This is a genomic window from Sphingomonas canadensis (genome assembly GCF_026013525.1).
In the GTDB taxonomy this organism is placed as follows: Bacteria; Pseudomonadota; Alphaproteobacteria; order Sphingomonadales; family Sphingomonadaceae; genus Sphingomonas; species Sphingomonas canadensis.
The window spans coordinates 721,056-776,360 of the sequence record NZ_JAPDRA010000001.1 but is presented as its reverse complement, the minus strand read 5'-3'; the positions used below and the strand labels follow the sequence as shown (position 1 = coordinate 776,360).

Below are 55,305 nucleotides of genomic sequence, written 5' to 3'. Positions count from 1 at the left end.
CGATTACCGCATCTATGTCGGCACCTATCCCAACGATCCGGGAACGATCCGTGCGGTGGCCGATGTCGCCGCCGGGGACGCGCGCGTGCGGCTGGTGATCGGCGACGATCCGGGGCCGACCACCAAGGCCGCGAACCTCAACGCCATGTGGCGCGCGATGCTGCGCGAGGAAGCGGCCGAGGGCATAACCGTCCATGCCGTGGTGCTCCATGACGCCGAGGATTACGTCCACCCGCTGGAGCTGCGCGTCTATGCCGACCGGCTGCGGGGGCTGGACGCGGTGCAGATCCCGGTGCTGCCGCTGCGCCATCGCCGGTCGCGCTGGGTGTCGGGCCATTATTGCGACGAGTTCGCCGAGGCGCACGCCAAGCAGCTTCTGGTGCGCCAGGCGGTGGGGGCGGGGCTGCCGCTGGCTGGCGTGGGCTGCGCGATCCGGCGCGAGATGCTGGCGCGCGTCGCCGCGGCGCGCGGAGCACCCTTCGATCCCGCCAGCCTGACCGAGGATTACGAGCTGGGGCTCACCATCGCCGCGATGGGCGGGCGGTGCCGGCTGGTCCGCGTGCCGGAGGCGCCGGGCGGCCCGCCGGTGGCGGTGCGCGCCTATTTCCCCACCACGCTGCACGCCGCCGTACGCCAGAAGGCGCGCTGGATGACCGGGATCGCGCTGGCGGGCTGGGACCGCACCGGATGGGCGCGCGGGCGCCAGATCGGCGATCACTGGATGCGCATGCGCGATCGCCGCGCGACGCTGGAGATTCCGGTGCTGGCCACCGCCTATTGCGCGCTGCTGCTATGGGGCCTTTCGCTGCTGGGCCATGCCGCCGCCACCACCCAGGCGCCGGTGCCGCCGCCGGAGGTGCGCTGGCTGCTGGGGCTCAACCTGGCGCTGCTCGGCTGGCGCGTGGCGGTGCGCGCGGCGATCGTGCGCCGCGCCTATGGCTGGCGCGAAGCGGCGCTATCCGTCCCGCGCATCCTGGTGGGCAACCTGATCGCGCTGCTGGCGGCGCGGCGGGCGCTGTTCGACTATTTGCGCATGCTGGCGGGTGGTGTCCCGCATTGGGACAAGACCGAGCATGAGTTCCCCGAAGCGGAATCCGCCGCGGCATGACCGGCCGGGGCCGCCCGCTGCGCTTCGTGGCCGCGGTGATCGCGGGATGGGTGGGCGTGCGCATCCTGTTGCTGTGGCCGCAGGCGGGATCGCTGCCCGCCGCGATCCGCGAGTTCGCCGGGCTGCCCCGGCCGGCCGAGGCCGCCGCTTCGCCTCCGCCATCCAGTGCGCCCGCCGCTCTGCGCGCCGCATCACTCCCTCGCCCGCGCCGCGCCACGCCCGTTCCCGGATTCGCTCCCGATCCGGCGGGGATGCGGATTGCGATGCTCAACCTCTTCTCGGTGCGCGGCCCCGCCAATCCTGCCCCGCCCGCCGGGCTGCGCGCCGCCACCGCCTACTGGAGCGGTACGCGCGATCCGGCCGTGGCGACACGGCTGGTGCCGATGGACCAGCGCTGGTCGGCAAGCGGCTGGATCGCGTTGCGCCCGGCAGGCGGCACGCCGGTCGCGCCCGGCGAGGGCCAGCTCGGCGGCAGCCAGGCGGGCGCGCGCATCGCCTATGCGATCGATCCGGTGCAGCACATCGCGCTCTACGGCCGCGTGACCGCCCCGCTATCGGGCAGGGGCGCGGAGTTGGCGCTCGGCGGGGAGTGGCAGCCCACGCCGCTGCCGCTCCGGCTCACTGCCGAGCGGCGGCTGGCGCTCGACGGCGGCCCGGGCGGAACCGGGCTGGGCGTGGTCGGCGGGATCGATCGCGAAGGGCTGCCGGGCGGATTCCGCCTTGAAGGCTATGGCCAGGCCGGGGTGGTGCTGCGCGATCGCGAGGAGCCCTATGCCGACGGCGCAGCACGCGCCACGCGGCCGGTGGGGGCGCTGGGCGGCATGCGCCTTGCGGTGGGCGGCGGCGCCTGGGGCGCGGCCCAGCGGGGCGCGGGGCGGCTGGACCTCGGCCCTTCCGCAACGCTGGCCGTGCCCGCCGCGGGCGGATCGCTGCACATCGCGCTCGACTGGCGCCAGCGCGTCGCGGGGGATGCGCGGCCGGGATCGGGGCTGGCGCTCACGCTCTCCGGGGATTTCTAGAGTCTGTCCGCCTTTGGCGGAATCGGCACCAGCCCCGCGACCCGCGGCTGCGCGCGTTCCGAAAACGGCTAGGCAAAAAACGCCCCCCGGCTTTTGCTCTGCGACGCGACACGGTATCGCCGGGCGGACATGGATCTCTATCTTCCGATAGCCAATCTCTCGGTCAACGCGCTCGTGATCGTCGCGCTGGGGTTCGGCGTCGGCCTGCTGTCGGGGATGTTCGGGGTGGGCGGCGGGTTTCTCACCACGCCGCTGCTGATCGTCTACGGCATTCCGCCCACCGTCGCCGCCGCATCGGCCGCCAGCCAGGTGACCGGCGCCAGCGTGTCCGGCGTGTTCGCCCATTTCCGGCGAAACGGGGTCGACGTTCAGATGGGCGCCGTGCTGGTCGCCGGGGGCATGATCGGCAGCCTGGCGGGCGCGTGGCTGTTCGCCTTCCTCCAGGCGCGCGGCCAGATCGATACGGTGATCGCGATCGTCTATGTCCTGCTGCTCGGGTCGATCGGCGGGCTGATGCTCTACGAATCGGTCCAGGCGATCCGCGCCGCGCGCGCGGGCAAGCCGATGCGCGCGGGCAAGCGGCGCCATCACCCGCTGGTCGCCGCGCTGCCGCTGCGCTGGCGCTTCTATCGATCGGGTCTGTACATCTCGCCGCTCGCGCCGCTGATCCTGGGGTTCTTCACCGGCGTGCTCACGGTGCTGCTGGGGGTGGGCGGCGGCTTCATCCTGGTGCCGGCGATGATCTATCTGCTCGGCATGGGAACGGCGGTGGTGGTGGGCACCTCGCTGTTCCAGATCCTGTTCGTCACCGCCTGGGCCACCATGGTTCATGCCACCACCACCAAGGCGGTGGACATCGTGCTCGCCGCGCTGCTGCTGCTGGGGTCGGTGGCGGGCGCCCAGATCGGCGCGCGGCTGGCGCTGAGGGCGCGGCCCGAACAGCTTCGGCTGGCACTCGCGCTCATGGTGCTGGTGGTCGCGTTCCGCATGCTGCTGGGCCTCGCCTGGCGCCCGGACGAGATCTATTCGGTGGAGCTGATGTGAGCCGCGCCGCCGCCCTGCTGCTGGCGATCGCGGCCCCCGCGCTGCTGGGCCAGGCGGAACCGGCCAAGCCCGTGCTGGTGCCCGACGTATCCCAGCGCGACATCGAGATCGTCTACAGCTTCACCGGCGCGGATCTGCTGCTGTTCGGGGCGATCGTCTATCCCGGCGGACAGGCGCCCGAACCCGGGGACAAGCCCGCCGACGTCGTGGTGGTGCTGAAAGGGCCGGTCCAGTCGGTGCTGGTGCGCGAGAAGGAGAAGGTGGCCGGCATCTGGGTCAACGCCGATCGCATGCGCTATCGCTCGGCGCCCAGCTTCTACGCCATCGCATCGTCGCGGCCGATCGGCGAGCTGGTCGATGCGCGCACCCGCGCCATCTATGAGCTGGGGCTCGATTCGCTCCAGCTTTCCCCCGCGTCGGGCGCGGCGCCCGCCATCCAGGCGCGCTTCGATTCGGGGCTGGTCGACCTGCGCCGCCGCAACGGCCTCTATTACGAGTCGCCGGGCGCGGTGGAGATCACCGGTCGGGTGCTCTATCGCGCGCGGCTGGGCATCCCGGCGCGCGTGCCGGTGGGGCGCTATACGGCCGAGACCTTCCTGATCCGCGACGGTCGCGTGCTGGCGGCGGCGGTGCGGCCGATCGAGATCCGCAAATCGGGCTTCGAGCGGTTCGTCGCCAACGCGGCGGAGCATTATTCGGTGCCCTATGGGCTGGCCGCGGTGGCGCTCTCCGTGCTGCTCGGCTGGGCGGCGGGGGCGCTCTGGCGGCGGGCGTAGGGCCTTGTGCGTGGCGGCCCAGCCGGCTCCCCCACCCGGCCTCCCAACGCCAGTATCTTGTGGGAGGCCGGGTGGGGGAGCGGGCCGGTGCCGCTCGACGAGCGCGCCGCGGTTCCATAGTCAGACAAGAACCTAATCTTTACCTCCGCTTGCCATGATCGCCACGGCAACGGGGAACAGCCGATGGAACAACATTTCGGGGCGCGGGCAACGGCCGCGTCCTCCGGTACGGGAGAGGCAATGCCCCGGCTCGGCAATGCGCCGGCCGCCACGGCCGCGGGCCGCACGATCGGGACCGTGCTGGAAATCGCGGGTTCCTCCAGCCAGGTGATATTCGACGGTGCGGCGCTGGCGGCGCTGTCGCACGAAAGCGATGCCGCGCTGGCCAATGCCGGTCAGGTGGGCAGCCAGGTGAAGATGCGCGTCGGCGCGGTGTGGCTGATCGCGAACGTGCGCACCATGCGGCTGATCGACGGCGATCCCGGCCGGATCGCGGCTCAGGTCGATTTCCTCGGCGAAGGCGATGAGGAGAAGCTGACCGGCCGGCTGTTCCGCTTCCGCCGGGGCGTCACCCGCTATCCGGTGCCCGGCGCCCAGGTCTTCCCCGTCTCCACCTCCGACCTCAAGCAGATCTACGCCGCCGACGATCGCGCGCATGTGGAGATCGGCAACGTCTACCCGACGAAGGACATCCGCGCCGCGCTCTACGTCGATTCGATGCTGGGCAAGCATTTCGCGCTGCTGGGCAGCACCGGCACCGGCAAGTCCACCGCCGCCGCGCTGATCCTCCACCGCATCTGCGAGCTGGCGCCGCAGGGCCATATCGTGATGGTCGATCCGCACGGCGAATATGGCAGCGCGTTCAAGAGCAACGGCGCGCTCTACGACGTCAGCAACCTTCAGATGCCCTATTGGCTGATGAACTTCGAGGAACATTGCGAAGTGTTCCTCACCACCGAGGGTTCGGACCGCCAGGTCGATGCCGACATCCTCGCCAAATGCATCCTGTTGGCCAAACAGAAGAACCGCCTGGCCGCGGAGATCGGCAAGCTCACCGTCGATGCGCCCATCCCGTACCTGCTGTCCGATCTGACCACGATCCTCCAGAACGAGATGGGCAAGATGGACAAGGCGACCGACACGGCGCCCTATCTGCGCATCAAGAACAAGATCGAGGAGATCAAGGCCGATCCGCGCTACACTTTCATGTTCTCGGGCATGCTGGTGGCGGATACGATGGCCAGCTTCATGTCGCGCATCTTCCGCCTGCCCGGCGACGGCAAGCCGATCTCGATCATCGACGTATCGGGCGTGCCCAGCGAGATCACTTCGGTGGTGGTGGCGGTACTCAGCCGCATGGTGTTCGATTTCGCGATCTGGTCGCGCAATGAGCCGCAGCGGCCGATCCTGCTCGTCTGCGAAGAGGCGCACCGCTATGTGCCCAGCGAGCGCAACGCCGATCGTTCCTCGGTGGGCCGCATCCTCAGCCGCATCGCCAAGGAAGGCCGCAAGTACGGCGTGTCGCTGGGGCTGATCACCCAGCGCCCGTCGGACCTGGCCGAAGGCGTGCTCTCCCAGTGCGGCACGATCCTGTCGATGCGCCTGAACAACGAGCGCGACCAGGCCTTCGTCCGCGCGGCGATGCCGGAGGGCGCGCGCGGCTTCCTCGATTCGATTCCCGCGCTGCGCAACCGCGAATGCATCGCGGTGGGCGAAGGCGTGGCCACGCCCGTCCGCCTGCTGTTCGACGCGCTGGACGAGGCAAAGCGCCCGGCGTCCGAGGACCCGCTGTTTTCGCAGCTCTGGCGCGATACCGGCGGCGAGGACGCGATCCTGGAACGCACGATCCGCCGCTGGCGCGCGCAGGGGCGCTGACGCTTCACACGGTCCTGAAGGCAGGGAACGGCGCCGGCCTTGCGGTGCCGGGCGATCAGTCTTCCAGCTTGGCCGGTTCCGGCCCGCGTCCGGCGGGAACCGCCATCAGCCGCGCCAGCCGCGCCTTCAGCGCCGCCATGTCGCCCGCCGAAAGCTGGCTCTGCGTCGAGAAGGAAATCGACGCCGGGTTGATCGCCACGCCGTTCTTGTACAGCTCGTAATGGAGGTGCGGCCCGGTGGAGAGGCCGCTGGACCCGACATAGCCGATCACCTGGCCGCGGCTCACCCGCATCCCATAGCGCACGGCGATGCGGCTGAGGTGCGCATAGCCGGTGGCATAGCCGTTGGCGTGGCTGACCTTGATGAAATTGCCATAGCCGCTGTTGCGCCCGGCGAAGACGATCACGCCGTCGGTGGCGGCATAGACCGGCGAGCCATAGGCGGCCGCCACGTCCATCCCCTTGTGCATGCGCACATAGCCCAGGATCGGATGCCGCCGCGCGCCGAAGCCCGAGGAGATTCGCCCGTTGGCGGGCATCGCCATGTTGCCGCGCCGCTCGCCCCGGCCAGACGCATCGAACCATTCGTCGCGCCCGTTCACGGTCATCCGCACGAGTTGGACGTTGCTGCTGCAACCGGTGACGCCCGCATAGAGCAGGTTGCCCAGCTTGATCTCGCCGGTCTCGGCGCGGGCCTGCTCGACGATGATGTCGAACTTGCAGCCGGAACCCAGCTTGGCGACCGGCGCGCGCGGCGCGATCGAGCGGATATAGGCCTCAACCGCCTTGGCCGGGGCGCCCGCGGCGCGGGCCGAGCGATAGAGGCTCGATCCCACCTCGCCCTGGATGCGCAGCGGCGTATTGTCGATCGCGATCGGGATCTGCTTGAGCGAGAGCGCGCCGTCGCCGCGCGAAACCTCCAGCTTCAGGTCGAAACGCGCGCGGAAGGCCAGGTTGACCAGCGGGCGCGGCTGCGCCTTGTCGGTACGGCGGCCCAGCGTGATGTCGAGCGGGGTGCCCGGCTGGATCTGGCCCAGCTCCAGCGCGCGGCGGATCAGCGCCACCGCCTGATCGGCATCGCCGCCGCCCACGCCCGATCGCTGGAGAACGCCCAGCAGCCCGTCGCCCGATGCCAGGCGCGTGCTGACGTTGATCACCGGCCGTTCGGGCGTGTCCGCCAGCGGCGATACCAGCTCGGTCGCGGCCAGCCGGTGGCCGGTCGCGCCGCCTTTTTCCAGCGGGGCGATCGCCTGGGCCTTGGCGGCTTCCCAATCGGCGCCGGCCAGCGCGGGCGGCACATGGCCGAAGATCGGCTTTTCGAATCCGGGCGAGAGCAGCAGCGTGATCGCGCACAGCCCCATGCAGGTGGCGGCGCCGCGATACCAGGCCAGCGTGCCGATCCGCGTGCCCAGATCGGGCGCGACCTCAAAGTCCGGGAAGCGCTGCTTGAACGCATCCGTCAGACCCTTCGGCCCCATCGGCAATCCCTGATCGTCGCGCTGAAACAAGGCGCGCTGCCCCCAAAAGTCGTCGCTGATGCCGTATCCCCCGGCAGGGACAGGTTGACTGTGGAAGGAAGGGCTTAAAGTCAAACTAACCGACCCCTGCTGTCGCGACAGGTGCGGCGGGATGTGCCACACCCAAGATGAAGGGTTGCTGGACGAATATTCATTAAGCATTCCAACATGGTTAACGCCGATCGCCAATCCGGGGGTGTTGCTTAAGGGGCGACTCGGAACGATCTTCGGCGTTCGATGAGTCGCTTCGCCCGTTCCCCCGTCACGGCCGTTCTCGGCCCCACCAACACCGGCAAGACGCATCTGGCGGTTGAGCGGATGTGCGGTCATTCCAGCGGGATGATCGGCTTTCCGCTGCGCCTGCTGGCGCGCGAGGTCTATGATCGCGTGGTGAATCTGAAGGGCCGCGATCGTGTGGCGCTGATCACGGGCGAGGAGAAGATCCTTCCGCGCGATGCCCGCTGGTTCCTGTGTACCGCCGAAAGCATGCCCATCGGCGGCGGCGCGGGCGGCGGCGGGCCGCTCCCCCGCGACGTGGCCTTCGTGGCGCTGGACGAGGCGCAGCTCGGCGCCGATCCGGAACGCGGCCATGTGTTCACCGATCGGCTGCTGCGCGCGCGGGGGCGCGAGGAGACGATGATCCTCGGCTCCGATTCGCTGCGCCCGATGCTGAAGGCGCTGGTGCCCGATGCGGAGGTGATCGGCCGCCCGCGCTTCTCCACCCTCTCCTATGCCGGCGCGCGCAAGCTGTCGCGTCTGCCGCGCCGGTCCGCGATCGTCGCCTTCTCGGCCGAGGAAGTCTATGCCGTGGCGGAGGCGCTGCGCCGGCTGCGCGGCGGCGCGGCGGTGGTGATGGGCGCGCTCAGCCCCAGCACGCGCAATGCCCAGGTCGCGATGTTTCAGGCGGGCGAAGTCGATTATCTGGTCGCCACCGACGCGATCGGCATGGGGCTGAACATGGATGTCGCCCATGTCGCCTTCGCCTCGCTCCACAAGTTCGACGGCCGCCGCCGCCGCAGGCTGACGCTGGCGGAGATGGCCCAGATCGCCGGGCGCGCCGGGCGCCACCAGAAGGACGGCAGCTTCGGCGCGCTGCATGACGACGGGCCGGACGCCTTCACGCCGGAGGAGGTGCTGGCGATCGAGGCGCACCACCTGCCTCCGCTCGAACATCTTTATTGGCGCGAGGGCGAGCCCGGCATGGCGGACCTCGATTCGCTGATCGCCAGCCTGGAGTCGCGCCCCTCGTCCCCCGTGCTGCGCCCGGCGCCCGAGGCGGTGGACCTGGCGGTGCTCAAGCGGCTGGCGGACGAGGGCTGGGTGCGCGATCGCGTCCGCTCGCCCGCGATGGTGGCGCGGCTGTGGGCGGCCTGCGGCGTTCCCGACTTCCGCAAGCTGGGCGCCGACGCGCACGCCCGGCTGGTCGCGCGGCTGTTCGGCCATCTGAGCGAGGGCGCGGGCCATGTGCCGCACCAGTGGTTCGCCGACGAGATCGCCCGGCTGGAGCGCGTCGAGGGCGATGTCGAGACGATCGCGGGCCGCATCGCGGCGGTGCGCGTCTGGGCCTATATCGCCAACCGTGCCGACTGGCTGGAGGACCCCGCGCACTGGGCCGGGCGCACCCGCCAGATCGAGGAGAAGCTGTCCGACGCGCTGCACGCCAGCCTGACCCAGCGCTTCGTCGACAAGCGGACCACCGCGCTGCTCCGCCAGATCGGCTCGGGCGCGGGCGAACTGCCCGTGACGATCGACCCCGAGGGCGAGGTGAGCGTGCAGGAACATGCGCTGGGCCGGATCGACGGCTTTCGCTTCGCCGTGGCGCCCGATGCGCGCGCCGCCGACAAGCGGCTGTTGTTCGCCGCCGCCGAGAAGCGCCTCGCGATCGAATACCGCCGCCGCGCCGATGCACTGGCCGCCGCGGCCGATACCGATTTCGCGCTGGCGGCCGAGGACGGCATCCGCACGCTGCGCTGGATCGGCATCCCGGTCGCGCGGCTGGAGCCCGGCCCCAGCCTGGCCCGCCCGCGCATCCTGCTCGATCGTGCGCTCGACGTGCTCGATCCGCGCGCGCGATCGGCGGTGCAGGCGCGGCTGGAGGGCTGGTTCGCCGCCGAGCTCGCCCGCCGCCTGCCCGCGCTCGCCCGGCTCGATGCGGCATCGCGCGATTCGTCCGCCGGCGCCCCGCTGCGCGCCATCGCGGGCGCGCTGCTCGCCGCGGGCGGTCTGCTGCCCCGGCGCGCGGCAGGCCGGATGGTGGAAGCGCTCGATCCACCCGCGCGCAAGGCGCTGCGCGCGATGGGCTTCACCATCGGCACGCTCGATCTGTTCGCCCATGCGCTGCTGAAGCCCGGCGCGGCGCGCTGGCGGCGCCTGCTGATGGGGCTGGGCGAGGGGCCGGCGGAGGGCGCATCGTCGCTCCCCCGCAACGCGCCCGGCGCCACGCTGGAGCACGGCTTCCGCCCGCTGGGCGCGCAGGCGCTGCGCATCGACCTGGTGGAGCGCATCGCCCGCGCCGCGCATGATTCGCGCGGCAAGGCGGCGGGCGGGCGCAAGGCGTTCGCGCTCGATCCCGCGCTCGCCACCTCGATGGGGCTGACGCCCGAGACGCTGGCCCGGCTGATGGCGCAGCTCGGCTTTAAGGGAGCGCGCACGCCGGAGGGCGCGGCGCGACGCTGGATCTGGCAAGGGCTCACCCCCACGGCGCCCCCTGCGCCGCCGCCCGCGGGGGGCGCCTTCGCCGCGCTGGAGGTGCTGCGTGGCGGCTGAGCCGGGCGATGCGATGCGGCTGGACCGTTTCCTGTGGTTCGCGCGGCTCACCCGCACCCGCGGCCATGCCCAGGCGCTGGCGGAGGCGGGCCACCTGCGCATCGACGGGCGCCGGATCGATCGCGCCCATGCTCCCGTGCGGATCGGCAGCGTGATCGCCTTCGCCGATCATCGCGGGCAGGTGCGCGTGGTGCGCGTGGAGCGGCTCCCGCCGCGCCGCGGCCCGCCGGCCGAGGGCCGTGCCTGCTATGCAGACCTGCGCGCGGCCGAACCGCTAAAGATTGAGAATGGCTCGCAAAACGAGCCATTTGATTGACGCCTCCAAATCGCGCGCATAGCAGGATTGCCGCGAAGATCGCCGCATTCAGGGGACCCCGACCATGACCTATGTCGTCACCGACGCCTGCATCCGCTGCAAGTATATGGACTGCGTCGAGGTGTGCCCGGTCGACTGTTTCTATGAGGGCGAGAACATGCTCGTCATCAATCCCAACGAATGCATCGACTGCGGCGTCTGCGAACCCGAATGCCCGGCCGAGGCGATCCTGCCCGATACCGAGAGCGGGCTGGAGAAGTGGCTCGAGCTCAACCGCACCTATTCGGAGCAGTGGCCGAACATCACCCAGAAGGGCGACGCCCCCGCCGATGCCGACGCGCACAAGGGCGAGTCGGATAAGTTCGACAAATATTTCTCCGCGGAGCCCGGCAAGGGAAGCTGACGCAGCCAAAGCTACCCGATTCGCTGCAAATCCCCGCCCGCGCGTAAAAATTCACGCGCGGGAGCGTGACGTTGTGCTGGTAATTTTATTGCACACGTGTTAAATAGGAAAGGACGGAGGAACACTTTCCCCTCCGCCCGGAGACGCAAGCGAAGTTGCCCCCAAAGGTTCGTCGCAACGCCTTAGTGCGCACGCGGCGGGCATCCCTTTTTGCGGGGCCGGTGATTCACGAAAGGCAATACGCAAATGGCTGCCAAGGCGCTGTCCTTCGATGTCGGCGATTATGTCGTTTACCCCAAGCACGGCGTGGGCCGTGTGATCGAACTCCAGAAGCAGGAAATCGCGGGCATGCAGCTTGAGCTGTACGTGCTCCGCTTCGAAAAGGAGAAGATGACGCTCCGCGTGCCGACCAACAAGGCCGAGAGCGTGGGCATGCGCAAGCTTTCCAGCGACAAGACGCTGAAGGAAGCGCTCGACACGCTGAAGGGCAAGCCCAAGGTCAAGCGCACCATGTGGTCGCGCCGCGCGCAGGAATATGAGGCGAAGATCAACTCGGGCGACCTGGTGTCGATCGCCGAGGTGGTCCGCGACCTGTTCCGCGCCGAGGACCAGCCCGAGCAGAGCTATTCGGAGCGCCAGATCTTCGAGGCCGCCGCCAGCCGCCTGGCGCGCGAACTCGGCGCGATGGAGGAGACCGACGAGCGCGGCGCGCTCGACAAGATCCACGACATCCTGCGCAAGGCCGCGGCGATCCACAACAAGGACAAGGTGCCTGCCTGATCCGGCGCCCCCCGGGCGGGCCAGCACCGCCCGGCGCAACGCAAGACAAAGGGGCGGCGGGAGGCGATCCCGCCGCCCCTTTGCTTTGCGCGCGATTTGGTGTATTGCTCTGGCAACACACATATGCCGGAGAGAAACATGCGCGCCCTGCTCCTCCTCGCCGTCCTGCCGCTTGCCGCCTGCCAGTCCAACTGGGAACGCGAGGGCAAGGCCGCGGCCGCATCCGGATCGGGCGCGACGCGCGAATTCGCGGCGGACGGCTTCACCAGCGTCTTGCTCAGCGGATCGGACGACGTCGACGTGCGCATCGCCGACAAATTCTCGGTGCGGGCGGAGGGCGATTCCAAGCTGCTCGACCAGCTCGATATCCGCGTCGTCAACGGCGAGCTGCGCGTCAGCCGCAAGCCGCAGAGCGGATGGTTCCAGCATGATCGCGGCGCGAAGATACACGTCACGCTGCCGCGGCTCACCGCGGCAAGCCTGGGCGGATCGGGCAACCTCACCGTAGAGCGTGCGGAAGGCGACTTCAGCGGATCGGTGTCCGGATCGGGCGATCTCAGCGTCGGCGCGCTGGCCGGCGGCAACGCCAATCTTTCGATCGCCGGATCGGGATCGCTCAAGGTGGCCGGAACCGCGAACCAGCTCGAAGCATCGATCACCGGTTCGGGCGATATCGACGCCCAGGGGCTGACCGCGGCCAGCGCCGCTATCTCGCTCGCCGGATCGGGCGACCTCAAGGGCGTGGTGAAGGGCGGCGCCAGCATCTCGATCGTCGGATCGGGCGACGTCGAGCTGACCGGCGGGGCGCGCTGCGCGATCAACACCGTCGGCAGCGGCAAGGCGCGCTGCAGCTAGATCCGGAATCGAGACGGCGCCCGCGCGCGGAAGCCCGCTCTACGCGGCTTCGTGCGAGAAGGAAGAGTCGATTTCGCACGAAGCCACGAAGCCACGAAGGAAACCATAAGGAGCGCTTCGCGCCAGCTGCCGCAGACATCTCGCCTGGCCAGATCTGCTCGCCCGCGCGGTCAGGCGGCAAGCGGAAAGTGCAGCAGCCGCCCGTCCACCGCCACCAGCGCCACCGCGCCGCGGCCCACCGCGCGCACGATCTCCGGATGCCCGGCGTCCAATCCACCGGTCAGCGCGCCGAACGCGGGCAGGATCAGCTTGCGCGCCGTCGCCACGAAGCAGCGGCGCGACACGTGCCGCCCGCGCGACGCGATGCGCAGCTTGGGATGGAAATGCCCCGAAAGCTCCGGCCGCGGATCGCCCGGATCGGCCTCGTGCCGCAGCACCAGCCCGTCCACCTCCGCCTCGGCCATCACGGTGCCGCCAACCGCCTCTGCCACCACCGGATCATGGTTGCCGGTGATCCATCGCCAGTCGATCCGCGCGGTCATCTCCGCCAGCATCGCCCGCGCGCGATCGGGCAGCCGCGCGCAGCCGTCCGTATCGTGGAAACTGTCGCCCAGGCACCAGAGCTCCGCCGCCCCGGTCCGCTCCGCCAGCGCCGCCAGCGCGCCCAGCGTGGCGATCGAATCATAGGGCGGCAGCATCTGCCCGGATTTTGCGAACCAGCTTGCCTTTTCGAAATGCAGGTCGGCCACCAGCAGCGCGCGGCGCGCGGGCCAGAACAGCGCGCCATCGGGCAGCGCGGCCAGATCATGCCCAGCGAACGAAAGGGGAACCATGGCCCGTGGCTAGCGCCGCCCCGGCCCCCGCGTCAACAGCGCAGGATCGGGATCTTGCGGCCCTGGTACAGCAACTCGCCGTGCCTGTCGTCGATCCGCGTCACCTTGTAGGTGCGCACCTCCGGCTTGGCGAGCTTCTCCGGCCCGTCGCCTTCGCCCATCGTCAGCCGTTCGGTGATCGTCTCTGTCACCATGTCGCCCGCGACGGTCCAGCGGCCCTCGTCCTCGTAATTGCTCAGCGTCCCGTCCGCATTGTAGTGGACCGCGAAATCGGTCTCGCAGCTCTCGCCATAGGACCAGCTTCCGGTCAGCCACGCCTCGGTGCTGCCCGGCGCCGCGGTCGATCTGGGCTGGGGCCGCTCGGCCTCCTGGTTGGCGGGCGGCGGCGCGGCGCCCGAATCATTGTTGGCCGGGGCCGCCCCCGGGCCGCCGCATCCGCCGATCGCCGCGGCAAGTGCGGCGGTGAAGAGCCAGCGTCGCTGCATCGTCCTGCTCCCCCTGATGTCCGGGCGCCACGATAGCCGAAGGCGGCGGCCCGGGGTAGCCGCGGGCGTTGCGCGGCGGCGCGGGCTGCGCCACGACGGGGCATGACCCAGCTCCCTGCCGCAGGCGCCGAAGCCGCCGCCCTCCTCGAAACCCTCGGCTGCCCGCTCGCGCCGGGCGGCCGCCCCTCGCCGATCGACGGCAGCGCGATGCCGCTGGTGCCCGATGCGGCGGACGTGGACGCCGCGATCGCGCGCGCCGCCGCAGCCTTCGCCGAATGGCGCAGCGTTCCGGCGCCGGTCCGCGGCGCGCTGGTCCGCCGCTTCGGCGACGCGCTGCGCGAACAGCGCGAGCCGCTGGGCCGCCTGGTCGCGATCGAGACGGGCAAGCCGCTGTCCGAGGGCGTGGGCGAGGTTCAGGAGATGATCGACATCTGCGAATTCGCCACCGGGCTCTCGCGCCAGCTCTACGGCCTCACCATCGCCAGCGAGCGGCCCGAGCATCACATGCGCGAGATGTGGCACCCGCTGGGGCCGGTCGCGATCATCAGCGCGTTCAACTTCCCCGTCGCGGTCTGGGCGTGGAACGCGGCGATCGCGCTGGTCTGCGGCGACAGCGTGATCTGGAAACCGAGCGAGAAGACCCCCGTCACCGCCCACGCCGTCCACGCGCTGTTCGATCGCGTGGCGGCCGAATGCGGCGCGCCCGCGGGCCTGTCCCAGCTCGTTCCCGGCGGACGGGATACCGGCGCCGTGCTGGCCGCCGATCCGCGCATCCCGCTCGTCTCGGCCACCGGAAGCGTGCCGATGGGCCGTGCGGTGGCGCAGGCGGTGGCGGCACGGCTGGGCCGATCGCTGCTTGAGCTGGGGGGCAACGCCGCCACCATCGTCGCCCCCAGCGCCGATCTGGACCTGGCGGTGCGCGCCATCGCCTTCGGCGCCGCGGGCACCACCGGCCAGCGCTGCACCACCATGCGCCGCCTGATCGTGCATGAAAGCGTGTGCGATGCGCTGCTGGCGCGGCTGAAGCGCGCCTATGCCTCGCTCCCCATCGGCGATCCGCGCGCGCCCGGCATGCTGGTGGGGCCGCTGATCGACGGCGATGCGGTGTCCGCGATGGCGACCGCTCTCGAACGCGCGCGGGCGGAGGGCGGCACGGTCACCGGCGGCGAGCATCTGTACGGCAACTATGTCCGCCCCGCGCTGGCCGAGATGCCCGGGCAGAGCGATCTGGTGCGCGAGGAGACCTTCGCGCCGATCCTCTATGTGCTGCGCTATTCGGATTTCGCGGAGGCGATCGCGCTCCAGCGCGACGTGCCCCAGGGCCTGTCCTCCTCGATCCTGACCAACGACCTGCGCGAGGCGGAGGCGTTCCTTTCGGCCACCGGGTCCGATTGCGGCATCGCCAACGTCAATATGGGCACCAGCGGCGCGGAGATCGGCGGCGCGTTCGGCGGCGAGAAGGAAACCGGCGGCGGCCGCGAGTCCGGATCGGACGCCTGGAAGGCGTACATGCGCCGCCAGACCCAGAATGTGAACTTTGGCCGCAGCCTGCCGCTGGCCCAGGGCGTGGAATTCGAGGTTTAGGGTTATCGTTGCTTAGGCAGCCCCAGCCCGGCCAACCATCGAGGACGCTGCCGTTGGGTGGCCGGGTGGGGGAAGCGGGCCGGTGCCGATTCCGCCATGGGGCCTCTTTCCCCGGGCGCCGCGGCGCCCGGGGAAAGCCGCCCTCGGCCGCTCAGAGATTGGCGGTGAGGAAGCCGGTGGCCACCACCAGCAGGATCATCGCGAGCAGGATCATCCGCCCGAGCATCGATGGCGCGAAGGCCTTGGGCCGGTGCTTGCGCAGCAGCTCCATCTTGGCCTGCATGCCAGGGCGCGAGGAGAGCAGCCCGCGATCGAGGATCGGCGCTTCGGCCAGAAAGCGTTCCGCCTCGGCCGCCTCCTCCGGCGATACCTCGGGATAGCGTTTCAGGATCGCCTCGATCCGGTCGATGGCGGTGTTGGTGGAGGTGCCCGGCGGCGCGGGCTGGTGTTCGATGATCATGGTCGCAAAGCCTTGCGTGGCGCGCGCCGCCGCAATCGCGGGCGCGCGGGTATGGGATGCCCGGCGCGCGGCCGGGCGGATCGGATTTCAGGGCTTCAGGCTTGCGGGGGAGCGCGGGCGCGGCACGGCGAATGGCGCCGCCGCGCGGGGGGAGCCGCTTCCGCGATGCTTGCGGGTGCCGCAGCCTTCGCATGCGGCGCGGCGGGCAGGTTCGTGGTGCCGGGCGGGATCGGGTGCCCGTCCGGCCCATCCGGCCCATCGTCCAGCCGCAGGCCGGGCTGCGCGCGGCGCAGCTCGAACTGGCGGCCGGAGAAGGAAAGGCTCTGGTCGGATGTCGCCGCGGCGAACGCCGATCGCAGCCGATCGCCCCGCGCCGCACCCGCATCGGGCGCCAGCGCCGCCAGCATCGCGATGGCGATGCCCAGCATGGCAACGGCACGGGAAAGCTGGCGCAGCGGCGTCATCGCCCCAAGATAGGGTGCCCGGCCCGGAATGGCGAATCGGCGCCCTCCTCCCGGGCGGCGGCGCTGGGCATGGAGGGCCGCTATCGCGGCCAATCTTCGCGTCTTCGCGCCTTCGCGCCTTCGCGTGAAACACAAGCGAAGCCGGGGTCAGCCCAGGGCGAACCGGTCAGATCAAACCTGCCCCGCTGCGGCACGGCATCGGGAATCGCTTCCCATCGGGGCAGCATCTGGTGCAACCTGGCCGGCGGGCCGGGAACATCTCGCCCGCGGCAGGAGGAATATTCTCCATGGGAAACGCAACACTTCCGCGCGCATGCGCCGTGCTCGCGACGGGGATCGTCACGCTCTGCGCCTCGCCTTCCAGCGCCGGACAGGACAGCACGGCCAATTGCCGCGATAGCGTGGTTTCGAAGCTGCGCGACGGCTCCGGCACGGTCTGCACCCCGCCGCCGTCGCCCGCCGATGACAAGGCGAAGAAGAGCAGCGGGTCGGGCACGCCCGGCGCGCCCGGGCCGCAGGGGCTTACGCCCTCGCCCTCCTATCTGCCCGACGCACCCTTTGCCGCGTCCGCGACGGCCGGCGGCGCCGGCGAAGGCCCGCAGCGGCAGGAGGGCACGCCCGTCTACCTGCCGGATGCGCCGTTCGTGACCGGGGGCCGCGCAACGAAAACGCCGCCGAAGCAGGAAGCCGCCGGCCCGAAACGATAGCCCGCCCTATAGCGCCACCCTACAGCGCCACCCTATAGCGAGCGCGCGATCAGCACCTTCATGATCTCGTTCGATCCGCCGTAGATCCGCTGCACCCGCGCGTTCCGCCACATGCGGGCGATCGGATATTCGTTGATATAGCCGTATCCGCCATGGAGCTGCAGGCATTCGTCCAGCACCTGCCATTCGGTGTCGGTCACCCAATATTTGGCAATCGCCGCGGTGGTCAGATCCAGCGTGCCGGCCATCTGGCGCTGGATGCAATCGTTGACGAACACCTTCGCCACCGTCGCCTTCGCCTTGCATTCGGCGAGCTTGAACTGGGTGTTCTGGAAATCGAACACCGCCTGGCCGAACGCCTTGCGCTGGCGGACATATTCGGTGGTGACGTCGATCGCCTTTTCCATCGTCACCACGCTGCCCACCGCGATCACCAGCCGTTCGCGCGGCAGTTCGGCCATGAGCTGGCGGAAGCCCTGGCCCTCTGCGGTGCCCAGCAGGTTGTCGGCGGGCACCCAGACGTCATCGAAGAACAGCTCGCTGGTGTCCTGGGCATCGAGCCCGATCTTGTCGAGCGCCTTGCCGCGGCGAAACCCCTCCGCCTGCGCCGTCTCGACTACCAGCAGCGATACGCCCTTGGCGCCCTGGGCCGGATCGGTCTTCGCCACCACGATCACGAAATCGGCGATCTGGCCGTTGGAGATGAAGGTCTTGGCGCCGTTGATGCGATAGCCGTTGCCGTCCCTGAGCGCGGTGGTGCGGATCGATTGCAGGTCCGATCCCGCGCCCGGCTCGCTCATCGCGATGGCCGACACCAGCTCGCCCGAGCAGAGCCGCGGCAGCCAGCGCCGCTTCTGCTCCTCGGTCCCGTGCGCGAGGACATAGGGGAGGATGATCACATTGTGCAGCGACAGCGCGAAGCCATCGACGCCGTGGCGCCCCACCTGCTCCACCAGCGCCACGTCGTGGCGGAAATCGCCGCCGCCGCCGCCATATTCGGCGGGGATGGAGGCGCCGAGCAGCCCCGCCTCCCCCGCCTGGCGCCAGAACGCGCGCTCGACCTGCCCGGCCTCGCGCCACCGGGCGACGCGCCCGGGCGGCGCCTCACGCTCGAAGAAGCGGGCGGCGGCATCGGCCAGAAGCTGGACCTCCGGGTCCAGCATGCATTCGGGCGGGGGCACGTCGAGCGCGGCCATGGTCAGCGCGGCGCCATGCGGATGCCGCCGTCCAGGCGGATATCCTCGCCGTTCAGATAGGGGTTGCGGATCATCTCCATCGCCAGGCTGGCGTAATTCTCCGGCGCCCCCAGCTTCTTGGGGAACAGCACCGATGCGGCCAGCGCATCGCGGACATTGTCGGGCAGGGCGGCCAGCATCGGCGTGTCCATGATCCCGGGCAGGATGGTGTTGACGCGGATGCCCTCAGCCGAAAGATCGCGCGCGATCGGCAGCGTCATGCCCACCACGCCCGCCTTCGACGCGGAATAGGCCGCCTGGCCGATCTGCCCGTCCTCGGCCGCCACGCTGGCGGTGTTGACGATCGCGCCGCGCTCGCCGTCGATCGGGTCCAGCGTCATCATCCCCGCCGCCGCCTTGGCGATGCAGCGGAAGGTGCCGATCAGGTTGACCTGGATCACCCAATCGAACGCGGCGGCGGGGAAATGCTTGACCTCGCCGGTCGCCTTGTCGCGGCTGGCGGTCTTGCAGGCGTTGCCCACGCCCGCGCAGTTGACCAGGATGCGCTCCTGCCCATGCGCCGCGCGCGCCTTGGCGAAGGCTGCGTCCACCGATTCGTCGGATCGCACGTCCACCTGGCAGAAGACGCCACCCAGTTCGGCGGCCAGCGCCTCGCCCTTGTCGGCGTTCATGTCGAACAGCGCGACCCTGGCGCCCGCCGCCGCCAGCGCGCGCGCGGTCGCCGCGCCCAGGCCCGATGCGCCGCCGGTCACCACCGCTGCCGTACCTTCGAACTTCATCTCTCTCTCCCGTTCAGGCGACGGCCCCGGACGCGCGCAACTGCGCGATCCGGTCCGCCGGAATGCCGATATCCGCAAGCACCGCGTCGGTGTCCGCGCCGATCTCTCCCATGGCGCGCGGGGGCGGCGCCGGGGTTGCCGAAAAGCGCGGCGCGGGGGCCGGTTCGGTACGCCCGCCGACCTCGACGAAGGTGCCGCGCGCAATATTATGCGGATGCGCCGCCGCCTCGGCCAGCGTCAGCACCGGCGCCACGCACGCCTCGACGCCCGCGAAGCGCGCCGCCCAATCGTCGCGGCTGCGCGTGGCGAACAGCGCCGTCAGCCGCTCGCCCATGCGCGGCCAGCCGGACGGGTCCATCTGCCGCGCGAAATCGGCATCGCCCTCCAGCCCCAGCACGCCCAGGAAGGCGGCATAAAATTGCGGCTCAAGGCAGCCGACCGACAGGAACCCGCCATCGGCGCAGGCATAGACGCGATAGAAGGGCGCCGCCCCGCTCAGCAGCGTCGCGCCCGGCCCGTCCGGCCACATGCCCATGGCGCGCATGCTCCAGGTCATCGCGGCGATCGCCGCCGAGCCATCGGTCATCGCGGCGTCGATCACCTGGCCCGCGCCGCCGCGCTGTACCTCCAGCAGCGCGCAGACCATGCCGAACGCCAGCATCATCCCGCCGCCGCCGAAATCGCCGATATAGTTGGCCGGGGGCAGCGGCACGCCCCCAGGCGGGCCGATCCCCTCCAGCACGCCCGCGATGGCGATATAATTGATGTCGTGCCCCGGTTCCTGCGCCATCGGGCCGTGCTGACCCCACCCGGTCATCCGGCCGTAGACCAGCCGGGGATTGTCGGCCAGCAGCACCTCCGGCCCCAGCCCCAGCCGCTCCATCACGCCGGGGCGGAAGCCCTCGACAATCCCGTCGGCGGTGCCGCACAGCGCACGGGCCGCGGCAACGCCATCGGGCTGCTTCAGGTCGATCACGATCGAACGGCGCGATCGCGCCATCGATCGCGCCGCGAAGCCGCCGCCCCGGCGATCGATCCGGATCACCTCGGCGCCATGATCCGCCAGCATCATCCCGCAGAAGGGGCCAGGACCGATCCCGGCGAACTCGATGATGCGCAGCCCGTGCAGCGCACCCCCCATCACAGCGCCTCGATGATCGTCACATTGGCGATGCCGCCGCCTTCGCACATCGTCTGCAGGCCATAGCGCAGCCCGCGCCGCCGCAGCGCATGGACCAGCGTGGCCATCAGCTTGGTGCCGCTGGCGCCCAGCGGGTGGCCGAGCGCGATGGCGCCGCCGTTGACGTTCAGCTTGGCCGGATCGCCGCCGACATGCTCCAGCCAGGCGAGCGGCACGGGCGCGAACGCCTCGTTCACCTCATAGAGATCGATGTCGCCGATCTTCATCCCTGCGCGGCCCAACGCCCGGTCGGTCGCGAACAGCGGCTCTTCCAGCATGACCACGGGATCGCCCGCGGTGACCGTCAGGTTGTGGATGCGCGCAAGCGGCGTCAGCCCATGCGTCTTCAGCGCCGCCTCGCTCACCACCATCACCGCCGACGATCCGTCGCAGATCTGGCTGGCGTTGCCCGCGGTGATCACCCCGCCCTCGGCCAGCGTCTTGAGCGAGGCCAGCCCCTCGGCAGTCGCGTCGAAGCGGATGCCTTCGTCCACGCCGTGCAGTGCCGCGCCCTCGGGCGTCTCCACCTCCAGCGGCACGATCTCATCGGCGAAATCGCCGCGTTCAGTGGCGGCGGCGGCGCGGCGGTGGCTTTCGAGCGCATAGGCGTCGAGCCGCTCGCGGCTATGGCCATATTTGCGCGCGATCATCTCGGCACCGGTGAACTGGCTGAAGCCCTTGACCCCGAAGCGATCGAGCACCTTCTGGCTGAACGGGCGGGCACCCACCACGCTGGTGCCCATCGGCACGCGGCTCATATGCTCGACGCCGGCTGCGATCACCACGTCCTGGGTGCCGCTCATCACCGCCTGGGCGGCGAACTGGATCGCCTGCTGGCTCGATCCGCACTGGCGGTCGATGCTGACGGCCGGGACGGACTGGGGCAGCGTGGAGGCGAGCACGCAGTTGCGGCCGATGTGCAGCGCCTGCTCCCCCGCCTGCGCCACGCAGCCCATGATCACGTCCTCGATCGCGGCGGGATCGATGCCCGCGCGCTCGGTCACCGCGCTCAGCGCCGCGCCGCCCAGATCGTTCGGATGCCATCCCATCAGCCGCCCGTTGCGGCGCCCGCCGGCGGTGCGCACCGCCGCCACGATATATGCCTCGGCCATCGTCTCTCCCTACGGCGCCTGCCGCGCCACTTACATCGGTGTAAGTGAGCCGAGGGGCTGGGGCAATGGCGCTTTCAGGGGATCAGCGCCCGCGCAGCAGCAGTGCCGCCATCGCCAGCGCCCAGGCCGCGCCCGCGCACCAGCCCGCCAGGATGTCGCTCGGCCAATGTACGCCCAGATAGGCGCGCGAGAAGCCGACCGTCACCGCGAACGCCGCAGCAGCAGCCATCCCCGCCGCGCGCAGCCGCGTTGGCGGCGCCAGCCGCGCCAGCAGCAGCGCCGCCGCCATGCCCGCCGCCGCGCAGTTCTGCGCATGGCCGCTCGGGAAACTGGTGCCGCTGGCGTGCGACAGATGCTCGACCAGATCGGGCCGCGCACGGGCAAAGAGCTGTTTGAGCAGGTTGTTCGCGATCATCGAGCCGCCGACCGCGGCCACGACGAACAGCGCCTCGAAGCGCCGCCGCCGCCACAGCAGCAGCGCGGCCGCGATCAGCCCCGCCACGATCAGCGCCTTGGTGCTGCCCAGCCGCGTCGCCAGCGACATCAGCGGCAGCGCCCAGCCCGCGCCGATCGGCGTCGCCGGATCGGCGGGATCGCGCAGCGCGCGGATCAGCCATTGGTCCACCGGCCCGCCCGGCCCGCTCGCGATCAGCGCGAGCACGGCGAAGCCCAGCGCGAGCGCCGCCGCGGCATAGAGCTGGCGCCGCGCGCTCATGCGCCGAACGCCTTGCGGACCAGCGCGATCACCTCGGCGCGCACCTGCGCATAGGGCCGGTTGGCGTCGACATCGGCGATCGGCGCACCGTTGAAGCGCAGCAGCGGCGTGGTCGCGATCTTCTGCGCCACCAGCGCCTCGCCATGATCGGGCTGGCGCGCCATCGCGGTCTCCACGGTGATGTTCAGCCGGATCACCAGCGTAGGCAGCCAGGCGGCCATCCGCTCATATTGCCGCCGCTCCCGCGCGGCGAGCCATCCCACCAGCGCGCTGCCCGCCGCAGCCGCCGACAGGCCCGGCCCGTCGTAATAGCCGGGCACCTCCACCTGCGGATAGCGATCGGTGATCACCGCCACGCCCTGCCGCCGCATCTTCAGCACCCGACCGAAGCTGCGCCGCCGCCGGATCGAGAAGGCATAGATGACGAGCGCGGTTACCAGGCCGGGGATCTTCGCATTCTTGTCGCGCGCGCGGCCCGCCTTGGCCGCGATGCGGCGCTCCACCGCCGGGCCGATCAGCGGCCAGCCCTTGATCCTTTGCCCCAGGTCGCCCGATCCCAGGCCCAGATAGGCCTGCGCCACCGGCCGTTCCCCGCCCAGCTCCGCGGCGATATCGGCGGAGAGGGTGGACTTTCCCGAACCATCCGCACCGACGATCGCCACCAGCGGGGCGAGCGCCTGGGTCACCGCATATCCCGGTAATAGCCCGTCCAGGAGCCGATCTCGGTAAGCAGGAACGCCGCCGCCAGACCGCCCCAGGCCCAGAACACCCAGGCCTGGCCCGCCGGCACCGCGGCGGCATCGAAGCCGAGCCGCGCGAACCAGCACAGGAACACGCAGGTGCCGAGCAGAAAGACCTTCTGCCGCTCGCGCCAGATCATCCGCTTCCACCAGAATTTATACTTGGGCTTCACCCATCCGTGGAAGCGCGGGAACAGCGCGGGCACGTCCTTGGCCCATTTCGCATGCGCATCGCCGAACTTGCCGCGCAGGAACTCCTCCTCATAGATCGAGACGCGCTCGTAGATGAGGACGGAGAGCAGGAAGGTGATCGCCCCGAACACCCAGCTTCCGCTGAGCATCGCCATGCCGGTGTAGTTGACGATACGGCCGACATAGAGCGGGTTGCGCACCAGCGAATAGGGGCCGGTGGTGTTGAGCTCGGCCGCCTCCGCCGCCGCCTTGACCCGGCCGGAGGTGCCCAGCGCGGCCCAGCCGCTGGTGAAGATGCGGATCACCGCGCCCAGCGTGGCGACGCCCAGCGACAGCCAGAACCAGGCGCAATCGGCCGATGCGCTGTCGAACGGCCCGGCATCGCGCGTACACCAGGCGATCAGCGTGGCGATGGCGATTACCGCGTAGATATAGGTGCCGCGGATGACGAACAGGAATTTGCCCGATCGCGCTAGTTCGTGTTGATACATTTGCCCCTCATTCGGTGCCGCGCGCCGGATCCGGCCGCGGCGGAAAATCTGATGAACCGGAAGAGATTCGCCCCGTGCTGCAAGGCCCGATACCGGCGGATCGCGGCAGCTAAATGGCCGGAGCGCGATGCTCGCGCGCGTTCAATATCGCCTCGGCCAGCCGGTGATCGGCCGGTTTGTCGACGTCGATCGCGGCCTCCGCGGCGCGCATCACCACCGGCTTGGCCTTCAGGCTCAGGCGGCGGCCGGCGCGCGCCATCGCCTCGGCCAGCCCGATCGTGCGCGTCACCGCGCGAAGGAACAGCGCCGGGCCGAAGCGGCTGACCAGCTTCAGCGCCTTCTTGCGGTCCTGCTCGACCAGGCTCCACAGCGCCAGTGCGCTCGCCACGCGCTCGTTGCGCATCGCGAACAGGTTGGCGCCTGAATATTGGCCGCCGCGGAACTTGATCCAGGTGCGGCGCGTGGCGGGATAGCTCGCCTCGATCGTGCGGCGCTCGCCAAAGCCCACCGCCAGGTCGCAATCCTGGGCGCTGGCCAGGAACTCGGCGATCATCTCGCGGGTGAGCAGCACATTGTCGGCCGTGGTGACGAATACCGGCCATTCGACCTCGCCCGCCTCGAACAGCGCGGCGATGCTGGAGGCGATTCCCATCCCGCCCACGGCCTTGCCCACGCGCGGCTCGGCCGCCAGCCAGGCGGCGTCGCCGGTCATCAAACTGTCAGGATCCTGGGCTAGCACGATGACGCGCCCGATTTCGGGAGTCGCAAGCAGCGTGTGCGCCACGCGCGAGAGCATGCTGCTGCCGGCGATGGGGATCAGCGCTTTCCAGGGCACGCCGAAATGTTCGGCCAGTGCATCGACGCCCGGCCGCTGGCCGGCGAGCAGAACCGCGGTCCAGCCCGGCGCGGCGGGGGGTTCCCCGCCGGAAGGATCAGGCGCGAGCAAGGTAACAGGCCACCATTTCGAGAGGCGTGGAGCGATTCCTGCCGCCACTTGCTAGCTTGTCCGTACCGGCACTCCCAGATCGAGCGATAGTTACTGGCGCACCCGACAGGATTCGAACCTGTGGCCTTTGCCTTCGGAGGGCAACGCTCTATCCAGCTGAGCTACGGGTGCGCAAGGCGGCCCGCGTAGCAAAGCCGCGCGGGCCGCGCCAGCCCCGTTGGAACGAAGCCGGCACCGGGACGGGACGCCGCAAGGCCTTGCGCGGCAGGTTCCGGCAAAAATCGCCGGAAACCCGCCTCAGTTCGCCTTGACGAGCTTCACCGGCTGGAACTTGCCCAGGCCGCAGGTCGCGCCGGGGATGTGGCTGGAGCTGTCGAACACGGTGATCGTGTCGGTCGAGCAATAGTTGCTGGTCGAGCTCTTGTGGACGAACGCCTTGCTGAAGCCCAGGCCCGGGCAGGCGCTGGGCAGCTCGTTGCGATAGACCTTGTTCCCGCTGGTGACGAAATCGATCACCTTGTCGTTGCGCACCTTGGTCTCGCGGATCTGACTCAGCGACAGGCAGCTCACGGCCTCGCCGTCCGGGGTCGCCTCGGGCGCCTCGTTCTTCTGCGAGGCGGGGGCCGCGGCGGCGAGCAGCAGGCCCGCGGCAATCAGTATCGGACGCATCATAACCTCCTGGCTTCTATTGGCCCTTTGCGGGCGCGGGCGTCTTGGGCTCGAACGCGCAGAGATCGGCGACCACGCACCGCCAGCACGCAGGAGTCCTAGCCTTGCAGACATATCTGCCGTGCAGGATTAACCAGTGATGAGCGTGCAGGCGGAACGGCTGGGGCACGGATTTTTCCAGCGCCAGCTCCACCGCCAGCGGCGTCTTGCCGGGGGCAAGGCCCGTGCGGTTGCCGACGCGGAAGATATGCGTGTCGACGGCAAAGGTCTCGGCGCCGAACGCCACGTTCATCACCACGTTCGCGGTCTTGCGGCCCACGCCGGGCAGCTTCTCCAGCGCCTCGCGGTCGGCGGGCACCGCGCCGCCGTGATCGCGGATCAGCGCCTCTGACAGCGCGATGACGTTCCTGGCCTTCATGTTGAACAGGCCGATCGTCTTGATATGCTCCTTCAGCCCCGCCTCGCCCAGCGCCACCATCTGCGCGGGCGTCGTCACCTCGGCGAACAGGCGGCGGGTGGCCTTGTTCACGCCGATGTCGGTCGCCTGGGCGGAAAGCACCACCGCGACCAGGAGCTGGAAGTCGTTGCCCGCCTCCAGCTCGGTCTCCGGATGCGGATTCGCTTCGGCGAGCCGGGAGAAGAATTCGAAGACCTTGTCCGGCGCCATCGCCTTGGGCGCGCGCCTGCGCGCGGGCTTCACAGCCCCAGCACCTGATCCATCGTGTAGCGGCCCGGATCGCGCCCGGCGAGCCACAGCGCGGCGCGGATCGCGCCATGGGCGAAGATCGTGCGGTTTTCCGCGCGGTGGCCCATCTCGATCCGCTCGCCATCGCCCGCGAAGACGACCAGGTGATCGCCCGCCACGCTGCCGCCGCGCATGCTGGCGAAGCCGATCGTTCCTTCCGCGCGTGCGCCGGTGAGCCCCGAACGGTCATAGACCGCGGCTTCGGACAGCGTCGTCCCCAGCCCGTCCGCCGCGGCGGCGCCCAGCATCAGCGCGGTGCCCGAGGGCGCGTCCACCTTGTTGCGGTGGTGCATCTCCAGCACCTCGATATCCCAGCCCTCGCCCAGCCGTTCGGCCGCCTGGCGCACCAGCGAGCAGAGCAGCGCGACGCCCAGCGAGGTATTGCCCGTCTGGAGCACGGCGATATCGCGCGCGGCGGCATCGACCAGATCGTGGTGGCGCTGCGCCAGCCCGGTGGTGCCGACCACGATCGGCGTGCGCGCGGCGCGGGCGGCCGCCAGGTTCGCCTCCAGCGCGGCGGGGGCGGAAAAATCCACCAGCACATCGGCCTTGCGCGCCAGATCGGCGGGATCGTCGGCCACATCGGCGCCGCCCGCGACGCGCGCGCCCAGCCCGGGCGCGGCCTCCGCGATCGCACGCCCCATCCGCCCCGCGCTGCCATAGATGCCGATGCTCGTCATGGCGCCGCTACTAGGGCAGCGCGATTGTCCGCGCCAGCCACAGCTTGTACGCCGCCCGCATGAGCGACATCGCCAACATCGTGATCCTGACCGGCGCCGGCATCTCGGCCGAAAGCGGCATCGCCACCTTCCGCGGCCCCGGCGGGCTGTGGGAGGGGCACCGGGTGGAGGACGTATGCACCCCGCAGGCGCTGGCGCGCGATCCGGAGCTGGTCCACCGCTTCTACGACGCGCGCCGGGCCAAGCTGGCGGAGGTGTCGCCCAATCCGGCGCACGCGGCGATCGCGCGGCTCGATTCGGCATGGCCGGGCGAGCTGCTGGTGGTGACCCAGAATGTCGACGACCTGCACGACCGGGCGGGCACGCGGCGGCTGCTCCACATGCACGGCGAGCTCAAATCGGCGCTGTGCGCGGCGTGCGGCCATCGTGAGGCCTGGGAGGATTCGCTGCCGCCGCGCGCCGCCTGCCCGGCGTGCGGCGCCCCCGCGCTGCGCCCGGACATCGTGTTCTTCGGCGAGATGCCCTATCATATGGAGGCGATCGAGCGGGCGCTGTCGCGTGCGGACCTGTTCGTCTCGATCGGCACTTCCGGCGCGGTCTATCCGGCGGCGGGATTCGTCCAGACGGCGCGCTATCACGGCGCGGAGACGCTGGAGCTGAACCTCGATCGATCGGAGGGCAGCGGCTGGTTCGGCGAGAGCCGGCTGGGGCCTGCGGGCGTGCTGGTGCCGCAATGGGTCGATTCGCTGCTGGGCTGAACCGGCGCGCGGCTCAGCCATATTCGCCGCGGAACACGGGCACGCACCCGCCGCCCACGCCGCCGGTAACCCCCGCCCCGGTGCGCCGCGCGAAGGGGCGGAGCAGGCTGGGCCGCCCCATCTCGACGCCCTGGCGCATCGTGAATTCGGCCGCATCGCCCCCGTCGAGCGACAGCAGCAGCGCGGCGAGCGCGCTGGCGGCGCTGCCGGTGGCGGGGTCTTCCCAGGTACCCGCAAGCGGGGCGAACATCCGCGCATGGACGGCGGCGCCTTCGCGCGCATAGATCAGCAGCGACAGCCGCCCTTCCATCCATGGCTGCAGCGCCGCGCGGAAGGCGGCGATATCGGGCAGCGCCCGGCCGATCGCGTCCGCCGCCACCTCCGCCACGACGAAGTCCACCCCGGCGCTCACCTGCACCGGACGATGCGCGCGGGTCAGTACGTCGCGCTCCGCCAGCCCGGCACAGGCGGCGGCGGCGGCAGGATCGAGCTCCGGCCCGATGGCCAGCGGCTGGGGCGCGGTGAGCCGTCCACCCGTCGCCATGCCGCCCGCGCCCGTTTCGATCGCCACGCGAACCAGCCCGGCCGGAACCTCCAGCCGCGCCTCTCCCCCGGCCACGCGGCCCAGCCGGGCGAGCACACAGGCGGTGCCGATGCTGGGGTGGCCGGCGAACGGCATCTCGTGCGCGCGGTTGAAGATGCGGACGCGCGCGGTGTTCGCGGGATCGGCGGGCGGCAGGATGAAGCTGGTCTCGCTCAGGTTCATCTCCGCCGCCAGCGCCTGCATCTCGGCATCGCCCAGGCCGTCCGCATCGATGAACACCGCCAGCGGATTGCCGCCGAAGCGGGCATCGGTGAACACGTCGACGGTTTCGAAGCGATAGGGCATGTGGCAATTCCGGGACTGGGCAGGACGATATTAGTTCGTTAATTGGCGAAGAACCGAAATGCAAGCGGCGGACATCTTCAAGGCGCTGGGAAGCGCCAAGCGGCTCCAGATCCTGGAATGGCTGAAGGATCCGCGCGCCCATTTCCCGCCCCAGCGCGACGGCGATCTGGTGGAGGACGGGGTGTGCGCGGTGTTCCTGGCAGACAAGCTGGGCGTCAGCGCCTCGACGCTGAGCGAGCATATGCGGCTGCTGGTCGCCGCCGGGCTGGTCACCGCCAAGCCGGTGAAGCAATGGACCTTCTACCGCCGCGATGCGGAGGGCGCCGCGCGGGTGGCGCTCATGCTGGGCGAGGCGGTTTAGCCCCGCGCGCGGTCAGGCGGCGTTGGCCGGGGGACGGCGCGAACCGCGGAACGACAGCGTCTCCCACAGCGCGACCAGGATCAGCACCCCGGTCGTCGCCGCCGAAAGCGCGGCCGGTTCCAGCGCCTGCCACGCCGAGCCCACCCCCGCCAGCATCGCCAGCCCGGCGACATGGCTGACCGGCCAGCGCCCCCAGGTCGCGCGCTTGAACAACAGGCAGCCCAGCAGATACAGCGCAGGCCCGCCAACCAGGCACATCGCCGCGAACGGATCGGTGTGGCCGGTGGGGTGCGCCAGCACCAGCTCGTCCGACGCGGCCGTCAGCACGATCCCGGCGCCGATCGGCAGGTGGAGATAGGTATAGGCCAGCCGCGCGACCCGCCCCGGATCGGCGGCATGGGCGATATGCTCGCTCGCCCGCTCCGCCCCGATGTTGAAATAGATCCACCACATCGCGACCGTGGCCAGAAAGGCCGAGGCGAAGCCGGTCAGCACGGCCGCGCGCCATTCCGCCTCGGCAAAGGTCGCGCCGGTGATCAGGATCGATTCGCCCAGCGCGATGATGACGAACAGGCCGCATCGCTCCGCGACATGCGCGCCCTCGATCGTCCAGTCGGTCGAACGCGACGCGCCGAGGCCGGGCACGAAGAAACCGGCGGCGGGCGACACCAGCTCCAGCGCCAGCGCCGCGCCCCAGATCGCCGGGCGCGCACCGGGCTCCGCGAAGCCGCCCCACAGCCACAGCACCGCGGCCAGCGCGCCCCAGACCATGATCCGTGCGAAATTGCGCTGGTTGGCGCGATCCACCCCGCGCATCGCCAGCATCACGAACAGCGGGCGCCCCACCTGCATCGCGGCGAAGGCGACGGCGAACAGCGCGCCGCGGCTGTCGAAGGCATGCGGGATCGCGATCGCCATCGCCAGCCCCGCCGCCATCAGCGCGAACAGCAGCAGCCGCACCGGGGCGCGATCGGGATCGAGCCAGTTGGTGGACCAGGCGGTGTAGATCCACGTCCACCACACCGCCAGGAACAGCATGCCGGTTTGCGCCAGCCCCTCCACCCCCGGATGCGCCAGCAGCCCGTGCGAGAGCTGGGTCACCGCGAAGACGAAGACCAGGTCGAAGAACAGCTCGGCGAAGGAGACGCGCGCATGCCCGCCGTCGCGTTTGCGCAGCAGGCTGCCGTTATGCCCCTGGTTCATCCGTCCCCCCGGCTGGCCGATGCCCCGGGGGTAGGGCAAACCACCGGCCCCGGGCAAGCGCGCCGCGCGGGCAGGCGCCGGTCAGGCCGCGGCGGCGGCGCCCGGCTCGCCCGGATCCTCCGCCACATCGACGATGCCCGTGCGCGGGCGCCGGTCGACGCTCAGCTCGAATATGTCGGGGCGGGCATGATGGCCGTCGATGTTCATCGTCGTCAGCCCCGCGTCGATCTCCGCCAGGTCCAGCTCGGCGATCAGCATCCGCGGCTCCGAATCGGCCTGGGCGATCGCCACGCCGTCGGGCGCGATCACCGCGCTGCGGCCGGACTGGAGCCGCCCCTCGGGCAGCATGTTGAGCAGCGCGCGGCCCGGGCCGGCATCGCCGCCCGCGCGCGCATAGCCCGCCAGATAATCCTGCTTGTACTGGATCGTGCCCGCGGCCAGCACGAAGGCCCGCGCCTCATAGGCATAATGCGCCGAAGCGAGCAGGCTGATGTCGTGGACGGTGGGCCAGGCGGCGACATGGATCTCCTCGCCCGCATGATCCATCGCGGCGCGGACCAGCGGCATCCAATGTTCCGCCGAGGCGAGCTGGCCGACGCGGCCCCAATGCGCCTGATGCACCTCCAGCGTCGATCCGTCGCCCGATCCCAGCAGCATGCGCTCGCCCGGAGTATGGACCAGCTTGCGGTGGAGCAGCGGCGGCGCCTTGGGCCGGAACAGGAACTGGGTGCTGAACAGGCTGTTGCGCACCCGTTCGAACCCGCCGGCGGATACGACCACGCCCGCGATGTCCACCGCCCATTGCAGCGCGGCGAAGCGCGGATCGTTGCCGCGCACCGCCTGGCGCAGCAGCATCGCGTGCAGCTCCTTGGTGCCGGGATGGTCCCACAGCGCGGGCGCTGGCACATGCTCCAGCCAGGCGGGATGGCCGCCCAGGAATCCCTCGCCGAACGCGATCACGCGGGCGCCGGTCTCGATCGCTTCCTTGGTCAGCCGGATGGCCCGCTCGATGCTCTCGTCCACGGCCAGCGGCACCGGCACGTCCTGCACGATCGCCGCCTTGATCTTCCTGCTCATCCGAATCGATCCCGCCCGTTGCTAGGTTCTGCAAACGCGGGAACATCCCATGGGCGTCTTACTTTGGCGTGAAGACGGCGCGCGTCATTCGACCCATTCGAGCCCGATGTCGCGATAGAGCGAGCGGTCTTCCTCCCACCCCGGATTGACCTTCACATGCAGGTAGAGGTGAACCTTCACCCCCAGCAGCTTGGCCAGTTCGGCGCGGGCGCGGCTGCCGATCTCCTTCAGCCGGGTGCCGCCCTTGCCCAGCACGATCGCGCGCTGGGTGGGGCGGGCGACCAGGATCTGCTGGTGGATTTCCACCGAACCGTCCTCGCGCTCGCTGTACTTCTCGGTCTCCACCGCGCTGGCATAGGGCAGCTCGGCGTGGAGCTGGAGGTAGAGCTGCTCGCGCGTCACCTCGGCCGCCAGCATGCGATCGGTGGCGTCGCTCACCTGGTCCTCGGGGAAGTGCCACGGCCCTTCCGGCATGCGCGCGGCCAGCGCGGCCTTCAGCTCGGCCACGCCATCGCCGGTGGCCGCGGAGACGAAGAAGGTATCGGCGAAGGCCAGCTTCTCGTTCAGCTTCGCGGCATGGGCCAGCAGCCTGGGCTTGTCGGCGACGTCCACCTTGTTGAGGATCAGCAGCTTGGGCTCGGGCCGGTCCCTCAGCCGCTCCAGGATGATCTCCACCTTGGGGCCGATCCCCGCCTTGCCGTCCACGACCAGCGCGATCAGGTCGGCGCCGTCCGCGCCCTCCCACGCCGCGGCCACCATCGCGCGATCCAGCCGGCGCGAGGGCGCGAAGATGCCCGGCGTATCGACCAGGATAAGCTGCGCCGCCCCCTCGATCGCGATGCCCATCAGCCGCGCGCGCGTGGTCTGCGCCTTGGGGCTGACGATCGCAACCTTCTGGCCGACGAGCGCGTTGACCAGCGTGGACTTGCCCGCATTGGGCGCGCCGACCACCGCGATCAGGCCGCAATGTTGTTCAGATACCGTCACGCAAACTCCGTTCGCTGAACCGTTACCCCGCCAGCTTCTCCAGCAGCGCGGCGGCCGCTTCCGTCTCGGCCTCCTGCTTGCTGGTGCCGGTGCCGGTGGCGTCGGCCAGCTTACCCAGCGATACCTTTACCGTGAAGCGCGGCGCATGGTTCGGGCCGGACCGGTCGACCACCGCATATTCGGGCGGCTTGCGGTTATGCGCGGCGGCCCATTCCTGCAGCGCGGACTTGGGATGCTTGGGCGCCTGGGGCTGGGCGTCGATGCGGCTGGCCCAGGCGCCGCGGATGAAGGTGCGGACGGGCTTCATCCCCGCCTCCAGATAGAGCGCGCCGATCAGCGCCTCCATCACGTCGCCCAGCACATTGTCGCTGTCGGCGGCGCCGTCCTCGCGCGCCTGCTTGCCCAGCCGCAGGTGCGCCGCCAGCCCCAGCTCGCGCGCCACGCCTGCGCAGACCGCGCCAGTCACCAGCGAGTTGAGCCGCCGCGACAGCGCGCCCTCCGGCTCGTCCACGAAGCGTTCGAACAGCCATTCGGCGATCGCCAGCCCCAGCACGCGATCGCCCAGAAACTCCAGCCGCTCGTAATTGGCCGCGGCCTGGCTGCCATGGGTCAGCGCGCGTTCGAACGGGGCGAGATCGGCGGGCCGGTGGCCAAAGCTGGCTGCGATCCAGTCGCCGAGGCTCAAAAGCCCTCCCCGATCCGGCTCCAGCGCGCGGCGGTGAACCAGGTCCAGGGCAGCAGCCACGAGGCGCTGCCGTCGGTCGACCAGAAGGTGACCACCGCCTTGCCCTCCAGATTCTCCATCGGCACGAAGCGGATGCCGCTGCGGTTCTCGTCGGATGTCTGGGGAAAGCGGCTGTCCGCGCTGTTGTCGCGGTTGTCGCCCATCAGGAAGACGTGGCCCGGCGGCACGGTGAACACCACGGTGTTGTCCGAATCCTGCTCACCCTCGTCCAGCACCTCATAGCTCTTGCCGCCCGGCAGCGTCTCGCGGAAGCGCGGGATGTGGCATTCGGCCTGGCCGTTCGCGCCGGTCTTCACGAACTCGACCTTGCAGCCATGGTCGGGCACCGGATCGGCGGGCGTGCCGGCGGGGAAATTGGGGGAGGCGGGCACCACGAAATCGGCGATCCGCTCCTTCGGCACCGGCTTGCCGTTCAGCACGAGCTGGCCGTCCACCATCTGCACCGTATCGCCCGGCAGCCCGATCACGCGCTTGATCCAGTCGTTGCGGTCGAACGGCGGCGCCTTGAACACCACCACGTCGCCCCGCGCGGGATCGGACCAGTGCATGTTGGGCAGCAGCGGCAGGCTGAACGGCAGCGAATGGCGCGAATAGCCGTAGTTGAACTTGGTGATGAACAGATAGTCGCCGATCAGCAGCCGCGGCAGCATCGATTCGCTGGGGATGTTGAACGGCGAGAACAGGAAGCTGCGCACCACCACCACGATCAGCGCGAGCTTGAGCAGGAACGATCCGAGGTCCTTCCATTCGGACTTGGGCGCGGCCGGCGCGGCGGCGGCGGGCTGCTCGGCGGGGGGCGTTTCTTCCATGGCGCCCGTGTGCGTGGCGCGCGCGCCAGCGTCAAGCGGCTGAATCCGGGTGGCGGCACCGGGTTTGGGACGATAGGTCTGGGGCCGGCAAGGAGAATCCCAAGCATGGCCATTCCGGACTGGACCCATATCCGCGCGCTCGATCCGGCGCCGCTCACCGAATTGTTCGCCGCAGACCCCGGCCGGCTGGCGATGCTGTCGGCCGATGTGGCCGGCATCCATTTCGACTGGTCGAAGACGCATCTGACGCGCGCGGCGATCGACGCCTTCGCCGCGCTGGCAGAGCAGATGGGGCTGGCGGCGAAGCGCGACGCGCTGTTCGCGGGCGCCGCCGTCAACGTCACCGAAGGCCGCGCCGCCGAACATAGCGCCGAACGCGGCGACGGCGCGCCCGAGAGCGTGGCGCGCGCGAACGCCCTCCACGCCCGCATGCGCGCGCTGATCGACGCGATCGAGGCCGAGGCGCTGGGGCCGGTGCGCCACATCGTCCACATCGGCATCGGCGGATCGGCGCTTGGCCCGGACCTGTTGATCGACGCGCTGGGGCGCGATGCGGACCGTTACGAGGTCGCGATCGTCTCCAACGTCGACGGGCTGGCGATCGAGGACGCGCTGTCGCGATTCGATCCCGGCGCGACGCTGATCGCCATCGCCTCCAAGACCTTCACGACCACGGAGACGATGCTGAACGCCGAAAGCGCGCTGGCCTGGCTGCGCGAGGGCGGGGTGGAGGATCCCTATGGCCGCGTGATCGCGCTGACCGCCAATCCGGACAAGGCGATCGAATGGGGCGTGGACGAAACGCGCATCCTGCCCTTCTCCGAAAGCGTCGGCGGGCGCTATTCGCTGTGGTCGTCGATCGGCTTTCCCGCCGCCGCGGCGCTCGGCTGGGCGGCGTTCGAGGAACTGCTGGAGGGCGCGGCCGAAATGGACCGGCATTTCCGGCTGACCCCGGCGGAGCGCAACATGCCCGTGCTCGCCGCCTTCGCCGACCTGTTCTACGCCCAGGCGGGCGGATGCCAGACGCGCGGCGTGTTCGCCTATGACGAGCGGCTGCGGCTGCTGCCCAGCTATCTCCAGCAGCTCGAGATGGAATCGAACGGCAAGAGCGTGACCGCCGAGGGCGAGCCCGTCGCCTGGCCGACCGCGCCGGTAACCTGGGGCGGGGTGGGCACCGATGCGCAGCATGCCGTGTTCCAGCTTCTCCACCAGGGCACGCACCTGATCCCGGTCGAGCTGATCGGCGTGATCGAGCCCGGCGACGGCATGGCCGAGGATCATCACCGCCAGTTGCTGCTCAACATGTTCGCGCAGGGCGCCGCGCTGATGGCCGGGCGCGGCCATGCGGATGCGGCGCGCGCCTATCCGGGCGACCGGCCGACCGCCACGATGCTGCTCGACCGGCTCGATCCGCGCACGCTGGGCGCGCTGATCGCCTTTTACGAGCATCGCACCTTCGCCAATGCGGTGCTGCTGGGGATCAACCCGTTCGACCAGTTCGGCGTCGAGCTGGGCAAGGAGATGGCCAAGGCGGCGGAGCGGGGCGGGCAGGATTTCGATCCTTCCACCACCGACCTGATCCGCCGCGCCTTCGGCTGAACCCGTGCCCGCCGCGGCCCGCGCGGGTTTCACCCTGCGCGCCGCGGCGGGGCGATCGGCATTTGCCAGCACGCCCGCGACACCCCAGATAGGCGGCCCGGACAGGCGGCCGTGAATCGGCGCTGCGGAAACAGACCGGGGATTGAGCGGGAACTGCAATGGCAAGCTACGACTATGACCTGTTCGTCATCGGCGCCGGTTCGGGCGGCGTGCGCGCGGCGCGCATCTCCGCCGCGCATGGCGCGAAGGTGGCGATCGCCGAGGAATATCGCGTCGGCGGCACCTGCGTGATCCGCGGCTGCGTGCCCAAGAAGCTGCTCGTATACGGCGCGCATTTCGCCGAGGACCTGAAGGACGCCCGCCGGTTCGGCTGGGAGGTGCCGGAATGCGGGTTCAACTGGGCCGCGCTGCGCGAAAACGTGCTGAGCGAGGTGGACCGGCTGAACGGCGCCTACACCTCCACGCTCGACAACAACAAGGTCGAGACATTCCTGGAACGCGCCACGATCGCCGGGCCGCATGCGGTGAAGCTGGCCGGCGGGCGCACCGTCACCGCCAAGTACATCCTGATCGCCACCGGCGCACGGCCGCAGGTTCCCGAATGCCCGGGGCACGAGCTGGGCATCACCTCGAACGAGGTGTTCCACCTGGAAGCGCTGCCCAAGCGCATCCTGATCGCGGGCGGCGGCTATATCGCCAACGAATTCGCCGGGATCTTCAACGAGTTCGGCACCAAGGTGACGCTGATGAACCGCAGCGACGTGATCCTGCGCGGCTATGACGCGCAGCTTCGCGACCGGCTGCTCCAGATCTCGATGGCCAAGGGGATCGACTTCCGCTTCAACGCCGCCTTCGAGAAGATCGAGAAGAGCGCCGGGGGACTCACCGTCCATATGAGCGGCCATGATCCGGTCACCGTCGATACCGTGCTGTTCGCCACCGGCCGCGTGCCCAATATCGAGGGGCTGGGGCTGGAGAACGCCGGGGTGGAGACCAACCAGCGCGGCGCGATCAAGGTCGACGCGGACAATCGCTCCACCTGCGACAGCATCTATGCGGTGGGCGACGTGACCGATCGCATCCAGCTAACCCCCGTCGCGATCCGCGAGGGCCATGCCTTCGCCGATTCGGTGTTCGGCGGAAAGCCGTGGCAGGTCGACTATGATTGCGTGCCCAGCGCGGTGTTCAGCCATCCGCCGCTGGCATCGGTGGGGATGACCGAGGCACAGGCGCGCAACACGCTGGGATCGGTCGCGGTCTATACCTCGGACTTCCGGCCGATGAAGAACGTGCTGGCCGGGCGCAACGAACGATCGCTCTACAAGATGGTGTGCGACGCATCGACGGGGCGGGTGGTGGGCCTGCACATGATCGGGCCGGACGCGCCGGAGATCCTTCAGGCCGCGGCGGTGGCGGTGAAGGCCGGGCTGACCAAGGATGCGTTCGACCAGACGGTGGCGCTCCACCCGTCGATGGCCGAGGAGCTGGTGCTGCTGAAATAGCGGCGCGGGGCGAGGAGGCGGGGCGCCCTATCCCGCCGGGTGCAGCACGGGCCGGCGCGACTTCCGCCCGGCGGCGGCGGCGCGGACCATCTGCACCAGCCGCTTCGATTCGCGCAGGATGCGGCTCTTCTCGAAATAGCCGAAGGCGCCGCGCGCATAGCTTTCCTCCACCGCGTCGCTGCGGCTGGTGAGCATCACGGCATGGGTCGATTCATGCACCGCGTCGAGCAGCGCCAGCCCGTCGGTGCCCGGCATGGCGATGTCCAGCGTGACGACGTCGGGATGGAGTTCGCGCACCATGCGCGCCGCGCTCTGCGCGTCGGCGGCGGAGCCGAGCAGGATGATATCGGGCTCGCGGCCCAGCACCTCTTCCAGCATCGCACGGATGGTGAGCGAGTCGTCGACGATAAGGACGCGCACCGAAGACATAGCTGCCCCTTCCAATCCTGCCGCAGTTCTAGCGGCCGGTCAGCGGGGGCGCATTTCCGGGAAAGGGCGCGCCGGGTTTGTACCTATCCGCCAAGCAAGGAATCGGCAGCCGTCTTTTCCGGCGGCGGGCCGGAATGGCGGGCGATCACGCTGGTCGCGGCGACGTCCATGGTGACGTTGCCCAGCGTGCGGACCAGATCGGGCAGCATCTCCACCGCCACCAGCAGCGCCAGCGGCTCGATCGGCACGCCCATCGCCAGCGCGATCGGCGCGATCGAACTGACGAAGCTGACCTGCCCGGGCAGGCTCACCGCACCCATGGTGGTGATCGCCGCCGCCGCGATTCCCGCCGCAAGCTGCGCCGGGCCGGGCGTGATGCCGAAGACGTGCGCGACATAGATCGCCACCGCCAGGTTCATGCACGGCCCGGTCGCGCGGAACAGCGCCACCGCCAGCGGCAGCACCAGGCCCGAGGTGGCGACCGGGATCCCCAGCCGCTCCGCCCCGCCCAGCATCGCGGGCAGCGACGCGAGCGAGCTCTGCGTGCTGATCGCCACCGCCTGCGCCGGGATGATCGCGCGGAAGAAGCGCGGCGGCGCCACGCCCCCGCCGATCCACGCCACCGGATAGGCAAGCACCCACACCACCACGCCCACCGCGGACACCACCACGACATAATGGACCAGCGCGCCCAGCGCCGCCGTCCCCGCATGCGCCGCGACGGCATAGCCCAGCGCCGCCACGCCCAGCGGCGCGATCCACAGCACCCAGCCGATGATCACCAGCATCGCATCGCGCAGCGCCTCGAAAAAGCCGGTCAGCGTGCGCCGCTGGCCATCGGGCAGCCGCGTGATCGCGAAGCCGAACACGCAGGTGAAGACGATCAGCGGCAGGAAACTGTCGGTCGCCGCGGCCGATATGGGGTTGGACGGCACGATGCTGCCCAGGAACTGGCCGAAGCTGGGCACCTCCCCCACCGGTGCCGCGCCCTGGAAGGTGTTGCGCAGCGCCTGGGCCGAGGAATCCGCCAGCGGCCACAGGTCAAGCAGCCCCAGCGTTACCACCGCCCCGATCGCGGAGGAGGTCCACAACACCACCAGGAAAAGCGCGATCGCGCGCCCCGCCACCCGCCCGGCGCGCGCCGCCTCCGCCGTGGCGGCGATGCCCGTGACCACCAGCGCCACCACCAGCGGCACGATCGTCATGCGCAGCGCGTTGAGCCAGGCGATGCCCACCGGCTCCACCCATCCGGCGGCGGATACGGCGGCTTGCGGATTGGCGGCGGTGGCGGCGATCCCGATAGCGAGGCCCAGGATCAGCGACAGGAAGATTCGGGTGGCTTGCGACATTCTCGCCCTAACGATTTTTCAGCGCTATCAGGGCATAGCGTAGCCTGGTGCCGTTTTCAGCATGCTGGATCGGCGTCGGCCCGCTCCCTCGCCCGGCCACCCAGCTTCAGTATCCTGTGGGTGGCCGGGCGAGGGAGCGGGCCGGCGCCGCCCGGATGAAACCGGCCCTGGTCCGATCAAGGACGCGAGAAGCAGGGGCATGGCAAGAAAATATTTCGGAACGGACGGCATCCGCGGGCTGACCAACATGGCCCCGATGACGGCGGCGATGGCGATGAAGGTCGGCATGGCCGCCGGCGCCCATTTCCGGCGCGGCGAGCATCGCCATCGCGTGGTGATCGGCAAGGACACCCGGCTTTCGGGCTATATGCTGGAAAACGCGATGGTTGCGGGCTTCACCAGCGTGGGGATGGACGTGGTGCTGGTCGGCCCGATGCCCACCCCGGCGGTGGCGATGCTGACGCATTCGATGCGTGCCGATCTGGGCGTGATGATCTCCGCCAGCCACAATCCCTTCGCCGACAACGGCATCAAGCTGTTCGGGCCGGACGGCTACAAGCTGTCGGACGAGGACGAACTGGCGATCGAGGCGCTGATCGACGGCGATGTCGCGCTGGCGCAATCGGGCGACATCGGCCGCGCCCGCCGCGTGGAGGATGCGCGCGGCCGGTACATCCATTTCGCCAAGTCCACCTTCCCCAGCGACCTGCGGCTCGACGGGCTGAAGATCGTGGTCGATTGCGCCAACGGCGCCGCCTATCAGGTCGCGCCCTCCGCGCTGTGGGAGCTGGGGGCCGAGGTGGTGGCGATCGGCGTCACCCCCAACGGCAAGAACATCAACCACGGCGTCGGCTCCACCGCGCCGCAGATGCTGTGCGAGACCGTGGTCGGCTCTGGCGCGGCGATCGGCATTGCGCTGGACGGCGACGCCGACCGGCTGATCGTGGCGGACGAGACCGGGCGCGTGGTGGACGGCGACCAGCTCATGGCCACCATCGCGGGCGGATGGGCACGGCAGGGGCGGCTGGCGGGTGGCGGGCTGGTGGCCACCGTGATGTCCAACCTGGGGCTGGAGCGCCATCTGTCGGCGCAGGGGCTGGGGCTGGTGCGCACCAAGGTGGGCGACCGCTATGTGCTCGAGAAGATGCGCAGCTCCGGCTATAACGTCGGCGGCGAGCAGAGCGGGCACATCATCCTTTCCGATTACGCGACCACCGGCGACGGGCTGGTCGCCGCGCTCCAGGTGCTGGCCGAGCTGGTCCGCGCCGGCGCGCCCGCCAGCGAGGTGCTGCACCGCTTCGATCCGCTGCCCCAGCTTCTCAAGAACGTGCGCTTCAAGGGCGGCAAGCCGCTCGACGATCCAAGGGTGAAGGACATGATCGCCGCGGCCGAGGCCGAGCTGGACGGCAACGGCCGCCTGGTCATCCGCCCCTCCGGCACCGAGCCGGTGATCCGCGTGATGGCCGAGGGCGACGACCGCGCCCAGGTGGAAGCCGTGGTGGACCGCATCTGCGACGCCGTGCGCGAGGCGGCGGCCTAAATTCCCCTCCCGCTTGCGGGAGGGGCTAGGGGAGGGGCAGCCCTCCTCGTCAGTTCCGGGCCGGCCAGGCCCTCCCCCGGCCCCTCCCGCAAGCGGGAGGGGAGAAAGGCAGGCAGATGCTCGAAATGCGCCCCGATTGCGAACGCTGCGGCACCGATCTGCCTGCGAACCAGGGCGGCGCGTTCATCTGTTCGTTCGAATGCACCTTCTGCGCCGGTTGCGCCGATGCGCTGGACGAACGCTGCCCCAATTGCGGTGGCGAGCTGCTCGACCGGCCGGCGCGGGTGGGCAAGGCGCTGGCGAACAATCCGGCCTCGACGGAGCGCAGGTTCAAGGGCTAACGGAACAGAATGGACGTTCCCCGCATCCTCATCATCGCGGGCTCCGATTCGGGCGGCGGCGCGGGCATCCAGGCGGATATCAAGACCGTCACCATGCTGGGCGGCCACGCCACCACCGCGATCGCCGCCGTCACCGCGCAGAACACGCTGGGCGTCGATGCCGTCCACCCCATCCCCACCGAGATGGTGGCCGCGCAGATCGATGCGGTGGTGCGCGATATCGGCGTGGACGCGATCAAGATCGGCATGATCGGCTCCGCGCGCACCGCGCTGATGGTGGCGGAGAAGCTGGAGGATCTGCCCGGCGTGCCCGTGGTGTTCGATCCGGTGATGGTCGCCACCAGCGGCGCGGCGCTGGCCGACGACGCCACCATCGCCGCGTTCGAGCGGCTGATGCGCCGCTGCACCGTCTGCACCCCCAACCTGCCCGAGCTGAAGGCGCTTTCCGGCATGTCCGTGCTCGACAAGGAGCGGCAGGCGGAGAGCGCGCGCAGCCTGGTGGCGCGGCGCGGCTGCGCGGTGCTGGTGAAGGGCGGGCACGCCAGGGGGCGGCAGGTGACCGACCGGCTGTTCTCCCCCGAAGGCAGCGGCGAGCCGCCGGTGGTGGAATGGAGCGGCGCGCGCATCGACAGCGACAGCACGCACGGCACCGGCTGCACGCTTTCCAGCGCGATCGCGACCGAGCTGGCCAAGGACTGGTCGCTGGCCGAGGCGGTGACGCGCGCGCGCCGCTTCGTGCGGATGGCGCTGCGCCAGGCGCCGGGGCTGGGCGGCGGCCACGGCCCGATGGGGCAGCAGGCGGTGCGGCTGGACCTGAACCTGTCGCGCTTCTCGCCGATGCTGAACCAGGTGACGGTGCCCGCCGCCGATCTGGCCGCCAGCGAGCATTTCTACCGGCTGCTGGGCCTCAACCAGATCGTTCGCGCCCGGCCGCGCTATGCCCGGTTCGAGAGCGAGGGCGGCGCCACCTTCTCTATCGCCGCGGACGCGGTGCATGCCACGCCCACCGTCTATTTCGAATGCGGCGACCTGGACCTGAAGGTCGAGTTCCTGAAGAGCCAGGGCCTCGTCTTCGACCAGGAGCCCCGCGACGAAACCTGGGGCTGGCGCGAGGCGCGGCTGCGCGATCCCGCGGGCAACGTGATCTGCCTGTATCAGGCCGGCGAGATGCGGCGCTTCCCGCCGTGGCGGATCGAAGATGCCTGATCTGGCCTATGAAACCCGCTACGCCGCGCTCCACAACGGCCCGGTGGCCGGCGTGGACGAGGCGGGGCGCGGGCCGCTCGCCGGGCCGGTGGTCGCCGCTGCCGTGGTGCTCGACCCCGATCGCATCCCGGGCGGCATCGACGATTCCAAGGCGCTGAGCGGCAAGAAACGCGCCGCGATCCACCGGGAATTGCTGGCCTGTGCGACGGTGGGCGTGGGCATCGCCAGCGTCGAGGAGATCGACAGCCTCAACATACTGTGGGCGAGCATGCTGGCGATGGAGCGCGCGGTGGCGGCGCTGAACCTGCGCCCGGCCTTCGTGCTGGTGGACGGCAACCGCTGTCCCCGCTGGAGCCACGCCAGCGCGCCGGTGATCGGCGGCGACGCGCTGTGCCTGTCGATCGCCGCCGCCTCGATCGTCGCCAAGGAACATCGCGACCGGATGATGGAGGAGCTGGACGCGCTCTATCCCGCATATGGCTGGCGATCCAACAAGGGCTATGCCGCCCAGGTCCATCGCGATGCGCTCCGCGCGCATGGCCCCACGCCGCACCACCGCCGGAGCTTTGCCCCCGTCGCGCAGGCGGAGCTGAACCTGGGCGGATGATCGCGGCCGCCGCCGCGGCAGTGAGTCCTTCGCGCCACACCCACTATCCCTAGGGCCTGTGGATAACCCCGTGACTCAACATCTGCCACGGCCCCGAAATGTTCCGCCAAGTCAAGGATTCTTAAGGGATTCCCGTTAACCAATCTTCGCTTGACGACCATGGTCGTTGCCCCCGAAAACGGGGGTTCCGGCAAGGGGGTATCGTTAATGGGAGTGCTCGAAAAGGTTCGGCCAGGACGTGCGCGCGCGTGGATAGACACGCTGCCGCTCGACACGATCCTGATGCGCGACTGCATCGAGGCGATGGCTTCGCTGCCGGACAAGTGCGTCGATCTGATCTTCGCCGATCCGCCCTACAACCTCCAGCTCGGCGGCGACCTGAACCGGCCCGACGGCAGCCATGTCGATGCGGTGACCGACGATTGGGACAAGTTCGACAGCCTGGCCGCCTATGACGCCTTCACCCGCGCCTGGCTGACCGAGGCGCGCCGCATCCTGAAGGACGACGGCAGCATCTGGGTGATCGGCAGCTATCACAACATCTTCAAGGTGGGCTCGGCGATCCAGGATCTGGGCTTCTGGATCCTGAACGACATCGTGTGGCGCAAGGCCAATCCGATGCCGAACTTCAAGGGCACCCGCTTCACCAACGCGCACGAGACGCTGATCTGGGCATCGAAGGGCGAGAAGGCGAAATACACCTTCAACTATCGCACGATGAAGACGCTCAACGACGAGCTTCAGATGCGTTCGGACTGGGAATTCCCGATCTGCGGCGGGCAGGAGCGGCTGAAGAAGGACGGGCACAAGGTCCATCCGACGCAGAAGCCCGAGGCGCTGCTGTATCGCGTGCTGCTGGCTTCGACGAAGCCGGGCGACGTGGTGCTCGATCCCTTCTTCGGCACCGGCACCACCGGCGCGGTGGCCAAGCGGCTGGGCCGCCACTGGATCGGGATCGAGCGTGAGCCGGGCTATGTCGAGGCCGCCAGCGAGCGCATCGCCGCCGCGCTGCCGCTAGACGAATCCGCGCTGACGACGATGCAGGCGGGCAAGGCCGCGCCGCGCGTCGCCTTCGGCACGCTGGTGGAGAACGGCTATCTGACGCCGGGGCAGAAGCTGACCGACGCCAGGCGCCGCCACCATGCGGTTGTGCGCGCGGACGGGTCGCTCGCCGCGCCGGACGGGCAGGCGGGTTCGATCCACAAGCTGGGCGCGCTGCTCCAGGGCGCGCCTTCGTGCAACGGCTGGTCCTTCTGGCATTATGAGGACGCGAACGGGCTGAAGCCGATCGACGCGCTCCGCCAGACCTGGCTGCTCGCCACCCAGCCCTGAGGCGCGCGCACCGTTCGCCGCAATGGTGGCGTCGGGCGCTTTACGGGGCCGCCTACGCGCGCCTAAAGCGGCGGAATGTGGCGTCTCTACCAGTTCCCGCTCTGCCCCTTTTCGCGCAAGGTCCGCCTGCTTCTGGGCGAGAAGGGCATCGCCTGCGAGCTGAGCAAGGAATATCCCTGGGCGCGGCGCGACGAGTTCGTTGACCTCAATCCGGCGGTGCAGACCCCGGTGATGGTGGACACCGAACGCGGCGTGACGCTGATCGATTCGACGGTGATCTGCGAGTTCTTCGAGGAGACCGTTTCCAAGGCAGCGATGCTGAACGGCACCGCCACCGATCGCGCCGAGGCGCGGCGGCTGGCCACCTGGTTCGACACCATCTTCTTCCGCGATGTGACCGCGCCGCTGCTGTTCGAACGGATGCTGAAGCGGATCGTCTACAAGCAGGCGCCCGACGGCCAGGTGCTGCGCACCGCGATGAAGGCGGCGGTGGAGCATCTCGACTATCTCGATTACCTGCTCGATCATCACAATTGGGTGGCCGGATCGCAGATGAGCATGGCGGATCTGGCCGCCGCGGCGCAGATCTCGATCGCCGACTATCTGGGCGGGATCGACTGGAAGAGCCACGAACAGGCCAAGCGCTGGTATGTCGGCATGAAGAGCCGCCCCAGCTTCCGCCCGCTGCTGAGCGAGCGGATGGAGGGCATCGTGCCCCCCGCGGATTACGACAAGCTGGATCTGTAGGCGCCCCTTCGGCGGGGACGGAGCGCGCCCTCTCCCGGCGGCGCGCGGTCCCGGGCCTCTGCCCTGCCCTGGCCCGGTTCCGCCATTTCGGGGATTTCCGGGCCGGTGTTCGTGGAGCACCGGGGCTCCGCTGGGCCGCGGCGGCGGGCGGACGCGGGGATCAGGCGAAGAGGCCGATGCCCTGCGTGTCGGCCGCCAGGATCAACGCGGCGGTTATCGTGAAGGAAGCGATGCCCGCCGCGATGCTGTGCTTCGCGGACGGAGTCCTCGTCGGAGTCGCGCCGCTCATGCGATCGGAAGCTGCGGAACCGTGAACACCACCATCGCGGTGAACAGCACCGAACCGAACACGGCGAGGGTGCGCTGATAGGATTCGAGACGAGCGGTCATTGTATATTCTCCCTGACTGTGGCGCTGCCGGATCGTCCGGCGGCCGATGCCAGGGGTTTTGCAGGGAGCGTGCCAGATCGTTAAGCTATTGAAATAACAGCACTCACCCTCGGCAAACGGGGTCGGCATGGTGAATTGCGCCACGCGCATCGGTGAAAATGCGCCAACTTGCGGTGAAATATGCTGCTCAGCCGACGCGGATGCAGTTCCGGCCGGCTTCCTTGGCGGCGTAGAGCAGTTGGTCGGCGCGCTGGAAGCTGGTCTGGCAGGCATCCTGCGCGATCACCGAGACCAGGCCCGCGGAGAAGGTGACCTCGCCCAGCGGCGCATCGCTCTCGCGCAGGCGATAGCGCTTCGACGCGACGGTGGCGCGCGCCGTCTCCAGCGTCACCTGCGCGGCCTCGACGCCGATGCCGGTGAACAGCACCGCGAACTCCTCGCCGCCGTAGCGCGCGACCAGATGGCCGTTGCAGGACAGGCTCAGCGCCTCGCCGATCGCGCGGAGCACGCGATCGCCCACGGCATGGCCGAAGCGATCGTTGACCGACTTGAAGTGATCGACGTCGCACACCGCCAGGCAGATGCGCTCGCCGGACGCCGCCTGGGCGGCATAGGCCTCCTCGAACGCGCGGCGGTTGGGCAGGTTGGTCAGCGGATCGCGGCGGGCGTTGTCGCGCGCCTCCTCCAGCTTCTTGCGCAGGTCGCTCGCCTCGCGCGTGGCGGATTCGAGCCGCGACTCGGCCGATCGCACGCGCTCCAGCATCGTCGCGGTCAGCCGCGCCACCTCCTCGATCCGGGTCGCATCGCCGGATTGGCCGGCCGATCGCGTGATCGCTTCAGCGCTCGCGGCCAGGTTGCGGCCGAAATCCTCGGTCTCCGCGCGCATCGCGTGGACCATGTCCTCAAAGCCTTCGACCTGCATCTGCGTCTGCGCGACGAGGCCCTCCGCACGCTCCGCCGCGGCGGCGCCGCCGGTCACCGGCTTGGCCTCGCAGCCGAGCGAATCGATGTCGCGCTGGGTGAGCCGCACCCCGCCGTCGGTCATCGCATAGACGGCGCGCGCCAGCGGCCCGTCCGGCTCGGAAAGCAGGTGATAGGCGAACGTGAAATTGGCCGGCTCCGGCGAGAGCCGTTGCGCGAACAGAAACTCGCCGATCCGGTCGTAGAGGCGGCGCGCGGGGTCATTCCCCATGCCACTCGCCCTGACGACCCTGGCCCCGGACATGATATCCTCAACTCCCCTTTCGCCGTGAAACGCGGATCGCACCACGGCCCGGCAATCGCTGGAGAGGGGGTAGCCGGACAGATGCTAAAATAGCGTGAGCGCCGCCTTCACTTTCACGAAAGGGCCCATACCGGAGCTTTCTCTTGCACGCGCCCGTTACGGTGTCGGCGCCGGCCGAACAGGCCAGTCTCTAGCGCCGCGACTTGCGATATTTGCGCACGGCATCCAGCGTGTTGCGGACATGGCCCGCATAGTTGAGGTCGCTGAACACCGACAGGATCCGGCCGTTGGGCGCGATCACATAGCTGGTGCGGTTGGTGATCGGCTTGGCCTTCCCGTCCGCATCGCGGAACGCGACGTCATAGCCCGCGATCACCTGGGGGCTGGCGGCGGCGACGGTGAACTTGCCCGCGCAATGTTCCTTGGAAAAGGCCAGGAGCTGATCGGTCTTGCCCGCGGTCATGCCGATCACGGTGGCGCCCGCCTTGGTGAAATCGTCGAGCGCGTCGGCGAAGGCGGCGGCCTCCATGTTGCAGCCGGGCGTATAGGCGGCGGGGAAGAAATAGAGCACCACCGGCCCCTTCTTCAGCGCCGCCTTCAGGTTGACGCTGACCGGCTGGCCGTTGCGCGCGCCCTGGGCGGTGAAGTCCGGCGCCTTCGCCCCCGGCTGGAGCGCGGCGGCGGCGGGAAGCGCCACTGCGGCGACGGCGGCGGCGATGGCGACGGGAAGGGTCGGGCGCATGGATCGGGTCTCCGCTGGAAGCTTGTAGGAGTTTAGAGCGCACCCGCGCACGAGTCCAATGCCGCTGGCACGCGGCCGTTTCGCCCCGCGGCGCCTCAGCGGGTCAGCGCGATGCCGATGCGCGCCTGGGTGTCGCGCAGGTTGTATCCGTCCAGCGTCTCGCCATGGCCGGTGAAGGCCTGGCCGAACAGATAGATGCCGAAGCCCCCGCCCAGCCGCCCGAGCGGATAGGAGGCGAACAGCTCCGCCGCGCCCCGCCCCGTCTCGAAATTGCCGCGCGCGGTTAGCGCCAGCTTGATCCCATCCTCCTGGCGCACCGCGGCGCGCAGGCCGGTGTAGCCCCAATAGTCCGAAAGATCGGTCGCCACGCCCTGCTTGCCGACATAGATCCAGGCCTCGGGCGCCAGTTCCAGGCTCCAGCCGTCGGCCAGGTCGAAGCGCTTGGCCGCGCGGATCCACAGGCGGTTGGAGTCGATCGATCCCGCCCCGCGCCCGTTCGAATCATGCCGCCAGCCAAAGCCCAGCGTCAGATCGTCGCGCACCGGCACCTGGGCATAGACCTCGGGGCTGTAGATCGTCGAGCGGAAGGGGCCGGACGGCTGCTCGATCGCCCAGAACATCGTCTGGGTGTAGGCGAAGCGCAGATTGTCGAGCACCCCCGCCCCTTCGAACGGGCGCATCGCCAGGCTGACCTGGAGCTTCGCGCCGGCATCGCCATAGCCGAACACGCCATAGATCGGATCGTGCGGCTCGAACCGGTCGAGGAAGCCCGCGCTCGATCCCGCGGAGGTGGGAACCACCGTCTCCGCCGCAGCGACCTCGGCGGGCGGATGCGCCTCCGCCGGGGGCACGGCGACGCCCGCGATGCCGACCGGCACGTAGCGCGCCTTGACGAAGCCGCCCGGCGGCACGCTGGCGCGCGGCGCGGGCATCCGCTCCAGCACCAGCCGGGTGCCGTCAGCGGCGGTAACCTCGATCTCCTTCGGCCCTTCGGCATCCGCGGGGGCATCGCCTTCGTTGACCAGGAACACCTCGACGCCGCGCAGCGCCTCCTTCTCGGAGGCCGGCTGGGCGGGAACGGCGCGAATCTGCGCCGCGGCGGGCATGGCGGCGAGCAGCGCGGCAAGGGCCAGCAGGGAGCGCATCGCGCCGGATTGGCAGCGCATTATGACGTTGGCGAGTCAAATCTGGCGGTGGCGGACGCGCGCCCGGACGGCTAGGGGGCGGGCATGGCCGTCTCCCAGTCCGACATCGCGCTCGCCAGCCGCCTCGCCGACGCGGCGGGGGCGGCGATCCGCCCCTATTACCGCGCACCCCATGGGCTGGAGACCAAGGCCGATCAGTCGCCGGTGACGCTCGCCGATCGCGCCGCCGAACAGGCGATGCGCCGCCTGCTGGCGGCCGAGGCCCCGCGCGACGGCGTGGCGGGCGAGGAGTTCGGCGTCACCGATGGCACCAGCGGCCGCCAATGGGTGCTCGATCCGATCGACGGCACGCGCGCCTTCATCGCCGGGCGGCCGATCTTCGGCACGCTGATCGCGCTGCTGGAGGATGGCTGGCCGGTGCTGGGCGTGATCGACCAGCCGATCCTGAAGGAGCGCTGGATCGGCGCCGCTGGGCGCGGCACCAGCTTCAACGGCACGCCCGCCAGCACGCGCGCCTGCCGCTCGCTGGGCGAGGCGCTGCTCGCCACCACCTCGCCCGCGCTGTTCGCCGACGGGGAGCTGCACGCCTTCGAGCATCTGGACGCGGCGGTGCGCAGCACCGTGCTGGGCGGCGACTGCTATAATTATGCCTGTGTCGCGTCGGGCCATCTGGACATCGTCGTCGAGGCGGGACTGAAGCTCCACGATTTCGCCGCGCTGGTGCCCGTGGTGGAGGGCGCGGGCGGCCGCATGTGCGACTGGCAGGGCGATCCGCTCCACGGCGGCAGCAACGGCCAGGTGATCGCTGCCGGAGACCCGGCGCGCATCGACGACATATTGGAGGCGCTCGCCTGCCAGGGGCATTGACGGGCTCCGGATCGCTACGGCCCCGGCGCGCGGCAGCACGGCACCGGCCGGCCAGCATCGAACGGACCTGGACACGCTCATAAAGGCTGTTCGTGGGACGATGTCATCGTGCCCGGCCGGTTGCAAAGCGCCCGCGCCTCCGCTAATGGCCCCGCTTTCCGCGATTCAGGGGGACTGCCCGGCTAAATGGGCTGCCGGGGCCGTCCTAGATCGTCGCGTAACAAGGAGACGAAAATGCCCAAGCTCAAGACCAAGAGCGGTGTGAAGAAACGCTTCAAGTTCACCGCCACCGGCAAGGTGAAGCACGGCGTGGCCGGCAAGCGCCACCGCCTGATCTCGCACAACGCCAAGTATATCCGTACCAACCGCGGCACCAGCGTGCTGGCCGACGCCGACGTGGCTCACGTCAAGGCGTGGGCGCCGTACGGCCTGAAGTAAGGAGGCCTGACCCATGGCACGAGTGAAGCGTGGCACGACCACCAAGGCGAAGCACAAGCGGATTCTGGATCAGGCGAAGGGCTATTACGGCCGCCGCAAGAACACGATCCGCATCGCGCGCCAGGCCGTCGAGAAGGCCGGCCAGTACGCCTATCGCGATCGCAAGGTTAAGAAGCGGAGCTTCCGCGCCCTGTGGATCCAGCGCATCAACGCCGGCGTCCGCGCCGAGGGCCTGACCTACAGCCAGTTCATGCACGGGCTGAAGCTGGCGGGCATCGAGCTGGACCGCAAGGTGCTGGCCGATATCGCAATGCACGAGGGCGAGGCGTTCAGCGCCATCATCGCCCAGGCGAAGGCGGCGCTGCCCCAGGCAGCCTGAGGCGATCCGCCTCCCATCGCAGGAAACGCCCGGACGGCGCGGAGGCCCAGGCCTTCGCGCCGTTCGCACATGCAGCATAGCCGCTTGCCCGAGCGGCCGCGCCCGGTTACGGAATGCTCCACATCGGGGTAATCCGGTACCGGGGGGAACATGCTGCGATACCGCGCCGATATTGACGGGCTGAGGGCCGTCGCAGTTGTCCCGATCGTTCTGTTCCACTGCGGCCTCGCCGCGCTTTCGGGCGGCTTCGTCGGCGTCGACATCTTCTTCGTGATCTCCGGCTTCCTGATCACCGGGATCATCGTCCGCGAGATGGACACGGACAGCTTCTCGATCCTGAAATTCTACAAGCGCCGGATCGTGCGCATCCTGCCGGCGCTGTTCGCGATGCTGATCGTGGCGCTGGCGGCCGGCATCTTCCTGCTGCTGCCCAGCGAGCTGAACGGCCTGGGCAACAGCGCGGCGGCGGCATCGGGCTTTGTCTCGAACATCTATTTCTGGCGCGACTCCGGCTATTTCGCCGGCGCGGCGGAGACCAAGCCGCTGCTGCACACCTGGTCGCTGGGCGTGGAGGAGCAGTTCTACCTGTTCTACCCGCTGCTGCTGATGGTGATGCGGCGGTTCGCGCCGCGCCATCTGCGCGCGGTGCTGATCGTCGTCGGCCTGCTCTCGTTCGCCGTCAGCCTGGCCGCCTGCTACGCCTTTCCCGATGCCGGCTTCTATCTGCTGCCCAGCCGCGCCTGGCAGCTTGCGCTGGGCGGGCTGGTGGCGCTGGGCGCATATCCGCGCGTGGAGGACGGGCGGCGGCGCGATGCGCTGGCGCTGCTCGGCATCGGCCTGATCGCCGCGGCCTATCTGGTGATCCGCGCAGATTTCGCCTTCCCCGCGCCCTGGGGCCTGCTGCCCTGCCTGGGGGCCGCGCTGCTGATCGCCTATGGCGAGACCGCGGTAACCGGCCGCCTGCTGACGCTGAAGCTGATGCGCGGGATCGGCGCGATCTCCTATTCGCTGTATCTGTGGCACTGGCCGATCATCACCTTCTGGCGGCTGCAGTATGGGATGGAGCTTTCCGCCTGGGAGGTGCCGCTGCTGGCGCTGGCCTCCACCGCGGCGGCGATCGCGTCCTATTTCGCGGTCGAGCAGCCGTTTCTGCGGCGGTTCCGCGATACGCGGGCGTTGCCGGCCTGCATCGTGGGCGCGATCGCGGTGGTGGCGATGGTGGGCCTGGGGATGGCGGTGGCGGCCAACGCATCGCGATTCCACCGCTATCCGCCCCAGGTCGCCAAGGTGCTCGCCTATCTCGACTATAACCGGTCGCCGGAGAATAAATTCCAGTACCGGGCGCGAAGCTGCTTCGTGAAACGCAGCGAGGTGCTGGACGAGAAGCTGTGCCTGGCCGTCGATCCCAAGCGCAGAAACGTGGTGCTGGCCGGAGACAGCCATGCCGCGCAGCTATGGCGCGCGTTGCAGGAGCGATCGCCGGAGATCAACTTCCTTCAGGCGACACCGTCGGGATGCCGCCCGTTCCTGGGCACCAGGCCGCTGGCGCTCGATTCCGTCGCCAACGTGCATTGCGGGGAGATCGCCGCCAAGGTGTTCGGCCCGCTGATCGAGCACAACCGGATCGACGGCATGATCCTGGCGGGGCGCTGGCGCGAAAACGAGCTCGACGATGTGGTGAAGACGATTCGCTTCCTGCGCGCGCGCGGCATCGCCGTGACGGTGATCGGCCCCATCGTCGAATATAGCGACGACTTCCCCAAGCTGATGGCGCGGGCGCTGTTGCTGGAGGATCTGCGCTCGCTCGACCGGATGGTGAAGGCGGACCGGTTCGCGCTGGACCGGCGGATGCGCCCCGCCGTGGAGGCCGCGGGCGGGCGCTATGTCTCGATGACCGATATCGAATGTCCGGGCGGCAAGTGCATCCACCTTACGAAGGATGGCGTGCCGTATCAGGCGGACTATGGCCACCTGACCCTGCGCGCCGCGCGCGAGGTGGTGGCGCAGTTTCCGGCATTCTGACGCATCCGCGGCATGGCTTGCGCCCATCCCGCGCGGCACATACTCCTTTGCGGGAAAGCAGCTTGAGGGGGCTCGGATGATTCGGCGCGTGGCGTGGATCGCGGCGGCGGCTGCCGCACTGGCGGGATGCAGCCTGATCGGCTCGAAACCCGCCGAGCCGGATACGCTCGCGAAATGGGTGGCAGCCCATGCCAGACTGCCCGGCGACATCAGCACCGTGGTGGGCACCGGCGAGGGGATGAAGGCCGCCAAGACCGCCGACGGCAACGGCATCGTGCTGACCAGCACCGATCCCAAGTCCACCACGCCCGAACTGCGCTATTATTTCGTGCCGCTGAGCGAGGTGGACGCCAAGCTGGACGCCGATCTGCGCAAGGCGATCTTCCCCGGCGGCACCGCGACCTTCGCCCCCGATGGCGACAAGCCCGCGCGCAAGCTTTCCGAATCGGAACTTGAGACGCTCTACCTCAGCTTCATCGTCGCCAAGGACGTGGCGCTTTGCGAAGGGCTGACCAAGCCGTGCGACGCGGCGGTGCTGGCGGCGGTCGTCGGCAAGCTGAAGGGCGCGCCGCTGAGCGGCAAGGGCAGCCGCAGCTTCATGGTGACCGCCGCGCCGGACCCTGAGAAGGTGATGGGCGACGAGGCCGGCGACGTGCAGGCGCTGTGCGGCTTCGATCCCAAGCGCGACCGGATGCCGTCGCACGTGGCACAGGGATGCCAGAACCTGCGGCGGATGGCCTGGGCGATCGATCGCGGCTTCACGCTGAGCGAGAAGGGCGACCTTGTCGCGCTGACCCCCGAGGCGCTGAAGCGCCAGCTCGACACGCTGGCGCGCGGCCCGGTCTATCGCGACGGCAACCTCGACGGCGCCATCACGGAGGAGAACTGACATGCGCCGCCTGACCGCATTGCTGGCGATCGCGCTGCTCGCGGGTTGCGAGGAGGAGAAGGCGCCGGTGAACCGCATCGTGCTGCCTGCCCCGATCCAGGCGGGCACGGGCACGCCCGATCTCTCCGCCTTCCGCAAGGTCTATGTCGACAGCGAGAGCGGCCAGAAGCTGGCGCTGTTCTTCGTCGGCGACGCCAACGGCATGAGCGCCCAATATGTCGACGCGAACGGGCTGGTGGACCAGTCGCGCCTGTTGTCGGCGGAGGATAGCGCCGGCCGCAAGGAGGGCGATCCGGCCCGCGACTCCAGCGTGGCCGCGAACGTGCTGCTGACGCGATCCGGGCTGCCCGACCGCAGTTTCCAGGTGATCCCGGCGCAGGGCGGCAGCCTGATCCAGTACAACTATGGCAAGCTCCATTACCTCAGCTTCGTGGGGCTGAGCGGCGACACGCTGAAGCTGGGCATGCGGGTGGACATGCCGCTGCTCGCCAAGCTGACCGACGCGGCGGGGCTGGGCAGCAGCTTCCGCAGCCTGCCCGCGCTCGGCAATCCGGGCAGCAAGCCCGGGCGGCTGATCTTCTTCACCAGCGCGCCCGCGGGGCTGGGCAATGTGCTGACCGAGAATGCCGCCGCGCTGTTCCGCGAGGTGACCGGCGCCGAGAGCAACTGGAAGACGAGCGACCTGGCGGTGCCGGGATCGCTTTCCGACACCTCGTCGATCGAGGCGATCCGGCTGCGCGTGGCGTCGTTGAACTCCGGCGAGGACGCGGCAGGGGCGGCGGACGACGCGAACATGACCGTCGAGGATTACGACGCCACCGCTAACGCGATGTAGCGGACGGATGACGGCCGGGCATCGTCCCGACATCGACGGGCTGCGCGCGATCGCGATCGGCGCGGTGCTGGCCGCGCATCTGGGGCCGCAGGAATGGCGCGCCGGGGTGATCGGCGTCGACATCTTCTTCGTCGTGTCGGGCTATCTGATCACCCGGATGATCCGCGGCGGGCTGGCGGAGGGCAGCTTTTCGCTGCTCGACTTCTACCGGCGGCGCGCGGTGCGCATCCTCCCCGCGCTGCTGGCGATGATCGTCGCGGTGCTGGCGCTGGGCATGGTCCTGCTGCTGCCCACCGAGCTGGCGGCGCTGGGGCGTAGCGCGGCGGCGGCGGCGGGGTTCGCGGCCAATTTCCACTTCTGGTCGGGCGCGGGATATTTCGACGCGAGCGAGGCGCGGCCGCTGCTGCATAGCTGGTCGCTGGGGGTGGAGGAGCAATTCTACCTGGTGTTCCCGCTGCTGCTGGCGGCGCTGCACCGCTGGCTGCCGCGCACGATCCCCGGCGCGCTGATGCTGGCAACGGCGGGATCGCTGGCGCTGGGATGGTGGGTGTGCCTCGATCATCCGGCGGCCGGATATTATCTGCTGCCCGCACGCGGATGGGAGCTGGGGCTGGGCGCGGTGGCTGCGATGTGGCGCCCGGCCCCGGGCACCCCGCCGGGCCGGATGGCGGAGGCAGCCGCCGCCGTGGCGCTGGCCGCGATGCTGGGCTGGCTCGCCTTCGCCGATCCGGGCAGCGGCTTCCCCACGCCGGGCGCGCTGCCGTCCTGCGCGGCCGCCGCCCTGTTTCTCGCGATCGGAGCGGGCACCCGCGCTGGCGCCGTGCTGGCGGTGGCGCCGATGCGCTGGCTGGGGCTGCGTTCCTATTCGGTCTATCTGTGGCACTGGCCGCTCGCATCGCTGTGGCCGATGCTGCCCGGGAGCGGCAGTGTGATGGCGCCGCTGGCCGTGCTGGCGGCATCGCTGGCGCTGGGCGAGCTTTCGTACCGTTTCGTCGAGACCCCGTTCCGCCGCCGCTGGCGCGATGCCCCCCGGCCGGGACGGATCGTGCTGGCGGGCATGGCGGCGAGCGCGGCGGTGGCGGCGGTGGCGCTGATGATCTCCGCCAATGCCGGGCGCATCCGCCCCCTGCCGCCCGAGGCCGCGCGCATCCTGGCCTATTCGCAATATCGCCAGACGCCCGCCTTTGCCCATCAGTTCGGCCCGGTGCGCTGCTATGGCGGCACGCTGCGCTACGACCTGGAGGCGTGCCTGCGCTTCGACCCCGCGCGTCGCAACGTGGTGGTGATCGGCGACAGCCACGCCGCGCACATCTGGCGCGCGATCGCCGAGCGATTCCCGCAGGACAATGTGATGGAGGCCGCTTCGACGATGTGCCGGCCAGTGATCGCCGGCGACGGCGCGCGGCTGTGCCGCGACATGTTCGAACGGGTGATGCGCGGGGCCGTGTTCGCCGGAAAGGCGCAGGCGGTGGTGCTGGCGGGCAACTGGCAGCCGGAGGATATCCCCCGCATCGCCGCCACCGCGCGCGCGATCCGCGCCCGGGGAGTGGATGTCACCGTGCTGGGGCCGGTCGCGGCCTATCGCGGCATGTTCCCCGCCCTGCTGGCGCGGGGCCTGTTGCGCGGCGATCCCGATGCGTTCCGCGCGCGGCTGCTTCCGGAAATCGCGGACAAGGACCGGCGGATCGCGGCCGAGGCGCGGGCGGGCAGCGCACGCTATTTCTCGCTGTTCGCCGCCGAATGCCCCGCGGGCCTCTGCCGCGCGCTCACGCGCACCGGCGCCCCCTTCCATTTCGACGACGCGCACCTGACCATCGACGGCGCGCGCGAGCTGGTGCGGGACATGCCGCGCCCTTGATCGCCCCGGGAGCATCGCGCGCAGGTTGCGGTTCGCGCGCGCTTCTGCTTGGGGAAACGGCATGACGAGCGATCTCGAACAGCTCCGCGCCGAACTGACCGGCGCGATCGATGCGGCCGCCGGGCTGGACGCGCTGGAGGCGGTGCGCGTGCATGCGCTGGGCAAGTCCGGCGTGATCACCGGCCTGCTCAAGACGCTAGGCGGCATGACCCCCGAGCAGCGCCAGGCCGAGGGGCCGCGCATCCACGGCCTGCGCGAGGCGGTGACCGGGGCGCTGGCCGCACGCAAGGCGGCGCTGGAGGGCGCGGCGCTGGCGGCGCGGCTGGCGGCGGAGCGCGTCGACATGACGCTGCCGGTGGACGCCGTGCCGCCGGGCAGCGTGCATCCGGTGAGCCAGGTAATGGACGAGCTGGCCGAGATCTTCGCCGATCTGGGCTTCGCCGTCGCCACCGGGCCGGAGATCGAGGACGATTGGCATAATTTCACCGCGCTCAACATTCCGGAGACGCATCCGGCGCGCGCGATGCACGACACCTTCTATTTCGCCCAGAGCACGCCCGACCGGCAGATGCTGCTGCGCACGCACACCAGCCCGGTG

At 70.0% G+C, this 55,305-nt stretch carries 58 protein-coding genes and 1 tRNA gene (1 of these 59 cut by a window edge); 30 read left to right on the top strand and 29 right to left on the bottom strand.

The window, feature by feature from the left end:
* From OM513_RS03775 to OM513_RS03755, 5 genes are all read left to right on the top strand, one after another.
* Positions 1–1,108: the 3' portion of a glycosyl transferase family protein gene (locus tag OM513_RS03775; protein WP_264942786.1), read on the top strand. It extends 278 nt beyond the left edge of the window; the window shows 1,108 of its 1,386 coding nt (coding positions 279–1,386); its start codon lies beyond the left edge, outside the window; it ends in the stop codon at positions 1,106–1,108.
* The gene (locus tag OM513_RS03770) at positions 1,105–2,127 is read left to right on the top strand and encodes a hypothetical protein (protein WP_264942785.1); all 1,023 of its coding nucleotides are present in this window, start codon (positions 1,105–1,107) and stop codon (positions 2,125–2,127) included. Before OM513_RS03775 ends, OM513_RS03770 begins: the two co-directional genes overlap by 4 nt.
* A gap of 129 nt (positions 2,128–2,256) precedes the next feature.
* Entirely contained in the window at positions 2,257–3,171 is a 915-nt protein-coding gene (locus OM513_RS03765; RefSeq protein WP_264942784.1) for a sulfite exporter TauE/SafE family protein, read from the top strand.
* Positions 3,168–3,947, top strand: coding sequence for a TIGR02186 family protein (locus tag OM513_RS03760; RefSeq protein WP_264942783.1), 780 nt, complete (start codon positions 3,168–3,170; stop codon positions 3,945–3,947). Before OM513_RS03765 ends, OM513_RS03760 begins: the two co-directional genes overlap by 4 nt.
* Positions 3,948–4,187: 240 nt before the next feature.
* Positions 4,188–5,822: an ATP-binding protein gene (locus tag OM513_RS03755; RefSeq protein WP_264942782.1), complete on the top strand. Its 1,635-nt coding sequence runs from the start codon at positions 4,188–4,190 to the stop codon at positions 5,820–5,822.
* Between the two features lie 55 nt (positions 5,823–5,877).
* Here the strand turns inward: OM513_RS03755 and OM513_RS03750 are convergent, their stop codons facing one another.
* A complete protein-coding gene (locus OM513_RS03750; protein ID WP_264942781.1) occupies positions 5,878–7,299 on the bottom strand; it encodes a M23 family metallopeptidase in 1,422 nt (473 codons plus the stop codon).
* A gap of 276 nt (positions 7,300–7,575) precedes the next feature.
* Here OM513_RS03750 and OM513_RS03745 point away from each other — a divergent pair, with 276 nt between their 5' ends.
* The 5 genes from OM513_RS03745 to OM513_RS03725 all read left to right on the top strand — a co-directional run bounded on the left by OM513_RS03745 (position 7,576) and on the right by OM513_RS03725 (position 12,458).
* Positions 7,576–10,104, top strand: coding sequence for a helicase-related protein (locus tag OM513_RS03745; RefSeq protein ID WP_264942780.1), 2,529 nt, complete (start codon positions 7,576–7,578; stop codon positions 10,102–10,104).
* A 13-nt stretch (positions 10,105–10,117) separates the two neighbouring features.
* Entirely contained in the window at positions 10,118–10,420 is a 303-nt protein-coding gene (locus tag OM513_RS03740; protein ID WP_264943037.1) for a S4 domain-containing protein, read from the top strand.
* A 64-nt stretch (positions 10,421–10,484) separates the two neighbouring features.
* Positions 10,485–10,823: a ferredoxin FdxA gene (gene fdxA / locus OM513_RS03735; protein WP_264942779.1), complete on the top strand. Its 339-nt coding sequence runs from the start codon at positions 10,485–10,487 to the stop codon at positions 10,821–10,823.
* A 246-nt stretch (positions 10,824–11,069) separates the two neighbouring features.
* Entirely contained in the window at positions 11,070–11,603 is a 534-nt protein-coding gene (locus OM513_RS03730; protein ID WP_264942778.1) for a CarD family transcriptional regulator, read from the top strand.
* A 138-nt stretch (positions 11,604–11,741) separates the two neighbouring features.
* Complete coding sequence (locus tag OM513_RS03725; protein ID WP_264942777.1) at positions 11,742–12,458, top strand: head GIN domain-containing protein; 717 nt, start codon at positions 11,742–11,744, stop codon at positions 12,456–12,458.
* A gap of 170 nt (positions 12,459–12,628) precedes the next feature.
* Here OM513_RS03725 and pdeM read toward each other — a convergent pair whose 3' ends face one another.
* The gene (pdeM, locus tag OM513_RS03720) at positions 12,629–13,291 is read right to left on the bottom strand and encodes a ligase-associated DNA damage response endonuclease PdeM (RefSeq protein ID WP_264942776.1); all 663 of its coding nucleotides are present in this window, start codon (positions 13,289–13,291) and stop codon (positions 12,629–12,631) included.
* 32 nt (positions 13,292–13,323) lie between these two features.
* A complete protein-coding gene (locus OM513_RS03715) occupies positions 13,324–13,776 on the bottom strand; it encodes a hypothetical protein (RefSeq protein ID WP_264942775.1) in 453 nt (150 codons plus the stop codon).
* Positions 13,777–13,878: 102 nt separating this feature from the next.
* On the opposite strand from OM513_RS03715, the gene amaB reads away from it, so the two are divergent.
* Positions 13,879–15,360 (top strand): L-piperidine-6-carboxylate dehydrogenase, encoded by a 1,482-nt coding sequence (amaB, locus tag OM513_RS03710; protein ID WP_264942774.1) that lies wholly within the window; start codon positions 13,879–13,881, stop codon positions 15,358–15,360.
* 151 nt (positions 15,361–15,511) lie between these two features.
* On the opposite strand, the gene OM513_RS03705 is transcribed toward amaB, so the two are convergent.
* Together OM513_RS03705 and OM513_RS03700 are read right to left on the bottom strand one after the other, a co-directional pair.
* The gene (locus OM513_RS03705) at positions 15,512–15,820 is read right to left on the bottom strand and encodes a hypothetical protein (protein ID WP_264942773.1); all 309 of its coding nucleotides are present in this window, start codon (positions 15,818–15,820) and stop codon (positions 15,512–15,514) included.
* Positions 15,821–15,915: 95 nt separating this feature from the next.
* Complete coding sequence (locus tag OM513_RS03700; protein WP_264942772.1) at positions 15,916–16,284, bottom strand: hypothetical protein; 369 nt, start codon at positions 16,282–16,284, stop codon at positions 15,916–15,918.
* A gap of 287 nt (positions 16,285–16,571) precedes the next feature.
* On the opposite strand from OM513_RS03700, the gene OM513_RS03695 reads away from it, so the two are divergent.
* Positions 16,572–16,991: a hypothetical protein gene (locus OM513_RS03695; RefSeq protein WP_264942771.1), complete on the top strand. Its 420-nt coding sequence runs from the start codon at positions 16,572–16,574 to the stop codon at positions 16,989–16,991.
* Between the two features lie 32 nt (positions 16,992–17,023).
* Here OM513_RS03695 and OM513_RS03690 read toward each other — a convergent pair whose 3' ends face one another.
* The 12 genes from OM513_RS03690 to dapB form a co-directional block, all read right to left on the bottom strand.
* Positions 17,024–18,187, bottom strand: a complete 1,164-nt coding sequence (locus OM513_RS03690; RefSeq protein ID WP_264942770.1) for an acyl-CoA dehydrogenase family protein — start codon at positions 18,185–18,187, stop codon at positions 17,024–17,026.
* A gap of 2 nt (positions 18,188–18,189) precedes the next feature.
* A complete protein-coding gene (locus OM513_RS03685; RefSeq protein WP_264942769.1) occupies positions 18,190–18,966 on the bottom strand; it encodes an SDR family NAD(P)-dependent oxidoreductase in 777 nt (258 codons plus the stop codon).
* Positions 18,967–18,979: 13 nt separating this feature from the next.
* Entirely contained in the window at positions 18,980–20,107 is a 1,128-nt protein-coding gene (locus tag OM513_RS03680) for a CaiB/BaiF CoA transferase family protein (protein ID WP_264942768.1), read from the bottom strand.
* A complete protein-coding gene (locus tag OM513_RS03675; protein ID WP_264942767.1) occupies positions 20,107–21,258 on the bottom strand; it encodes an acetyl-CoA C-acetyltransferase in 1,152 nt (383 codons plus the stop codon). The genes OM513_RS03680 and OM513_RS03675 overlap by 1 nt, the downstream gene beginning before the upstream one ends.
* Positions 21,259–21,340: 82 nt before the next feature.
* Positions 21,341–21,973, bottom strand: a complete 633-nt coding sequence (locus tag OM513_RS03670; protein WP_264942766.1) for a phosphatase PAP2 family protein — start codon at positions 21,971–21,973, stop codon at positions 21,341–21,343.
* Complete coding sequence (locus OM513_RS03665) at positions 21,970–22,659, bottom strand: nucleoside/nucleotide kinase family protein (protein WP_264942765.1); 690 nt, start codon at positions 22,657–22,659, stop codon at positions 21,970–21,972. The genes OM513_RS03670 and OM513_RS03665 overlap by 4 nt, the downstream gene beginning before the upstream one ends.
* Positions 22,656–23,396 carry a methyltransferase family protein gene (locus OM513_RS03660; RefSeq protein ID WP_264942764.1) on the bottom strand — a complete coding sequence of 247 codons (741 nt, stop codon included), beginning with the start codon at positions 23,394–23,396 and terminating at the stop codon, positions 22,656–22,658. Before OM513_RS03660 ends, OM513_RS03665 begins: the two co-directional genes overlap by 4 nt.
* Positions 23,397–23,505: 109 nt before the next feature.
* A complete protein-coding gene (locus OM513_RS03655) occupies positions 23,506–24,342 on the bottom strand; it encodes an NTP transferase domain-containing protein (protein WP_264942763.1) in 837 nt (278 codons plus the stop codon).
* A 94-nt stretch (positions 24,343–24,436) separates the two neighbouring features.
* Positions 24,437–24,513, bottom strand: a tRNA-Arg gene (locus tag OM513_RS03650).
* 126 nt (positions 24,514–24,639) lie between these two features.
* Positions 24,640–25,011 (bottom strand): DUF6491 family protein, encoded by a 372-nt coding sequence (locus OM513_RS03645; RefSeq protein ID WP_264942762.1) that lies wholly within the window; start codon positions 25,009–25,011, stop codon positions 24,640–24,642.
* 16 nt (positions 25,012–25,027) lie between these two features.
* Positions 25,028–25,678, bottom strand: coding sequence for an endonuclease III (gene nth, locus OM513_RS03640; RefSeq protein WP_264943036.1), 651 nt, complete (start codon positions 25,676–25,678; stop codon positions 25,028–25,030).
* A 29-nt stretch (positions 25,679–25,707) separates the two neighbouring features.
* Positions 25,708–26,436, bottom strand: a complete 729-nt coding sequence (dapB, locus tag OM513_RS03635; protein ID WP_264942761.1) for a 4-hydroxy-tetrahydrodipicolinate reductase — start codon at positions 26,434–26,436, stop codon at positions 25,708–25,710.
* 59 nt (positions 26,437–26,495) lie between these two features.
* Here dapB and OM513_RS03630 point away from each other — a divergent pair, with 59 nt between their 5' ends.
* Positions 26,496–27,194, top strand: coding sequence for an NAD-dependent deacylase (locus OM513_RS03630; RefSeq protein WP_264942760.1), 699 nt, complete (start codon positions 26,496–26,498; stop codon positions 27,192–27,194).
* Between the two features lie 13 nt (positions 27,195–27,207).
* Here OM513_RS03630 and OM513_RS03625 read toward each other — a convergent pair whose 3' ends face one another.
* Positions 27,208–28,083 (bottom strand): PhzF family phenazine biosynthesis protein, encoded by an 876-nt coding sequence (locus OM513_RS03625; RefSeq protein WP_264942759.1) that lies wholly within the window; start codon positions 28,081–28,083, stop codon positions 27,208–27,210.
* Positions 28,084–28,141: 58 nt separating this feature from the next.
* Between OM513_RS03625 and OM513_RS03620 the strand changes: the two genes are divergently transcribed.
* Entirely contained in the window at positions 28,142–28,444 is a 303-nt protein-coding gene (locus OM513_RS03620; protein ID WP_264942758.1) for an ArsR/SmtB family transcription factor, read from the top strand.
* A gap of 12 nt (positions 28,445–28,456) precedes the next feature.
* Here the strand turns inward: OM513_RS03620 and OM513_RS03615 are convergent, their stop codons facing one another.
* From OM513_RS03615 to lepB, 5 genes are all read right to left on the bottom strand, one after another.
* Positions 28,457–29,647 (bottom strand): low temperature requirement protein A, encoded by a 1,191-nt coding sequence (locus OM513_RS03615; RefSeq protein ID WP_264942757.1) that lies wholly within the window; start codon positions 29,645–29,647, stop codon positions 28,457–28,459.
* 81 nt (positions 29,648–29,728) lie between these two features.
* The gene (locus OM513_RS03610; protein WP_264942756.1) at positions 29,729–30,724 is read right to left on the bottom strand and encodes a nitrilase-related carbon-nitrogen hydrolase; all 996 of its coding nucleotides are present in this window, start codon (positions 30,722–30,724) and stop codon (positions 29,729–29,731) included.
* Positions 30,725–30,808: 84 nt separating this feature from the next.
* Positions 30,809–31,711, bottom strand: coding sequence for a GTPase Era (gene era / locus OM513_RS03605; protein ID WP_264942755.1), 903 nt, complete (start codon positions 31,709–31,711; stop codon positions 30,809–30,811).
* Between the two features lie 22 nt (positions 31,712–31,733).
* Entirely contained in the window at positions 31,734–32,396 is a 663-nt protein-coding gene (rnc, locus tag OM513_RS03600) for a ribonuclease III (protein ID WP_264942754.1), read from the bottom strand.
* Positions 32,393–33,265, bottom strand: a complete 873-nt coding sequence (lepB, locus tag OM513_RS03595) for a signal peptidase I (protein WP_264942753.1) — start codon at positions 33,263–33,265, stop codon at positions 32,393–32,395. Before lepB ends, rnc begins: the two co-directional genes overlap by 4 nt.
* Before the next feature lie 105 nt (positions 33,266–33,370).
* On the opposite strand from lepB, the gene pgi reads away from it, so the two are divergent.
* Positions 33,371–34,864 carry a glucose-6-phosphate isomerase gene (gene pgi / locus OM513_RS03590; RefSeq protein ID WP_264942752.1) on the top strand — a complete coding sequence of 498 codons (1,494 nt, stop codon included), beginning with the start codon at positions 33,371–33,373 and terminating at the stop codon, positions 34,862–34,864.
* A gap of 158 nt (positions 34,865–35,022) precedes the next feature.
* Entirely contained in the window at positions 35,023–36,366 is a 1,344-nt protein-coding gene (gene gor / locus OM513_RS03585; RefSeq protein WP_264942751.1) for a glutathione-disulfide reductase, read from the top strand.
* Positions 36,367–36,393: 27 nt separating this feature from the next.
* Here the strand turns inward: gor and OM513_RS03580 are convergent, their stop codons facing one another.
* Complete coding sequence (locus OM513_RS03580) at positions 36,394–36,795, bottom strand: response regulator (protein ID WP_264942750.1); 402 nt, start codon at positions 36,793–36,795, stop codon at positions 36,394–36,396.
* Between the two features lie 83 nt (positions 36,796–36,878).
* Positions 36,879–38,144: a dicarboxylate/amino acid:cation symporter gene (locus tag OM513_RS03575; protein ID WP_264942749.1), complete on the bottom strand. Its 1,266-nt coding sequence runs from the start codon at positions 38,142–38,144 to the stop codon at positions 36,879–36,881.
* Between the two features lie 199 nt (positions 38,145–38,343).
* Here OM513_RS03575 and glmM point away from each other — a divergent pair, with 199 nt between their 5' ends.
* From glmM to OM513_RS03545, 6 genes are all read left to right on the top strand, one after another.
* Complete coding sequence (gene glmM / locus OM513_RS03570; RefSeq protein ID WP_264942748.1) at positions 38,344–39,684, top strand: phosphoglucosamine mutase; 1,341 nt, start codon at positions 38,344–38,346, stop codon at positions 39,682–39,684.
* A gap of 116 nt (positions 39,685–39,800) precedes the next feature.
* Positions 39,801–40,025 (top strand): DUF1272 domain-containing protein, encoded by a 225-nt coding sequence (locus OM513_RS03565; protein WP_264942747.1) that lies wholly within the window; start codon positions 39,801–39,803, stop codon positions 40,023–40,025.
* Between the two features lie 9 nt (positions 40,026–40,034).
* On the top strand, positions 40,035–41,231 hold the full coding sequence (thiD, locus tag OM513_RS03560; protein WP_264942746.1) for a bifunctional hydroxymethylpyrimidine kinase/phosphomethylpyrimidine kinase: 1,197 nt from the start codon (positions 40,035–40,037) through the stop codon (positions 41,229–41,231).
* On the top strand, positions 41,224–41,838 hold the full coding sequence (locus OM513_RS03555; RefSeq protein ID WP_264942745.1) for a ribonuclease HII: 615 nt from the start codon (positions 41,224–41,226) through the stop codon (positions 41,836–41,838). The genes thiD and OM513_RS03555 overlap by 8 nt, the downstream gene beginning before the upstream one ends.
* A 207-nt stretch (positions 41,839–42,045) precedes the next feature.
* Positions 42,046–43,170: a site-specific DNA-methyltransferase gene (locus OM513_RS03550; RefSeq protein ID WP_319951595.1), complete on the top strand. Its 1,125-nt coding sequence runs from the start codon at positions 42,046–42,048 to the stop codon at positions 43,168–43,170.
* 75 nt (positions 43,171–43,245) lie between these two features.
* Positions 43,246–43,917 (top strand): glutathione S-transferase family protein, encoded by a 672-nt coding sequence (locus tag OM513_RS03545; RefSeq protein ID WP_264942744.1) that lies wholly within the window; start codon positions 43,246–43,248, stop codon positions 43,915–43,917.
* Between the two features lie 160 nt (positions 43,918–44,077).
* Here OM513_RS03545 and OM513_RS03540 read toward each other — a convergent pair whose 3' ends face one another.
* The 4 genes from OM513_RS03540 to OM513_RS03525 form a co-directional block, all read right to left on the bottom strand.
* Positions 44,078–44,206 carry a hypothetical protein gene (locus OM513_RS03540; protein ID WP_264942743.1) on the bottom strand — a complete coding sequence of 43 codons (129 nt, stop codon included), beginning with the start codon at positions 44,204–44,206 and terminating at the stop codon, positions 44,078–44,080.
* A gap of 288 nt (positions 44,207–44,494) precedes the next feature.
* Positions 44,495–45,499 (bottom strand): GGDEF domain-containing protein, encoded by a 1,005-nt coding sequence (locus tag OM513_RS03535; RefSeq protein ID WP_264942742.1) that lies wholly within the window; start codon positions 45,497–45,499, stop codon positions 44,495–44,497.
* A gap of 223 nt (positions 45,500–45,722) precedes the next feature.
* Positions 45,723–46,274 (bottom strand): redoxin domain-containing protein, encoded by a 552-nt coding sequence (locus OM513_RS03530; protein ID WP_264942741.1) that lies wholly within the window; start codon positions 46,272–46,274, stop codon positions 45,723–45,725.
* 95 nt (positions 46,275–46,369) lie between these two features.
* Positions 46,370–47,419, bottom strand: a complete 1,050-nt coding sequence (locus OM513_RS03525; protein ID WP_264942740.1) for a phospholipase A — start codon at positions 47,417–47,419, stop codon at positions 46,370–46,372.
* An 84-nt stretch (positions 47,420–47,503) separates the two neighbouring features.
* Between OM513_RS03525 and hisN the strand changes: the two genes are divergently transcribed.
* The 8 genes from hisN to OM513_RS03485 all read left to right on the top strand — a co-directional run.
* On the top strand, positions 47,504–48,286 hold the full coding sequence (hisN, locus tag OM513_RS03520) for a histidinol-phosphatase (RefSeq protein ID WP_264942739.1): 783 nt from the start codon (positions 47,504–47,506) through the stop codon (positions 48,284–48,286).
* Between the two features lie 234 nt (positions 48,287–48,520).
* A complete protein-coding gene (gene rpmI, locus OM513_RS03515; RefSeq protein WP_110152511.1) occupies positions 48,521–48,724 on the top strand; it encodes a 50S ribosomal protein L35 in 204 nt (67 codons plus the stop codon).
* Positions 48,725–48,737: 13 nt separating this feature from the next.
* Complete coding sequence (gene rplT, locus OM513_RS03510; protein WP_264942738.1) at positions 48,738–49,103, top strand: 50S ribosomal protein L20; 366 nt, start codon at positions 48,738–48,740, stop codon at positions 49,101–49,103.
* A 150-nt stretch (positions 49,104–49,253) separates the two neighbouring features.
* Positions 49,254–51,125 (top strand): acyltransferase family protein, encoded by a 1,872-nt coding sequence (locus OM513_RS03505; RefSeq protein ID WP_264942737.1) that lies wholly within the window; start codon positions 49,254–49,256, stop codon positions 51,123–51,125.
* Between the two features lie 76 nt (positions 51,126–51,201).
* Positions 51,202–52,014, top strand: a complete 813-nt coding sequence (locus OM513_RS03500; protein ID WP_264942736.1) for a hypothetical protein — start codon at positions 51,202–51,204, stop codon at positions 52,012–52,014.
* Position 52,015: 1 nt separating this feature from the next.
* Positions 52,016–52,849, top strand: a complete 834-nt coding sequence (locus OM513_RS03495) for a hypothetical protein (protein WP_264942735.1) — start codon at positions 52,016–52,018, stop codon at positions 52,847–52,849.
* Between the two features lie 7 nt (positions 52,850–52,856).
* Entirely contained in the window at positions 52,857–54,707 is a 1,851-nt protein-coding gene (locus OM513_RS03490; protein ID WP_264942734.1) for an acyltransferase family protein, read from the top strand.
* 61 nt (positions 54,708–54,768) lie between these two features.
* Positions 54,769–55,305: tRNA ligase subunit PheS family protein (locus OM513_RS03485; protein ID WP_454615891.1), on the top strand; the 537-nt coding region annotated here is incomplete at its 3' end.

Bases quoted from the DNA above. Each gene is read 5' to 3' on its own strand.
- OM513_RS03750 (WP_264942781.1), bottom strand. From the start codon at position 7,299: ATGGGGCCGAAGGGTCTGACGGATGCGTTCAAGCAGCGCTTCCCGGAC.
- OM513_RS03660 (WP_264942764.1), bottom strand. From the start codon at position 23,396: ATGTATCAACACGAACTAGCGCGATCGGGCAAATTCCTGTTCGTCATC.
- rplT (WP_264942738.1), top strand. From the start codon at position 48,738: ATGGCACGAGTGAAGCGTGGCACGACCACCAAGGCGAAGCACAAGCGG.
- hisN (WP_264942739.1), top strand. From the start codon at position 47,504: ATGGCCGTCTCCCAGTCCGACATCGCGCTCGCCAGCCGCCTCGCCGAC.
- OM513_RS03565 (WP_264942747.1), top strand. From the start codon at position 39,801: ATGCTCGAAATGCGCCCCGATTGCGAACGCTGCGGCACCGATCTGCCT.
- nth (WP_264943036.1), bottom strand. From the start codon at position 25,678: ATGGCGCCGGACAAGGTCTTCGAATTCTTCTCCCGGCTCGCCGAAGCG.
- OM513_RS03670 (WP_264942766.1), bottom strand. From the start codon at position 21,973: ATGAGCGCGCGGCGCCAGCTCTATGCCGCGGCGGCGCTCGCGCTGGGC.
- OM513_RS03685 (WP_264942769.1), bottom strand. From the start codon at position 18,966: ATGAAGTTCGAAGGTACGGCAGCGGTGGTGACCGGCGGCGCATCGGGC.
- thiD (WP_264942746.1), top strand. From the start codon at position 40,035: ATGGACGTTCCCCGCATCCTCATCATCGCGGGCTCCGATTCGGGCGGC.
- OM513_RS03680 (WP_264942768.1), bottom strand. From the start codon at position 20,107: ATGGGGGGTGCGCTGCACGGGCTGCGCATCATCGAGTTCGCCGGGATC.
- OM513_RS03495 (WP_264942735.1), top strand. From the start codon at position 52,016: ATGCGCCGCCTGACCGCATTGCTGGCGATCGCGCTGCTCGCGGGTTGC.
- OM513_RS03530 (WP_264942741.1), bottom strand. From the start codon at position 46,274: ATGCGCCCGACCCTTCCCGTCGCCATCGCCGCCGCCGTCGCCGCAGTG.
- OM513_RS03645 (WP_264942762.1), bottom strand. From the start codon at position 25,011: ATGCGTCCGATACTGATTGCCGCGGGCCTGCTGCTCGCCGCCGCGGCC.
- OM513_RS03700 (WP_264942772.1), bottom strand. From the start codon at position 16,284: ATGACGCCGCTGCGCCAGCTTTCCCGTGCCGTTGCCATGCTGGGCATC.
- OM513_RS03490 (WP_264942734.1), top strand. From the start codon at position 52,857: ATGACGGCCGGGCATCGTCCCGACATCGACGGGCTGCGCGCGATCGCG.
- OM513_RS03715 (WP_264942775.1), bottom strand. From the start codon at position 13,776: ATGCAGCGACGCTGGCTCTTCACCGCCGCACTTGCCGCGGCGATCGGC.
- OM513_RS03525 (WP_264942740.1), bottom strand. From the start codon at position 47,419: ATGCGCTCCCTGCTGGCCCTTGCCGCGCTGCTCGCCGCCATGCCCGCC.
- OM513_RS03500 (WP_264942736.1), top strand. From the start codon at position 51,202: ATGATTCGGCGCGTGGCGTGGATCGCGGCGGCGGCTGCCGCACTGGCG.
- OM513_RS03745 (WP_264942780.1), top strand. From the start codon at position 7,576: ATGAGTCGCTTCGCCCGTTCCCCCGTCACGGCCGTTCTCGGCCCCACC.
- OM513_RS03540 (WP_264942743.1), bottom strand. From the start codon at position 44,206: ATGAGCGGCGCGACTCCGACGAGGACTCCGTCCGCGAAGCACAGCATC.
- OM513_RS03555 (WP_264942745.1), top strand. From the start codon at position 41,224: ATGCCTGATCTGGCCTATGAAACCCGCTACGCCGCGCTCCACAACGGC.
- rpmI (WP_110152511.1), top strand. From the start codon at position 48,521: ATGCCCAAGCTCAAGACCAAGAGCGGTGTGAAGAAACGCTTCAAGTTC.
- OM513_RS03755 (WP_264942782.1), top strand. From the start codon at position 4,188: ATGCCCCGGCTCGGCAATGCGCCGGCCGCCACGGCCGCGGGCCGCACG.
- OM513_RS03725 (WP_264942777.1), top strand. From the start codon at position 11,742: ATGCGCGCCCTGCTCCTCCTCGCCGTCCTGCCGCTTGCCGCCTGCCAG.
- OM513_RS03625 (WP_264942759.1), bottom strand. From the start codon at position 28,083: ATGCCCTATCGCTTCGAAACCGTCGACGTGTTCACCGATGCCCGCTTC.
- OM513_RS03740 (WP_264943037.1), top strand. From the start codon at position 10,118: ATGCGGCTGGACCGTTTCCTGTGGTTCGCGCGGCTCACCCGCACCCGC.
- OM513_RS03675 (WP_264942767.1), bottom strand. From the start codon at position 21,258: ATGGCCGAGGCATATATCGTGGCGGCGGTGCGCACCGCCGGCGGGCGC.
- OM513_RS03505 (WP_264942737.1), top strand. From the start codon at position 49,254: ATGCTGCGATACCGCGCCGATATTGACGGGCTGAGGGCCGTCGCAGTT.
- lepB (WP_264942753.1), bottom strand. From the start codon at position 33,265: ATGGAAGAAACGCCCCCCGCCGAGCAGCCCGCCGCCGCCGCGCCGGCC.
- OM513_RS03630 (WP_264942760.1), top strand. From the start codon at position 26,496: ATGAGCGACATCGCCAACATCGTGATCCTGACCGGCGCCGGCATCTCG.
- OM513_RS03610 (WP_264942756.1), bottom strand. From the start codon at position 30,724: ATGAGCAGGAAGATCAAGGCGGCGATCGTGCAGGACGTGCCGGTGCCG.
- glmM (WP_264942748.1), top strand. From the start codon at position 38,344: ATGGCAAGAAAATATTTCGGAACGGACGGCATCCGCGGGCTGACCAAC.
- dapB (WP_264942761.1), bottom strand. From the start codon at position 26,436: ATGACGAGCATCGGCATCTATGGCAGCGCGGGGCGGATGGGGCGTGCG.
- OM513_RS03770 (WP_264942785.1), top strand. From the start codon at position 1,105: ATGACCGGCCGGGGCCGCCCGCTGCGCTTCGTGGCCGCGGTGATCGCG.
- OM513_RS03580 (WP_264942750.1), bottom strand. From the start codon at position 36,795: ATGTCTTCGGTGCGCGTCCTTATCGTCGACGACTCGCTCACCATCCGT.
- OM513_RS03765 (WP_264942784.1), top strand. From the start codon at position 2,257: ATGGATCTCTATCTTCCGATAGCCAATCTCTCGGTCAACGCGCTCGTG.
- OM513_RS03545 (WP_264942744.1), top strand. From the start codon at position 43,246: ATGTGGCGTCTCTACCAGTTCCCGCTCTGCCCCTTTTCGCGCAAGGTC.
- OM513_RS03695 (WP_264942771.1), top strand. From the start codon at position 16,572: ATGGGAAACGCAACACTTCCGCGCGCATGCGCCGTGCTCGCGACGGGG.
- fdxA (WP_264942779.1), top strand. From the start codon at position 10,485: ATGACCTATGTCGTCACCGACGCCTGCATCCGCTGCAAGTATATGGAC.
- pgi (WP_264942752.1), top strand. From the start codon at position 33,371: ATGGCCATTCCGGACTGGACCCATATCCGCGCGCTCGATCCGGCGCCG.
- OM513_RS03615 (WP_264942757.1), bottom strand. From the start codon at position 29,647: ATGAACCAGGGGCATAACGGCAGCCTGCTGCGCAAACGCGACGGCGGG.
- gor (WP_264942751.1), top strand. From the start codon at position 35,023: ATGGCAAGCTACGACTATGACCTGTTCGTCATCGGCGCCGGTTCGGGC.
- OM513_RS03575 (WP_264942749.1), bottom strand. From the start codon at position 38,144: ATGTCGCAAGCCACCCGAATCTTCCTGTCGCTGATCCTGGGCCTCGCT.
- OM513_RS03705 (WP_264942773.1), bottom strand. From the start codon at position 15,820: ATGATCATCGAACACCAGCCCGCGCCGCCGGGCACCTCCACCAACACC.
- OM513_RS03535 (WP_264942742.1), bottom strand. From the start codon at position 45,499: ATGGGGAATGACCCCGCGCGCCGCCTCTACGACCGGATCGGCGAGTTT.
- OM513_RS03690 (WP_264942770.1), bottom strand. From the start codon at position 18,187: ATGGCCGCGCTCGACGTGCCCCCGCCCGAATGCATGCTGGACCCGGAG.
- amaB (WP_264942774.1), top strand. From the start codon at position 13,879: ATGACCCAGCTCCCTGCCGCAGGCGCCGAAGCCGCCGCCCTCCTCGAA.
- OM513_RS03550 (WP_319951595.1), top strand. From the start codon at position 42,046: ATGGGAGTGCTCGAAAAGGTTCGGCCAGGACGTGCGCGCGCGTGGATA.
- OM513_RS03620 (WP_264942758.1), top strand. From the start codon at position 28,142: ATGCAAGCGGCGGACATCTTCAAGGCGCTGGGAAGCGCCAAGCGGCTC.
- pdeM (WP_264942776.1), bottom strand. From the start codon at position 13,291: ATGGTTCCCCTTTCGTTCGCTGGGCATGATCTGGCCGCGCTGCCCGAT.
- OM513_RS03730 (WP_264942778.1), top strand. From the start codon at position 11,070: ATGGCTGCCAAGGCGCTGTCCTTCGATGTCGGCGATTATGTCGTTTAC.